We start from the raw sequence: 57,671 nt of genomic DNA, 5'->3' as shown, positions 1-57,671 counted from the left end.
CACCGGTTGCACCAGCGGTCAGGTCGACCGACACCATCTGTCCGTCGCCGGTAACCGCGGTCTTGGGTGCGGCGGTCGGCGCCGTACCCGATACCGTGATCGATACGGTGCCCGGCGTCGATGTTCCGCCCGGACCGACCGCGACGAAGGTGAAGCTATCCGGTCCGACATAGCCGGGATTGGGACGATACACTGCCGTGTACGCGGAGCCCACGCCGCACGCGATACCCAGGCGCGCCATCGCGGCCGTCACTGTCTGGATAACCACCGTACCATGCAGCGGCTGGTTCTGGATCTGGATCGTCGAGAACTCGCCCGAAACCAGCGCCCCCAGCTCGATATTGACGCTGCTGCCACTGGTGACGCTGGAACTGCCCTGCACCGTGGTGCTGCCCGCGCGCGTCGCCGGCGGCGGCGGCGCGACGACGGTCAATGTGACGCTCGCAGGGGCCGAAGTGCCGCCGGGGCCGGTCGCGGTATAGGTGAAGCTGTCCGCACCGAAATAGCCGCTGGTCGGGGTATAAGTCGCAATCGTGCCGCTGAACGTCACGCTGCCGTGCGCCGGCGCCGTACCGAGCGTCAGCACGGTGGAGACCCCCGTGATCGAACTGCCAAGGTCGATCGCGGACGCGCTGTTATAGCTGGCCTCGACGCCGGACTTCGCCGTCACCACGGGTGCGGCCGGGGTCGCGATCGTCACGATCACGCTGGCCGGGGCGGAAACCCCGCCTGGGCCGGTTGCGGTGTACGTGAAGTCGTCCGGTCCGAAATAACCGCTGGCCGGCACATAGGTCGCCACGGCACCGCTGATCGTCACGCTGCCATGCGCCGGCGCCTTGTCGACCGCCAGGCTGGTATACACCCCCGTGACGGCGCCCGCGAGGTCGATCGGCGTTCCCGCGCTGCCATAGGGCACCGAGACATCCGAAACGTTGGCAGGCACGGCCACCGGCGGCGTCTCGACGGTCACGCCGACGGTCACCGGGGCCGAAGTGCCCCCGGGGCCGGTCGCAGTATAGGTGAAGCTGTCCGCCCCGAAATAGCCGCTGGTCGGCACATAGGTCGCAACCGTGCCGCTGAACGTCACGCTGCCATGCGCGGGCGCGGTGCCCACCGCCAGGCTGGTCGACACGCCGGTGACCGAGCTCGCCAGGTCGATCGCGGTCCCTGCGCTGTTATACGCCACCGCCACGCCGGGCTTCGCCGCCGCCACCGGGGCTGCCGGCGTCGCCACCGTCACGCCGACGGTCGCCGGGGCCGAAGTGCCACCCGGGCCAGTCGCGGTATAGGTGAAGCTGTCCGCCCCGAAATAGCCGCTGGTCGGCACATAGGTCGCAACCGTCCCGCTGAACGTCACGCTGCCATGCGCCGGGGCCGTCCCCACTGCCAGGCTGGTCGACACGCCGGTGACCGAGCTCGCCAGGTCGATCGCGGTGCCCGCGCTGTTATACGCCACCGCCACGCCGGGCTTCGCCGCCACCACCGGAGCTGCCGGCGTCGCCACCGTCACGCCCACGGTCGCCGGGGCCGAAGTGCCCCCGGGGCCGGTCGCGGTATAGGTGAAGCTGTCCGCACCGAAATAGCCGCTGGTCGGCACATAGGTCGCAACCGTGCCGCTGAACGTCACGCTGCCATGCGCGGGCGCGGTGCCCAGCGCCAGGCCGGTCGACACGCCGGTGACCGAGCTCGCCAGGTCGATCGCGGTCCCTGCGCTGTTATACGCAACCGCCACGCCGGGCTTCGCCGCCGCCACCGGAGCTGCCGGCGTCGCCACCGTCACGCCCACGGTCGCCGGGGCCGAAGTGCCACCCGGGCCGGTCGCGGTGTAGGTGAAGCTGTCCGCACCGAAATAGCCGCTGGTCGGCACATAGGTCGCAACCGTGCCGCTGAACGTCACGCTGCCATGCGCCGGGGCCGTGCCCACCGCCAGGCTGGTCGACACGCCGGTGACCGAGCTCGCCAGGTCGATCGCGGTCCCTGCGCTGTTATACGCCACCGCCACGCCGGGCTTCGCCGCCGCCACCGGGGCTGCCGGCGTCGCCACCGTCACGCCCACGGTCGCCGGGGCCGAAGTGCCCCCGGGGCCGGTCGCAGTATAGGTGAAGCTGTCCGCACCGAAATAGCCGCTGGTCGGCACATAGGTCGCAACCGTCCCGCTGAACGTCACGCTGCCATGCGCGGGCGCGGTGCCCAGCGCCAGGCTGGTCGACACGCCGGTGACCGAGCTCGCCAGGTCGATCGCGGTCCCTGCGCTGTTATACGCCACCGCCACGCCGGGCTTCGCCGCCGCCACCGGGGCTGCCGGTGTCGCCACCGTCACGCCCACGGTCGCCGGGGCCGAAGTGCCCCCGGGGCCAGTCGCAGTATAGGTGAAGCTGTCCGCACCGAAATAGCCGCTGGTCGGCACATAGGTCGCAACCGTGCCGCTGAACGTCACGCTGCCATGCGCCGGGGCCGTGCCCACTGCCAGGCTGGTCGACACGCCGGTGACCGAGCTCGCCAGGTCGATCGCGGTCCCTGCGCTGTTATACGCCACCGCCACGCCGGGCTTCGCCGCCGCCACCGGGGCTGCCGGCGTCGCCACCGTCACGCCCACGGTCGCCGGGGCCGATGTGCCGCCCGGGCCGGTCGCAGTATACGTAAAGCTGTCCGCCCCGAAATAGCCGCTGGTCGGGACATAGGTCGCAACCGTCCCGCTGAACGTCACGCTGCCATGCGCGGGCGCGGTGCCCAGCGCCAGGCTGGTCGACACGCCGGTGACCGAGCTCGCCAGGTCGATCGCGGTCCCTGCGCTGTTATACGCCACCGCAACGCCAGGCTTCGCCGCCGCCACCGGGGCTGCCGGTGTCGCCACCGTCACGCCCACGGTCGCCGGGGCCGAAGTGCCCCCGGGGCCAGTCGCAGTATAGGTGAAGCTGTCCGCACCGAAATAGCCGCTGGTCGGCACATAGGTCGCAACCGTGCCGCTGAACGTCACGCTGCCATGCGCCGGGGCCGTGCCCACTGCCAGGCTGGTCGACACGCCGGTGACCGAGCTCGCCAGGTCGATCGCGGTCCCTGCGCTGTTATACGCCACCGCCACGCCGGGCTTCGCCGCCGCCACCGGGGCTGCCGGCGTCGCCACCGTCACGCCCACGGTCGCCGGGGCCGATGTGCCGCCCGGGCCGGTCGCAGTATACGTAAAGCTGTCCGCCCCGAAATAGCCGCTGGTCGGGACATAGGTCGCAACCGTCCCGCTGAACGTCACGCTGCCATGCGCCGGGGCCGTGCCCACCGCCAGGCTGGTCGACACGCCGGTGACCGAGCTCGCCAGGTCGATCGCGGTGCCCGCGCTGTTATACGCCACCGCAACGCCAGGCTTCGCCGCCGCCACCGGGGCTGCCGGTGTCGCCACCGTCACGCCCACGGTCGCCGGGGCCGATGTGCCGCCCGGGCCAGTCGCAGTATAGGTGAAGCTGTCCGCACCGAAATAGCCGCTGGTCGGCACATAGGTCGCAACCGTGCCGCTGAACGTCACGCTGCCATGCGCCGGGGCCGTGCCCACCGCCAGGCTGGTCGACACGCCGGTGACCGAGCTCGCCAGGTCGATCGCGGTCCCTGCGCTGTTATACGCCACCGCCACGCCGGGCTTCGCCGCCGCCACCGGGGCTGCCGGCGTCGCCACCGTCACGCCCACGGTCGCCGGGGCCGAAGTGCCCCCGGGGCCGGTCGCAGTATAGGTGAAGCTGTCCGCACCGAAATAGCCGCTGGTCGGCACATAGGTCGCAACCGTCCCGCTGAACGTCACGCTGCCATGCGCGGGCGCGGTGCCCAGCGCCAGGCTGGTCGACACGCCGGTGACCGAGCTCGCCAGGTCGATCGCGGTCCCTGCGCTGTTATACGCCACCGCCACGCCGGGCTTCGCCGCCGCCACCGGGGCTGCCGGTGTCGCCACCGTCACGCCCACGGTCGCCGGGGCCGAGGTGCCCCCGGGGCCGGTCGCAGTATAGGTGAAGCTGTCCGCACCGAAATAGCCGCTGGTCGGCACATAGGTCGCAACCGTGCCGCTGAACGTCACGCTGCCATGCGCCGGGGCCGTGCCCACTGCCAGGCTGGTCGACACGCCGGTGACCGAGCTCGCCAGGTCGATCGCGGTCCCTGCGCTGTTATACGCCACCGCCACGCCGGGCTTCGCCGCCGCCACCGGGGCTGCCGGCGTCGCCACCGTCACGCCCACGGTCGCCGGGGCCGATGTGCCCCCGGGGCCGGTCGCGGTATAGGTGAAGCTGTCCGCACCGAAATAGCCGCTGGTCGGCACATAGGTCGCAACCGTGCCGCTGAATGTCACGCTGCCATGCGCCGGGGCCGTGCCCACTGCCAGGCTGGTCGACACGCCGGTGACCGAGCTCGCCAGGTCGATCGCGGTCCCTGCGCTGTTATACGCCACCGCCACGCCGGGCTTCGCCGCCGCCACCGGGGCTGCCGGCGTCGCCACCGTCACGCCGACGGTCGCCGGGGCCGAAGTGCCACCCGGGCCAGTCGCGGTGTACGTGAAGCTGTCCGCCCCGAAATAGCCGCTGGTCGGCACATAGGTCGCAACCGTGCCGCTGAATGTCACGCTGCCATGCGCCGGGGCCGTCCCCACCGCCAGGCTGGTCGACACGCCGGTGACCGAGCTCGCCAGGTCGATCGCGGTCCCTGCGCTGTTATACGCAACCGCCACGCCGGGCTTCGCCGCCGCCACCGGGGCTGATACATACGTGAATTGCGGCGCGCTGGATGTGCTCGCCTGGCTGTTCGTAGTGACCAGGACGCCCACGGCGCCCGCGCTTCCGCTCGGCGCGGTTACCGTGAGGACGGTACTCGTCGCGCCCGTCACGACCGCGTTCTGGGACCCGAACTTCACGCTGTTGTTTGCGGGCGTGGTGTCGAAGCCGCGGCCGTTGATCGTGACGCTGGTTCCCCCCGCAATCGCGCCGCTGGTCGGCGCGATGCTGCTGACTGCCGGAGAGACCGCAACGCTATTGCTGGTGGACGCCGATGTAGTCGGCCAACCTGACGGCGTGAACGCCGTGCTGGAAAAGCTGGTGGTCCCAGACGTCGCGCCCGTGAAGCTATACGTGACCGTGCACGAACCGTTCGCCGGGATCGAAACGTTGCCGACAGCGATCTGGCCGAGCGCAGGGATCGATCCGGTGGAGGAACACGTGCCCCCCGCCGCGCCGACCACGCGCGCAAGCACGCTGGAGGACACCGAGACCGTGGTTGCAATGGTGGGCGACACGACCGCATTTGGATTGGCGAAGGTGATGGTCAGCAAGGTCGTCGTGCCGGACGTGACCGAGGACGCGCTGGTCGCGAGCGTGATCGTCGCCGCCTGGAGGGGCGCAACCGTCACCGCTTGCTGCACGGGCGAAGCGGCGGACCACGCTGCGTCGCCCGCCTGATTTGCCTCGATCGTGCACGTGCCGGCGGCAGCGAAGCTCACGACGCCGCTGGTGATCGTGCAGACGCCGCTGCTCGCCGGCGCGATCGTGAAACTCACCGTCAGCCCCGATGTCGCGTTGGCGGTCGGCGTATAGGTGGCGCCCCCGATCTGCGCGCTGGGGGCCGTGGAAGTGAAAAGGATGGTCTGGCTCGCACGGGCGACCGTCAGCGTAAATGTCTTGGAAGAGGTCTGCGCCGTCGGGGTGGTCTGGTCGGTGACCGTAACCGTGAACGTCGTGCTCGACAGCGCGGCGGTGGGCGTGCCGGTGAGCTCGCCGGTGCTGGTCGAGAAGCTCAGCCCCGCGGGCAGCGTTCCACCCGACAGCGCATAGGTGAGCGTTCCCGTGCCGCCCGATGCCGTGACGGGCACTATCGCGGTCAATGCTGTGCCGACCGTCGCGTTGACCGCCGCTTGCGCCTGGACCGTCGTCACCGGCGACGCGGTAACCGCAAAGCTCCGCTGGACCTGCGTAGCGGCGGACCAGTTCGCATCCCCCGCCTGGTTCGCGTTGATGGTACAGGTCCCGGGCGTCAACAACGTAAGACTGGTCCCCGAAACCGTACAGACGCCCGTGGTCGCAGAGGTAAACACGACGGTCAGCCCCGAGTTCACGCTCGCAGCAAGCGTCAGGGGCGACGCCGACTGGCCGGCATCGGACAGCGCGGCAAAGGTGATCACCTGCGCGCCCTGCGCGATCGTGCCGCTCACGGTGCTTCCCGTGGCAGTGGAGCCGGCACCGTTATTATCCGTGACCTTGATCGCGTAGCTGAACGCGCCCGCAGTCGTCGGCGTGCCCGATACCGTGCCCGTGGCAGCGTTCAACGTCGTCCCCGCAGGCAGCGCGCCCGTCGCGAGCGCATAAACATAGGGCGTCGTCCCGCTCGACGCCGGGTTCGCCTGGCTATAGCTCGCGCCAACGCTGGTGCCCGTCGCGGCGCCGGGCGTGATGGAAGGGCCGGTCGCCGTAGGCACCACCGTGATGGTCAGCGCGTAATGCCCCCGGGGGTCATTGACGGCGACGGCATCCGCGACCCACGCCGTGCTGACTCCATATGCGATGCGATCGGTGCCCGAAAAGCCGGCGGCCGGCTTATAGTGGATGCCGTCCGAGGCCATCCAGAATTCGCCGCCCTTCTCGGTAGCCTGACGGACGCCCGACGCAACTTGCCCCGAAGCATTGGCGACCGACATGCTCAAGTTCGACCGCGCGAACGCGCAGATCGTATGGTTACTGCTTCTGATCTTCATGATGAGCGTGTCGCTCGAATCCTGAAGCGCGCGCAAAGTCGACAACGTGCCGCTGCCGTTGGTCGTGTTCGAACCCTGGACGATTACGCTGTCCGTCGCCCCGTACGACAATGAGCAGGTTGCGGTAATGTTCGCAAAGGCGAACGCGGCAGGCGCCGCGATCACCGAAATCACCGCAGCCAACAGAGAAAGCGCTATTCTTTGCATGCGCCGCCCCGTGCTGAGGGGGCCAGCCAATATGCTAGCACGAATCGCGCTGCCGGACCGATCAAACACAACTTCCCCCCGCCCCAAAACCGGGCCCAGACACCGCGCAAGCGCTTGCGGATAAACCCCACCCCACAACACAGCCACTCCGGCCTGAAACAAAACACGCGGGAGAACACACTGTGCAGTGCATAATATGTAGAACTACTCAAAGGATCTAATCAAGATTGAATCGACTCGCGGCCCTTCTGATCTTTTCGCGCTATCTAGGACCAAAATGAATGCAAACACCCGATCCCTCTTGACGAGAGCCTCGCGTCGGAACACATTTTGGTCATTGCGGCGATCCGCCGCCAGTCGCGCAAAGTTTCGAACCACTAGGTTTGTGTGAATCGATTCCACGAATCGCGAATCGTCGCGCCTCGATTCCACGACGCGCAATTTGGGAGGGAGGCGACCTTGGCAGAATTTTTTCTCGGCCAGATCATGATGACCGGATTCGGCTTTGCGCAGAGGGCGTTTGCACAGTGCAACGGACAGCTACTTCCGACGCAGCAGAACCAGGCACTCTTTACGCTTCTAGGCACATACTATGGCGGCAACGGTACGAGTAACTTCGCGCTGCCGGATATGCGCAGCCGGACCCCTTTGGGGGCAGGATTTGGCTCGATAGATCCAAGCTGGCAACCCGGGCCCGCGCAGCTCGGACAGTCAGCGGGGACGGAGAACGTCACGCTGCTCCAATCCCAACTGCCAGTGCACACCCATACTGTCGCGGCAGGCACAACGGCCAGCAGCGACTCGTTTCCCGCAAGCAACTACACGTTCGGCAAGGTTGAAGGCGGCGAGTTGTTTACTGCGTCCCCCCCGTCGACCACGCTGTGGCCGCAGACCGTATCCGCCACGGGCGGCGGACAACCGCACCCGAACATCCAGCCCTTTTCGACAATCAACTTCAACATCGCACTTCAGGGCACATATCCTTCGCGGAGTTGACCGCCGGGCACGCTCGCCGGAGCCCACGATCCGACCTTCAGGGAGAGCATAATGAGCGCACCATATATTGGGGAAATCCGGATCCTGCCTTACCCGCGTGGGGCGCCGGTCGGCTGGTTGATTTGCGACGGCGGCCTGAAATCGATTTCAGAGTATGAGCCTCTCTTCACGCTGCTTGGCACGACGTACGGAGGCAACGGGGTGTCCACCTTCGGAGTTCCCGATCTGCGAAGCGCTGTACCCATCCACAACGGCCACGGGACCGGACTGTCAAACTATGGGCTGGGCCAAAAAGGTGGCGCCGAGGGCGTGACACTAATTGCAGCACAAATGCCGTCGCACAATCACAATGTTGCGGCCTCTACTGCTGCCGCAACCTCAAATTTGCCAACAAACAATATTCTAGCTGGCGGCACTACAGTCGACCCTTTTTATGCAACAAATGTTCCCGCGGCCACCCCGCAACCCCTTTCTTCCACCATGGTCAGAAATTCTGGTGGAAGCCAGCCACATGAGAACTGCGCTCCAACATTAGCGGTACAATACTGCATCGCCTATTCAGGTATATTCCCAAGCAGGTCTTAGTGCATTTTCAATAATGACTATACTTACTATCGCGTCTAAAAGGACCCGCATATGACCGATCCCTATATTGGCGAGATTCAGTTATTTGGATTTAGTTTTGCGCCGTATCAGTGGTCGTTTGCGAACGGCGCATTGGTGCCAATACAACAGAACACCGCCTTGTTTGCCTTGCTCGGCACGACATTCGGCGGCAATGGCCAGAGCAACTTCCAGCTTCCCAATCTCGCGTCGCGTTTCGCCTGCGGGATTGGCCAGTCGCCCGGAAAAACGTACCGCGATCTTGGCGAAACGTTCGGCGAAGAGTACGTATACCTTACGCAACCCATGATGCCGGCGCACAGCCATGCCTTTAACGCTTATTTGCCGGGAGACATTGCGGACCTGACACAGACGCCCGGCGCGACGACCGGCGCGGGCGGCGGGTTCACTGGCAGTGCATTCATGTACTCGTCCGACCCGGCCTCGGTTGCGATGTCATTATCGGCGCTTACCATTGCGGGGGCTAGCCAGCCACATCCCAACGTCCAGCCCTATCTGGGGATCAACTACTCGATCGCGCTGTACGGCAACTACCCCGCTTTCCCTTGATCGGCGCCCAACCCTTCACGCCTTTTAGACGGCGTGCGGCACCTCTCGCTGTGAGCGAAGGCATCCGGGAAAGCGGGGTTGGGCTGCGCGGCGCAACGACGGCTGACATCGCCTTCTTGCGCGATTTGTACTGCGGGTTTCGGGCATTGGAGGTGATGATGCTGCCCTGGTCTGCGGATCAGAAGCGGGCATTCCTGCATGACCAGTTCCGGTTACAGCATGAGCATTTCGTACGGTACTTCCGCAACGCCGATTTCTGGGTCGTGACCCGGGCACAAGATACGGGTGCGCAGGCGCCGATCGGCCGCCTTTATCTGGACCGGACCGGCAAATTCTGGCGGATCGTCGATATAGGCCTGGCGCCGGACGCGCGCGGTGCGGGCGTCGGGGGCATGCTGATCCGCTGGGTCCAGGAGGCCGCACAAAAAGCAGGCGGCTCGGGCGTTGCCCTTCAGGTCGCGACCAACAATCCGCGCGCGCGCCAACTGTATCTGCGGCTAGGCTTCCTCCCCGACGGGGATGAAGAAAACCTGCACCAGCCGATGCTGTGGCGCGTGCCGATCAGTTGAAGACCGCCTGGTACACGATATCGGCGCCGTCACGGGCCACCGGCACCAGGAACATGTCCAGCTCGCCGATGGCCGGGTTCTTTACCCGATACGTTCGCTGCGGCAAGATGATCGATGACCGGCTCTTGAACAAAAGCGAGAACGGGTCGCGCGTCTGCCCGATGAAGCGATGCATCGGCAGCGGCTTGACTTCAATCAGCGTTACCGAGAGCGCCGAGGTGCCCATGTCCACCTCGAACTCCTGGTTCGCCGCAGCGGCGAAAGTTTGGATAGTCCTTGTCTGCATGATGCCCTCCCCGCTTCGCAACCTAACGCGTTCTCCGGTACTGTCGAGTACTCAACTGCGAGCGGCACGACGGCGGACATATTATTTGTCCGCCCGACGACGGTCCTGCCGTCCGCCCAGCATTCCAACGACGCCCCAGACTCGGTGAGGCCGATGAGGACCTCATGGCGCTGCCGGTCACCAGACCCCATGTCCGGTCCACGCCCGCCCGCGGCGCCTTACACCCCCGTTCACGACATGCCTGACCGAGTCGCGCCTATCTCGCACGACCACGCCGCCCCCGTCGGTCGATTTAAGACTCCGGCGGTGGCGCTGCTTGCCGGAACCCGGTGACGTTCGCAAAACACAGCCGGTCCGATCGCTGGCACGCCAAATGGAACGAAAACCGCGCCGTTCCGTCTGGTAGCAGCGCATCGCCATGGCCCGTCGCCAGAAATGCCGGGAGCGGATCGCGATACTCGGCATCCCCCTTCGTCCCGTATCCGTCTAACCGGCCCCGCCCGTCGCTTGTCTGCCCTCTCGCATCCGCGCATACTGCGCCAATGATACGGCCGGCAGTCGACCTCGCAACATTACGTCTCCAGCTCGATAGCGAAATCGAGACGGCGCTAGTGACCGCTGAACATCTTGGGGTGACGCTGGTCAGCTGCCACCTCCAGATGGCACGCGACATGCTGGGCGTCCCGCTCGCGGGCTTGCCCCGGCCCAGGCACGATGCGACCGACCTGGATCAGGACTGATGGCGACCGCTGGACCGTGTCTGCCCGCTTCCATGGCGTCCCTGGAAAAGCCGGAAAGGGATGCGGCGGCGAATCGCGTGTCCCGTCTGACGAAGCGGCACAAGGAATGCCTCAGGCTTGTCGCGCAGGGCTATACGTCGAAGGAGATCGGGCGACAGCTCGGCATATCCTATTCCACCGTCGACAATCATCTGCTCGCCGCGGTTCAATTGCTCGAGGTGCCAGGACGCGCCGAAGCCGCGCGCAAACTTGCAGACTATGAGCAGGCGGTCGCGCGGGAGCAGCAGCGCGCCCCGGCGGAAAGCCGTTCGCTCGACGCGGTCGGACCGGCCAATCCGCACGCCGCGGGGATTGGGCAGGAACTGCCTAGGCAGCCGCGCCCCGTTGCGGAAACCACAAACCCGGCGGATGAGAACCCCCAGGCTTCGAACAGTCGGTGGACACGCAATCTCAGCAGGTTGCTTCCACCGATCGGGGGACGGGAGAATGATCTATCCGGATCACAGCGGATCTACGCGATTGCAAGGATCTCGCTGTTCTCAACGCTCATGTTTGTCGCCTGCGTAATCGTCGTTCGGACGTGCTTCGTCGCCCTGCGCTGAAGCGCTGAAGAATCCTCACAACCTTAAATTTGAGCGCCGTCTCGGCGCAAGGAGGAGTCATGACCAAACTTTCCGAAGGCGCCGCTCGCGTTATCGCAGGCGACATCACCGAAGTCTTCCACGCCACCGACAACGCACTGCTCGCGAGCGCCCGTGTCGCCGGATCGGTGCTGGAGGGCACAGCAAGCTCGGGGATGCACCCGCGCACGAAGCAGAAGCTGCTGGAAACCCTGAACGACGGGTATGGCAAGATACTCGAAGGCCGCAAGGAAATGGTCCAGGCCCAGGTCCAGATGGTCGTCATTCAGCGTCAGAGCAACCTCGATACGGTCGATTTCGGCTGCTGGGGCGCGCCCGCCAGGATCTTTACGACCGGCGAAGCCAAAACCCAAGAAGTCGCGATCGGCTGATCATACAGCATCCGCTCCGGGCCGACCTTGCCTTGACGTCCAGCCTCTCCGTGTGATGGACTTAGGGCAATGGTCGGCACTCTTTTCTCGATTTTGTTGCTTGGGAGCTGCGCTTATGCGTGGCTCGCTGGCGGGACTGAAGGCCGATGTATTGTTGCAATGCTCGTTTCCGCCGCTCTCCTAAGCGTGCCTGCCTCATGGCTGGATTACGGGTGGCAGCGCACGCAAATGCCGGTCTTGGGAATCGACGTCCTGCTGCTTGGCGGCCTGCTTTTCATGGCGCTGCGAAGCCGATCCTATTGGCCGCTCTGGATGGCGGCGTTTCACCTCGTAAGCGTGACGACGCATGCCGCGACAATCGCCCAACCCGAGTTGAAGCCACTCATTTACTTCGCGCTCCAGTCGTTCTGGAGTCTGCCGCTCCTGCTCGTGATGGTCGCCGGTATCATGCTGGATCGTCGCGCCGGGGTGATGCCGGACGGAACGCCGGTGCGGTCCGATGACCGTTCCCCGGCCGGAGATTCGTGACGAAACGAGCGAGGACGAATTCGTTGCGCTCGCGCGCGACTGCCGCACCGTCGCCAGCCAGCTGGCAGACATGGGTCGCGAGTCGCTCGCCGCAGCCGAAGCCCCGTCCGCACCGGGCACGCCGCTTACAAAGGCCGCCCAGGTTCGGCGCTACCTGGCCTCACGCCGGCTTCGAGAGAGTTTGCTGCCCGCCGAGCTTTTCGCAGACCCTGCGTGGGACATGCTCCTCGATCTGTTCGCCTCGGAGCTGGAGGGGACGGTCGTGTCGGTATCGAGCGCGTGCATTGCTTCGGGCGTTCCGTCGACCACTGCGCTGCGCTGGCTGACTCACCTTGAAAAGCGGGGCCTGGTCGTCCGGGAGTCCGACCGTATCGACGGGCGCCGAACCAATATCCGGCTTACAAAGGCCGCGCGTGAACCGCTCCGGCAATGGCTGGAACGTGCGCCATGGATGTCGCAGCCCAGCCCTCACCGCTGATCGCGAAACAATGTCTGGCGAGTCGTCCCTCGCGCTGCGCAGATGGGGTGGGCGCGGGTGAGCAAAAGTGGCGCCCGCGCCCCTCGCATGACGATCTCGCAGTAACATGATTTATGGTTAACAGTATTTAGATAGTAACTTTATAATACCAGCCAATATCGATCATTTGCCCGATTGATGCGGCCCGCCGTATCAATTACGTTTCCGGAGCGTAACGGGGCAATTGCGCGCTTTGCTTGCTCCCAGTGCCAGCATCATCCATCTGGAAGGGGGCTCCATGGTCGTGCCTGATCCCGTCACACCGCTTACGCCAATGGAACAAGCGTTCGTCGACACCATCAACAATACGTGGACTCGCGACCAGGTGTTGGCGCGTCTGAAGACCGATCTTCAGACGGCGGTTGAAATCGAACTCGCGACGATACCGATCTATCTCTACACCTATTATTCGCTGGTCCGGAACAATGAGAGCGGCGAGACGATCAGCGACGCCCAGCTATATGCGAACAAGGCGGGCGGGATCATCATGAGCGTGGCGGTGGAGGAAATGCTCCACATGTCGCTATCGTCGAACGTGCTGTTCGCGATGGGCGTAGCCCCGCAGCTTTACCAAAAGGCGCCAGCTGCCTACCCCACCGGACTGCCCTATCATAACCCGACCGGACCTGTCGGACCGGACGGACAGACCGCAGTGCAGATCCCGCTCGCCAAGCTGGGTTTTGAGCAGCTGTGGCATTTCCTCCAGATCGAATATCCCGAACAATGGAACGCGCCGCCACAGGACAGCGACTGGGATACGATCGGCCAGTTCTATTCCTATATCCGCTGCCTATTGCGCAGCAATTTCCTGACCAATGCGGATTTTCAGCAAGGCGCGTCGGCCTATGCGATCCAGCCGTATAATTACTCGCCGAACAACGTCGACACGATCTATCCCAACGCCGGCTTCGATCCGTGGAAACCCGCGCCGCCGGCCCCCACGCCGAACTGGGCGGATTCGGTGCAGGGCGCGGCGGCAGCGGCGGTGTTCCCCAATTATGCCGACAGCCATGTCGGTCCAAACCAGTTGATGGTGATCCAGTCGATCGCCGATGCCGTCATGGCGATCGACACGGTGTGCGATCAGGGCGAGGGTGTTCCCATCCCCGATGTGGGCCCGGGCCCCGACGACGATCCGTCGAAGGAAGAGGAATCGCACTATGTGAAGTTCCTGGCGCTGCAGGCACAATTTTCCGACTATGCCGGCACCACCGAAGTGCGTCCGGCGCAACCGCCGGCGCCGACTGACGTGATCCAGCCCGCGACGACCCAGCAGGACCTGCTCGCCGCCGGCGTGCTGGTCAACGTGCCCGACAATCCGGTCGCGGCCGATTATCCGCCGCTGTATTCCGACATCGCGAATTTCTGCAGCGCGTGTTTCCAGTACATGCTGATCATGACCGAGACGATCTACCTCGTCCCGCCGGACCAGCAGAAGCTCTTCTTCAACGAAGGGCTGCACCGCTCGATGATCTGGGTGCTCGACAAATATATCCGGACGATCCGGCAGTTGCCCATTCCCAGCGGCCCCTATGCCGGCATGATGATGGGCCCCACGTTCGAGAATGTGTCGCTGGGCGATCGGGCGGATTCGTTCGCGGGGCTGATGGGCTATGGCAATCGCGCGATTGCGGCGGCAACGGCGCTTATCGCGCTGCTGGACGTCAACGAAGCGGTGGAAAAGGTCGCAGAAGCGCTGGACCCGCGCAGCGCCGTCGCCGACGCGGCACAGATCCAGAAGGATGGCGATATCATCGGCGTGCTCCAGAACGTGATCGGCTATGTCGGCGTCGCGATCTCCAAGCGGAGCCGCGACGGCGCGCACGCGATGCACTTGCCCGATGTCGGTCCGTATTGGGCCGCGGCCACTGCCCAGCAACGCTGAACCGGCATTCCGCGAGAGGAACGAACCATGGCTTCATGCTCCACCCCCGCCCCTACGCCCACTCCGGCCCCCGCGCCGGGCGAGCCCGTGCCGACCTATGTCTATGGACCGCCCGTGCCGGCGTTTCCTGGCTGGAACGTTATCGGCACCCAGCCGGCGGGGCTGCCGCTCCACGCCTGTATGGGCCTGAACGCCTGTGCCGGCGCGGACCGTTTCGGCACCGCTGGCCCGCCCGGTGGAACGGGGCCCAATGCGTGTGCAGGCCAGGGCTATTGCGCGACGGGCACCGACCACACGTGCCACGTCCAGAACGATTGCAAGGGCCAGGGCGGCTGCGGCCTGTACGGAACCGGCGAAGAGATGGAGAATCCCGGCGCCAATGATTGCCGCTCGCAAGGATCGTGCGCGACGCCCATCAACGCCGAACGCTTCAGCACCAATGGCCTCAACCAGGGTCAAAGCGTCTGGCTGCGCGCGCGGGCGGTGTTCGAGAGCAACTGGGCGACGACGCGCACCGAGCTGCTCGCGGCACAGGCGGCGGGCACTATCAGCAGCACCCAGAAACTTCCCGTCACGCTGGGGCCGGCGCCGGCCGCGTTTGCCGCGACCGGGCCGACCTATCTATGGATCAGCGACGACAATAACGAGCGCGGGAACATGACCGCGTGCGGCGCCAGCGGCCTGAGCGGCGCCGGTGGCTGCAGCTGACGCCGTGCTGGGGGGCCTGCCCCGGCTAGGACTCGGGCTGGGGCTACGCAGCGTGCATTTCGACGCTGTTCTGGCGGGACCGCCGCGCGACCTGTGGTTCGAGGCGATTTCCGAGAATTTCATGGACTCGCACGGGCGCCCGCGCGCCGTGATCCGCGCGGTGGCGGAGCGATACCCGCTGGCGCTGCATGGCGTGTCGCTGTCGATCGGCAGCACCGATCCGCTCGACTTCGGATATCTGGCGACGCTCAAACGGCTGGCAGACGATGTGCGCCCGGCCTGGGTGAGCGACCATCTGTGCTGGACCGGCGTGAACGGACACAACACGCACGACCTGCTGCCCATGCCCTTGACCGAAGAGAGCCTTGCCCATGTCGTGGCGCGTGTCCGCGTCGTGCAGGACTATCTCGAGCGCCCGCTGATCCTGGAAAACCCCAGCAGCTATGTGCGTTTCGCCCAGTCGACGATCGAGGAGCCTGCGTTCCTGCGCGCGCTGGCCGACGCGACCGGCTGCGGACTCCTGCTCGACGTGAACAACGTCTATGTGAGCTGCTTCAACGCCGGCACCGACCCGCACGCCTATCTCGATGCCTTCCCGTGCGATCGGGTGGTGCAGATGCACCTTGCGGGGCACCAGGACATGGGCAGCCACGTCATCGATACCCACGACCGGCCCGTGCGATCCGAAGTATGGGCGCTCTTTCAACGCGCATGGGCGCGTACCGGCGGAGCATCGACCTTGCTCGAATGGGACGATCATATCCCCGACCTGGACGCGTGCGTCGCCGAATTGCGCAAGGCCGAGCAGTACATGGCAGGCGGTGCAAACCCTGCCGACGCCGCGCCGACGCACGCCGCGGCGGAGGGCGTTTCCAACCCGGTCGGCTTCCTCGTCCCCCGCGCGATGGACGCCATGATGGACGCAGCGTGACCCCCCTCCCCGCCACGCAGCGACTGATGCACCAGGCCGTTGCCTTTGGCGGGGAAGGCGCGGCTGTCGCGCAGGCGCTGTTCGTCGGCACGGGAAGGCTCAGCGCGGCGGGCGGGCTGGCAATCTACCAACGCGGGTATTTCCTGCGCATCGCCGCTTGCATGCGGGCGCAATTCCCGGCGCTCACGCACGCATTGGGCCCCGCGCTGTTCGACGATTTCGTCGCCGACTATATCCACGACCACCCCCCGGAGCGGCACACGCTCCACGACCTGGGCCGCCGCTTCGCGCATTGGATGGAAGTGAACCGCCCGGATCACGAACGGCGCGAGCCCTGGGTCGATTTCATGATCGACCTCGCCCGGTTCGAATATTCGGTGTTCACGATGTTCGACGCCGAAGGGAAAGAAGGGCAAGCGCTGGCAACGCCCGACACGCCTGACGCCGCGCTGCGGCTTCAGCCGGCTTTCGCGCTTGGAAGCTACGCGTTTCCCGTCGCGGACTATTATCACGCCGTGCGCCGTGGCGAGGCGCCGACCGTGCCGCAGGGCGCGTCCACCCATGTCGCGCTGGTTCGAACCGATTATGTGATCCGCAGCGCGCTGTTGAGCGAAACGCAGCGCGCGTTCCTGGCCGAAATGCAGGCCGGCGCAAGTGTCGCCACCGCACTGGCCCTGGTCACAGCCCAGTTCCACCTCGCGCCCGACGAAGTCCTTCGCTCGTGGCGCCATCCGCAGGGCAGCCGCAGCCGCTGGATCGCCATGGGCTTTTTCGTCGCGGCGTAAGCGGCCCATCGGGCCGCCTGGCTGTAGACACAGAAAGCGCCCGGCGCTCGGATCGTGCCCGAACCGGGGGGCGCCGGTATCCTGCCAGCCGCAAGGTCACCCCCGCAATGCGCGGGGGTGGCCCGTACCCTACCAGGCGTAGCGTACCGAGAAGGTGCCGCCGATCGAGGTATAATCCTTGGTCAGCTTGTATTCCGACGTCATCTGGAAGCTGAGCCGGCGATCGACCTCCAGGGTGACGCCGGTGTCCAGCAGCGCGGTGTCCGTCATCATCGGCAGGCTGGTCTTGCGCAGCACCACGCCCGGCAGCTCGGCAAAGCTGCGCGCGACGTCGCGTTCGGGCGAGAAGTCGTGCGACCAGGCACCGCGCAGATAGGGCGTGAGGCGCAGCCCGCTCGCCGCCTGCCAGCTGCTGTCGATCCGCATGCCGACGCTGACCGGCAGCGCGTCCACGTTGGTCGAATGGTACACCATCTCGCCATGCTGGAATCCGGTGCCGTCGCTGGTGGCGTTCAGATGCACGCGCATCGGATTGAACGAAGCGAAGGGCGTGACGCGCAGGTCCTTCAGGATCGGCACCGTGGCGCCAGCCTCGATCCGGGCGCCGAGCATGGTGTTGTCGAACGTCTCCGGCGCGACCTTGCCGAAGCCGAACAGCCCGAGCGAGCGGTGGAAGCGCGACTGTCCGCCGCCCTCATACAGCACGAGCGAGGCATAGGCCGGCCCGAACCGGCCACGGGCATAGAAGTTCATGCCATATTGGTCGCCCACCCCCTGCACATAGGGGTCCGACAAGCCGAAGCTGGTCCGCGACATCGTGAACGCCGCCCCCAGCAGCAGCGGCATGTCCGGCACTTCGACATCCAGGCCCATCGTCATGCCATACAGCCGCCCGCCAAAGCCCGATCCGGTGCGTTCGGCGCCGTACGCGCCCGCCCAGAAGCTGGTCGTACCGGGAGCCTCGGTGCGGGTGTCATCGTCCAGCCGGTTCTTGACGGCATAGATGCTGGCCATGCCCGCTTCCATCGTCGTCTGCGGCACCGCCGAAACCCCGCTGTCGCCAAAGGTGCGGTAGGCGTGATCCAGCCACTCGGCCGAGGGCGTCGCGACCAGCCTTTCGGTCACCGCCTTCGAGAAGGCCGACATCGCCTGGCTGTGCATCGTGCCGAACACCGCAGCCGTCGCCTTGCCATAGTCACTCAGCCCGTCGGGCGCGAAATTGGCGACCGAGTTGATATAGACGCCGTCCGCCTCGTGCGAGATCGTGTGGGTCAGGATGGCACTCGCCTTGGAGGTGATCTTCAGGTCGCCGTGCGTCACGCCGCCGTCCGCCGTCACGATCTGGGTCTTCACCATGGCGCCGTGCGTGACGTTGCCGGTGTTCGACGAGGCGACCGTGATCTCGCCCGTCAGGTGCGCCGTCCCGCTGACCGAAAGCCCCGCGACCGCGCCGCCGGAATGATCGACCTGCATGATCGTCGAGCCCTGGTCCGATTGGACGAACGAGCCGAGGATGCGGGTGGTGTCCGCGCCATGCTGCCCCAGCTGGAGGTCGCCATGGTTGGTGAACTGCCCCCCGCCCAGGTCGATCACGGCGCCGGCAACCATCACCCCGGTGCTGGAGTTGGTCAGGCTGTTGGTGCCGTTCTGGCCCAGCTGGATGCTGCCGGACAGGCTGCCATTGTTGACGATCGTGGTATTGCCGGCGCGGCTGTCGATCGCCAGGCCGGATGCACCGTCCATCGTCTGGAGCGTGCCGTTGTTGGTGACATAATTCTCCGGCCCGTCGAACAGCAGCGCACTGCCGCCCGCGCCACCGGTCAGCACGACGCCGGCGTCGATGTTGACGATGGGATCGGTCGTCGAATGTGAAACCACGGCACTCGCCCCCGCGCCATAGGTGGTGATCGAGGAATGGATGTTCACCGTGATCGCGCCGTTCGAACCGCCGCCGCCCGCCGTGAAGAAGCTGGGGGTGTTCCCGCTCATCACGATGCCGCCGCCGCCCGCGACCGATTGGGCCAGCACGCCATACGCTCCGACGCCATAGGTGGTGATCGGCGCGTTGACGTTCACCGTCACCGTCCCGGCATTGCCCGCCCTGCCCTTTACCACCGTGCGCGACACGCCGTTGCCGGTGGACAGGATTGCGCCACCGCCACCGCCGATGCTCTGCGCCAGAATGCCGACGGCGTTGACACCGTGCGTGATGATCGCCGCGTTGTTGGTCACCGTCACGTTCGCGCCGTTGCCGCCCTGCGCGCCTTCGAAACTGGCGGAGCTGTTGGACAGGCCCAGGCCACCGCCGCCGCCGATCGATTGGGCCACGATGCCGACCGAAGCGTTGCCGAAGGTCTCGATCGTCGCTCCGCTGACCACCGATACCGTGCCCGCGCTGCTGTTCGTCGCGCCGCCCAAAGCGACGGAGTTGGACAGGAACGAAGCGAGCCCGCCGCCCCCGCCGATCGACTGGGCCACGATACCCGCGGAGAAGGTGCCGCGCGTGGTGATGCTGCCGCTGGTCGGCGTCACCGATACGGTGGACGAATTGCCCCCGCCGCCGCTGGTCGATCCCAGCTTCATATTGCCCGAGAACGCCATGCCGCCCGACAAAACGCCGATGACGCCGCCGCCGCCGGTGATCGACTGGGCCACGATGCCCGAAGACAGCGCGCCGCTGGTCGAGATCGATGCGGCCCCGGTCACGGTCGCGAGATGGCCGCTGCCCGATCCGCCCCTCTGGCCCAACTGGCCGTTGACCGATCCGCTGCCCGCCGACGCGGTCGAGAAGCTCGCCAGCCCGCCGCCGCCGCCGATCGACTGGGCGACCACGCCAAAGCTGTTGAGGCCCGCCGTGGAGACCGTGCTGGCCCCGCCGCTGCCCAGTGTGACCGTCACATCGAGGCCATCGCCATTACCCGACAATGCGCCAAGGTTCGCGGCGACCCTCATCTGCCCCACGCTCGCCGTGTTCGACGCGGTGTAATACATGCCCGCCGCACCGATCGACTGCGCGACGATCCCGGAGGAATCGCTGCCCTGGGTGCTGTAGGTCGCGTTGTGCGTGGTCACGCTGACCCAATCGGCGCGGTCATTGTTGCCGTTCGCGCCGCCCGCATTGACGCTATAGTCGAAGTCGCCGGTGTAGAAGACCGATGCGACCACGCCGCCGCCGGCCCCCAGCGACTGGGCCAAGATCGCCGCCGATCCCCCGCCCCGCGTCGCGACTCCGCCCGTCGCATTGACGGTCACCGTGCCGCCGATCGAGGAGGCGCGCGCCGTTTGCGCGGACACGCGCGTGCCCCCGCCGAGCGACACGCCACCGCCGCCGCCGATGGACTGGGCAAGGATGCCGATCGATTCGCCGCCGCTGGTCTGGATGCCGCCGCTCGCCGCCGTAGTGACCGTCACCGATCGCGCGTCCGAACCGCCGGGCGCGCTGTTGAAAGTCGTCCAGTTCGCCGCAAGCGACAGCCCGCCGCCGCCGCCGATCGACTGGGCGAGAATGCCGCCCGAGCCCAGGCCCGAGGTGGACAGGGCCGCGCTGTTCGAGACAGTTACGCTTGCGGACGTGCTGGCGACGGTGCCGCCGAAATAGGTGTTGGCGGCCATGATGCCGCTGATCCCGCCGCCGCCCGAAATGGACTGCGCGATCAGGGCAGTGGAGAAGGCCCCGCTCGTCGTGATCGAACCGCTCAGCGTCGCGGACACCGTGCTGCTGTTACCGCCCGAGCCCGACGATCCGCCGAGCGTGGACCACCCTTCGAACGCGCCGCCGGGCGTGCCCGATGCCAGCAGAACGCCGCCGCCGCCGGTGATCGATTGCGCGACCACGCCCGCCGAATTCGCCCCCGTAGTCGTTACATTGGCAGTGCCGGTGATCGTCGCGACATGGCCCGAGCCGGAGCCGCCGGTCTGGCCCAGCCGCGTGTTGACATTGGCAGCCACTGCCCCCGCAGTCGAGGCGCTGGCAAAACCGCCGCCGCCGCCGATCGATTGCGCCAGAACGCCGACACTGTTCACGCCCCGCGTGGACACCGTCGTGGTGGCGCCGCTGCCCAACGTCACGGTGACGTCGCCACTATCGGCATGGCCGGTCGGCGCGCCCAGAGTGGCGTTGAAGTTCATCGTGGATACGCTCGAAGCGTTCGACGCGGTGTAATAGATGCCCCCGGCGCCGATCGACTGCGCCACGATGCCCGATGAATCCGCCCCTGCCGTCGAGATCGTCTGGTCATGGGTGGTCACGCGGACAGTGGTCGCATGGTCATCGCTGCCCGAACTGCCCGCCGAAGCGACCCCGTAATTGCTGCTGTTGTTCGCAAAGCTCGACGCCACCAGACCGCCGCCGCCGCCGAACGACTGGGCGACCAGCGCTGCCGATCCCCTGCCCTGCGTCGTCAGCCAACTTCCCGCGTCGACCGTCACGGTGCCGCCATAGGAGAAAGCGGGGTGGTATCCGGCGCCAAGCAGACCGCCCGCACCCAACACTGCGCCGCCGCCGCCGCCGATCGATTGCGCAAGCAGCGCAATCGATTCGTTGCCGCTGGTCGCGACGGTGCCTTCCCAATGGGTCGACACCGACACCGCACCGCCATTGCCGCGACCACCCGAGACGTTGAAGTTAGCCTGTGCCGCCGCAAGCGCCAGCCCGCCGCCGCCGCCAATGGCCTGGGCGATGATCCCGCCCGATGCCAGGCCCGCGGTGTTGATCGCCGCATAGTTGTAAACGGTGACCGAGTTCGCATTGCTGTTGACCGATCCGCCCAGCATCGCGGTACCCCCAGCAAGGCCGCTGATGCCGCCACCGCCGCCGATCGACTGCGCGATCAGCGCGCTGGAGAAGGTCCCGCTGGTGGTGATCGAGCCATAAGGCGTCACGTTGACGATCCCGCTGGTGCCGCCGCCGCCCGACGATCCGCCGAGCGTCACCGTGCCCCCAAAGGTCGCACCCGGATTGGCCGAGCCGAGCACCACGCCGCCACCGCCGGTGATCGACTGCGCGACCAGCCCGGCCGAATTGGCGCCACGCGTCGTGATCGCCGCAGTACCGCTGATCGAGACCGTATGCCCCGACCCCGAACCACCGTTCTGGCCAAGGCGGCTCGTCGCCGAACCGCTGCCCATGCCGCCGGTCGAGAGGCTGGCAAAGCCACCACCGCCGCCGATTGACTGCGCCAGTAGCCCGAAGCTGTTTACGCCCGCCGTGGAGACCGTGCTGGCCCCGCCGCTGCCCAGTGTGACCGTCACATCGAGGCCATCGCCATTGCCCGACAATGCGCCAAGGTTTGCGGTGACGTTCATCTGCCCCACGCCCGCCGTGTTCGACGCGGTGTAATACATGCCTGCCGCGCCGATCGACTGCGCGACGATCCCGGAGGAATCGCTGCCCTGGGTGCTGTAGGTGGCGTTGTGCGTGGTCACGCTGACCCAATCGGCGCGGTCATTGTTGCCGTTGGCGCCGCCTGCATTGACGCTATAGTCGGTGTCGCCGGTGCTGAAGACCGATGCAACCACGCCGCCGCCGGCGCCCAGCGACTGGGCCACGATCGCCGCCGATCCCCCGCCCCGCGTAGCGACTCCGCCCGTCGCATTGATGGTCACCGTGCCGCCGATCGAGGAGGCGCGCGCCGTTTGCGCGTACACGCGCCTGCCCCCGCCGAGCGACACGCCACCGCCGCCGCCGATGGACTGGGCAAGGATGCCGATCGATTCGCCGCCGCTGGTCTGGATGCCGCCACTGGCGGCCGTAGTGACAGACACCGATCGTCCGTCCGAGCCGCCGGGCGCACTAGTGAAGGTCGTCCAGTTCGCCGTAAGCGCCAGCCCGCCACCGCCGCCGATCGACTGGGCGAGAATGCCGCCCGAGCCCAGGCCCGAGGCGGACAGGGCCGCGCTGTTCGAGACAGTGACGCTTCCGGACGTGCTGGCGACGGTGCCGCCGAAATAGGTGTTGGCGGCCATGATGCCGCTGATCCCGCCGCCACCCGAAATGGACTGCGCGATCAGGGCGGTGGAGAAAGTGCCAGTGGTGGTGACCGAACCGCTCAGCGTGAGCGACACGGTGCTGCTGTTGCCGCCGGCTCCCGCCGATCCGCCAAGGGTGGACCAATTCTCGAAGACGCCGCCGGGCGTGGTCGATGCAAGCAGGATGCCGCCCCCGCCCGTGAGCGATTGCGCGACCACGCCCGCCGAATTCGCCCCCGTGGTCGTGACATTGGCGGTGCCGGTGATCGTCGCGGCATGGCCCCAGCCGGAGCCGCCGGTCTGGCCCAGCCGCGTGTTGGCGTTGGCAGCAGACGCCCCTGCGGTGGAGAAGCTGGCAAACCCGCCGCCGCCGCCGATCGATTGCGCCAGAACGCCGACGCTGTTCACGCCCCGCGTGGACACCGTCGTGGTGCCGCCACTGCCCAGCGTGACGGTGACGTCGCCGCCATCGCCGTTGCCGGTCGGGGCTCCCAGAGTGGCGTTAACGTTCATCGTGGATACGCTCGAAGCGTTCGACGCGGTGTAATAGGTGCCACCGGCACCGATCGATTGCGCCACGATCGCCGAAGAATCCGCGCCTGCGGTGGAGATCGTGGAGCCATGCGTCGTGATGGCTACGTTCACCGAATGGTCGTCGCTGCCCGCGCTGCCCGCGCTCGCCACGCCATAGCTGGTGTTGCCGTTCGCAAAGCTCGAGGCGATCAGGCCGCCGCCGCCGCCGATCGACTGGGCGACGATGGCCGCCGATCCCTTGCCCTGCGTCGTCAGCCCGCTGGCCGCATCGACGGTCACGGTGCCGCCATAGGAGTAGGCGCGATTATAGACCGCGCTGGTCTGATAGCCGATCCCGAATGCCGCGCCGCCGCCGCCGCCGATCGACTGCGCCAGCAGGGCCAGCGATACGTCGCCGGTGGTTCCCACGCCGCCGCCGCCGGCGATCGTGGTAACATTGACGGCGCCGCCATTGCCGCGCCCGTTGACCTGCGCGAACCGCGCCACACCCGCGCCGAGCGCAAGCCCGCCGCCGCCGCCGATCGACTGCGCGATGATCCCCGACGATGCCGTGCCCGAGGTGGTGACCGAGCCGGAGAGCGTCGCAGTCGCGGTGAGGGCATTGGCGTTGTCGAGGCCGCCTAGCATCACGTCCGCCGCCGTGCCGCTGGCGATCCCGCCACCGCCGCCGATCGACTGGACGACGATGCCGGTCGATCCGGTGCCCGTGGTGGCGAGCGCCGCCGCGCTGGTCACGCTGGCGTCGCCGCCGGGGCTGGAGATCACTCCGCCCAGCTTTATCGTGGTAGCCTCCAGCGCGCTGAGCCCGCCGCCTCCGCCGATGCTCTGCGCCACGACGGCGCCTGCGAAGCTGCCGCCGGTCGTCACGCTGCCGCCCGTCAGGTTGACGCTAGCGTCGCCGGTGTCGTTGGTCGCGCCCGCCGTGCCGCCCAGATTGGCGGTGCCGCTGAACGCCCCGGTCGGCGTCAAAGTGCCCACGGCGATGCCGCCGCCGCCGGTGATCGATTGCGCGACGATGCCCGCCGCATGGCTGCCCGTCGTGATGATCGTCGCCGTGCCGGAGACCGAAGCCGCGCCGCCGATGCCGCGCCCGCCCGTCTGGCCCAATTGGGCGGCGAGCGTGGCACTGTTGCCCGATGCCGCGAAGCTGGCGATGCCGCCGCCGCCGCCGATCGATTGCGCGACGACGCCGAAGCTGCCCGAGCCATAGGTACGAAGCGTAGGATTGGCCGTGCCGAATGCGACCTGCACCGTGCCGCCATCGCCGCCCGCCCGGCTTGCGCCCAACGAGAAATTGGCCTGGATCGCGCCGGTCGCGCTGCCCGCCGAGAAGCTGGCGACGCCGCCCCCGCCGCCGATCGACTGGGCGATCAGGCTGCTGGCACTCACACCATTGGTGGTGATGCTGGCGCCGCCGCTGGTCGCGGTGGTGGTCACCGCGCCGCCGTTGCTGCCGCCGCTGGAGGCCGAGCCGAGCGTCAGCGTCGCACGGACGGTGCCCGTCCGGCTCACCGTTTGTGCGTCGACCACATCGGCGATGCCGCCGCCATTGCCGACCGACTGCGCGATCAGCGCGGCGCTGCCCGCGCCGTCGGTGGTCAGCGCATTGGCATAGTTGACCGTCACGGTGCCACCCGTGCCGCTCGATCCGCCGCCGCCGCCCAGCGACAGCGGTACGGCCAGTTCGCCGCCCGATGCGCTCGACTGGCTGGAGCCGCCGACGCCGCCGCCGCCGCCCACCGACTGCGCGATAAGCGCGTGCGCCGCGCCGCCGCTGGTGCGCACTGCGTTGCGATTGGTCACGGTGACCGCGCCACCGGACTGCCCGCCGCCGCCGGTGCCGCCCAGCGCCATCGATACCGATGCCTTGCCGCCATTGGCCGTGGTCGTGCTGCTCGATCCGGCGCTGCCGCCGCCGCCGCCGACCGACTGGCCGAAAATGCCGTGCGCCAGCGCGCCCGTGGTCGCGATCACGCCGTCATTGGCGAGCGACACCGTGCCGCCGAGCCCGCCATTGCCGCCCGAACCGCCAAGGCCCAGGCTGGCAGTGTACGACCCGCTGTTCGCATTGGTGACCGCCGAGCCCCCGGTTCCGCCGCCGCCGCCGACCGACTGGCCGAACAGCGCCGTCGCCATCGCGCCGCCGGTCGTGATCGACAGCGCGTTCGACGCCGTCACCGTCCCGCCATTGCCGCCGCTGCCCGCCGATCCGCCCAGGCCCGCCGCCACGGCCACGCCGCTGGGCGTGTTCGCCGATGTGCCCGATGCCGAGGCAAAGACGCTGCCGTCGCCGCTTGCCTGCCCCGCCGTTGCCGCGCTGGTCACCGCGCCGCCATTGCCGCCGCCGCCGCCGACCGACTGGAGGAAGACGCCATAGGACATCGCGCCCGAGGTGATCAGCGTACCGCCCGCACCCGACGCACAGGCGCCGTTGGTAATCGTGCCGCACAGATACACCGCGCCACCCGCGCCACCGCCGCCGCCGGCACCGCCCAGGCCGAGCGCGACCGAGGCCGAGCCGCCCGAGCCGGTGGTCGAGCTGCTCGACCCGCCATTGCCGCCGCCGCCGCCCACCGACTGCGCAAAGATCGCCGCCGCGTTGCCGCCATAGGTGCGCAGCGTGCCGCCGGTCTGGAGGATCTGCACCGTATTGCCCGCGCCCGCGCCGCCGCCCTGGCCGCCCAGCGACAGCGCGACGCTTGCCTTGCCCGCATCGGCGTTGCTGCTGCTGGAGCCGCCATTGCCGCCGCCGCCGCCCACCGACTGGGCGAGGATCGCTGCCGAATTGACGCCGCCGACGCCACTGGCGTTGCCGGTGGTGACCGAGCCGCTGTTGGTCACCGTCACCACGCCAGCCGCCGCGCCGCCGCCGCCCGAGCCGCCGATGCTCAGCCCCGCCGCATAGCCGCCATCGGCGCCGGACGAGCTGCCCTTGCCGCTGCCGCTGGAGGTCTTGCCCGCCGATGCCGAGCTTTTGCTGGTGCTGGACTGGGTGGAACTGGTCTGCGGCACCGTGCCGGTCGAGGCACTGGTGGTCGAATCACCGCTGCTCGCCGGGGCCGCAGACGCACCGCTGGCGCTGGCGCCGCCATTGCCGCCGCCGCCGCCCACCGACTGGGCAAAGATGCCCGCCGAGTTCACGCCCGTCGCCTGGACAAGGCCGGTATTGGTTACCGTCACCGCGCCCCCGTTGGAGCCGCCGCCGCCGCTGCCACCCAGCGCGAAGGAGAGCGCGGCCTTGCCGCCGCTGCCCGCGTTGCTGGAGGCCGCACCGCCATTGCCGCCGCCGCCGCCCACCGACTGGGCATAGATCGCGGCGGACTGGACGCCCGAGGTGACGACCTGGCCGGTATTGTTGACGATCACCGCGCCGCCGGTGCCGCCGCCGCCGCCGGTGCCGCCCAGGCTGACCGAGCCCGCATAATTGCCGCCGGCCGCATCGCCGCTGCTCGACCCGCCATTGCCGCCGCCGCCGCCGACCGACTGCGCGAAAATGCCGTTGGAGAGCCCCGCGCTAGTGCTGATCGATGCCGCGCTGACGGCATAGACCGATCCGCCATGGCCCGCCGTCCCCCCGGCACCGCCGATGCTGAGCGCTGCGCCCGCGCCGTCATCGGGCTCTTCGCTTGCCGATGCACTGCCGGTGCTGGTCGAGAGCTGCTGCGCCATCGCCACGGTGGAGCCGGTGTTCGTCTGCTGCGCAAAGCCGCTGCCGGTATAGGACGCGACGCCGCCGGCCTGCTGCCCGCCCTGCTGGCCCGTGGCCGAGGCAGTGGCCGATCCGCCATCGCCGCCGCCGCCGCCCACCGACTGGGCGAAAATGGCCGACGAATGCACGCCGCTGGTGGTCAGCGTGCCGCCCGCAACCACCGAAACCGTGTTGCCGGAGCCACCACTGCCGCCCCAGCCGCCCACGGCCACGGCGACTGCGTACTTGTTGCTGGACGCGGTCGAATCCGAGAAGCCGCCGCTGCCGCCGCCGCCGCCCACCGACTGGGCATAGATCGCCGATGCCTGCGCACCGTGGGTGGTGATCGATCCGGTCACGCCGGTCACCGTCGTCGGCGTCAGGCTGCAACTGGCCGCGGTGACGTTGCTGCATACCTCTACCGTGCTGCCCGCACCGCCGCTGCCACCGCCGCCGCCGATCGCGACCGATACCGCCGCCGCGCCCGACAGCGAATTGGCATAGGCCGAGCCGCCATTGCCGCCGCTGCCGCCGATCGACTGCGCCAGGATGCCCGTCGCGCGATCCCCGCCGCCGGGCGTCCCAAGTTGCACCGCCGCGCCGGTCTGGATCACGCCGGTCTGGATAACCTGCACCGCGCTGGCGTTGCCGCCCGCCGCGCCTGCACCGCCCACGGCCACCGCCGCCGATCCGCTCTGGCTGTTACCGCTGGAAAGCGATGCCGCGAAGGACGCACTGTTGCCGCCATTGCCGCCGCCGCCGCCGATCGACTGCGCCAGGATGCCGGTGGCCAGATAGCCCGCCGTGGTGATCGGGCCGGTCGCGTTGACCGTGACGGTGCCGGCATTCTGCCCGGTGCCGCCATTCCCGCCCGTGGCGCCCGCTGCGCCCACCGAAACCTTGGACGCGGGATTGCCGGTGGAGGCCGCAAGCGCCAGCGCGCTGCCGCCGCTGCCCCCGGTGCCGCCGATCGACTGGGCGACTATGCCGATCGCCTGGTCGCCGCTGGTCTGGATCGCGTTGTTGATCGTCGCGCTCACGGCACCGCCGGTGCCGCCGCTGCCGCCATAGCCGCCGACCGCCGTCGTCAGCGACGCGATCGTCGAACCCGCCGCCGACGCGCTGAACCCGCCTGCGCCGCCATTGCCGCCGATCGACTGGGCGAGCACGCCGTACGACAGCAGCCCGTGGGTAACGATCTGTTGCGCCGTGGTGACCGTGACGCCGCCCGCGCGCCCGCCAGCGCCGCCCGCGCCGCCCAGGCTCACGCTCGCGCCGGTCAGCCCGCCCAGCGCGCCGTCGATGTTCCAGCCGCCAGTGCCGCCCGCTCCGCCGATCGACTGGGCAACCAGCCCCGTCGACTGGTTGCCGTTGGTGGTCAGCGTCTTGGTCGAATCGGTCAGGTTCGCCGTGACCTGCGACGCAGTGCCGCCCCGGCCGCCGCCGCCGCCGAGCGCGGCGGAGATCGAGCCCAGCCCTGCATAGCTGCCCCCGACGGCGAAGCCGCCGGTGCCGCCATTGCCGCCCATGCTCTGCGCCACCACGCCGGACGACATCCCGCCGGTGGTGGTGATCGCCGCGCTGTTGTTCAGCGTCACGGTGCCGCCGGTGCCGCCATTGCCACCACCGCCGCCGATTGCCGCCGTGGCCGCGCCGCCGGCGCTGAGCGACTGCGCGACCGAGAAGCCGCCATTGCCCCCGCCGCCACCGATCGACTGCGCCAGGATGCCGATCGCATTGCCGGTGGTGCTGGCGTTGGTGATGATCGCCGCCTGGTTGTCGACGATGACGCCGCCGCCGATGCCGCCCGCCGCGCCCGCGCCGCCGATGCCGACCGCAACCGAAACCGGGCCGCCCAGCGAGCCGCTCATCGCGAAGCCGCCATTGCCCCCGCCGCCACCGATCGACTGCGCGGTCAGCGCCGCCGCGCCACCGCCATGGGTGGTCAGGACGCCTTGGTTCTGGACATAGACGCCGCCGCCATTGTTGCCGGAGCCGCCCGCGCCGCCGATCGCGTTGCTGCTGCTGCTGCTCGAAAAGCTCAGCGACCCCGCCACGGTATAGCCGCCATTGCCGCCCCCGCCGCCGATCGACTGGGCCATTAGCGCGCTGGAGCCATAGCCACTCGTGGTGATCGCCGCGCTGCCATAGGCGGCGGTGCCTGCCACCTGACGCTCATGGCCGGTCAGGTTGTACAGGTTGACGTTGCCGCCCGTGCCGCCCGCGCCGCCCGCGCCGCCCACGGCGAGCGACACGGTCTGCACTGCGCCGACCGCGAACGCGATCGCCGACCCGCCATTGCCGCCGCCGCCGCCGATCGACTGGGCGAGCATGCCCTGCGAATAGCTGCCGGACGTGGTGATGACGCTGCCGTCATTCTCGGCGAAGACCGTGCCAGCATGGCCCGCGACGCCGCCTTTCCCGCCAACCGCCAGCGCGACCGTCCCGAACCCCGCCGTCGACGCATCGATCGTCGAACCGCCATTGCCGCCGCCGCCGCCGATCGATTGCGCCACGACGCCCGCCGCGCTGCCGCCAAGGGTGGTGAGTGTGGCCCCGCCGGTCGAAACATAGACGTCGCCGCCATTGCCGCCGCCGCCGCCGCTCCCGCCATAGGACGCAGTGACCGAACCGAACGCGCCCGATGCAAGCGACACGGCATAGCCGCCCGAACCGCCGCCGCCGCCGATCGACTGGGCCGTGATCGCCGCCGAACCGGTGCCTGCCGTCTGGAGCGTCACGCTGGGCGATGTTGCAGCCAGCAGCGCCTGCCCGCCCCCGCACGCGGTGCCCGACGCGGAAACGATGCTGTAGCTGTTGCAATTGACGCCCACCGCGCCCCCGGCGCCGCCGCTCCCGCCGCTGCCGCCGGTCGCGAGCGATGTCGCATAGGTGCCCGCCGAAATCGCGATCGCCCCGCCGCCGACGCCGCCCCCGCCGCCGATCGACTGGGCCACGATCGCGCCCGCATTGCCTTCAACGGTCGCGATCGAACCCGTATTGATGACGTTCACCTGCCCGGCAGCGCCACCGCTGCCCCCGGTGCCGCCCAGCGCGACCGACCCGCCTACGCCGCCGCGCGCCGCGGACAGGCCAAAGCCGCCCACGCCGCCGCCGCCGCCCACCGACTGCGCCAGGATGCCGATCGCCCCGCCGGCCGATCCGGACACCACCGGCGTCTGGGCCAGCGAGGGTATGCACGCTTTGCCGGTGCAGATGTTGCCGCTGTTCTGGACCTGGACCGCGCCGCCCGTGCCGCCGTCGCCGCCGCTGCCGCCGATCGCCGTCGCCGCATTACCGACCGCCAACGCCATGCCGCCGGCACCGCCGGCCCCGCCGATCGACTGCGCGAAAATGCCGATCGACGACGCGCCATACATGCTGATCGACGCACTGTTATGGATGTTGACCAGGGCGCCATGCCCGGCGCTGCCGCCATCGGCGCCCAGCGCGGTCAGCCCCGCCGTGATGCCCGCATTGCCACCGCCGCCGCCGATCGAATGCGCATAGATGCCGACGCCGCCCGCCAGATTGCTGGCAGCGCTGGCCGATCCGACGGTGAGCGCGCTGCGGTTGTCGATCGTGACTGTCCCGGCATCGCCGCCATAGCCGCCCCCGCCGCCATAACCGCCGAAAACGCCCCCGCCGCTACCGCCATTGCCGCCGAAGCCGCCGATGCTCTGCGCCAGGATGGGAACACCGCCGTCGGTGGTGATCGCCGCCTGGTTGGTGATGCTCACGGCGCCGCCGGGGCCGCCGGGCACGCCCTTGCCCCCGCTGCCGGAAAGCTCGCTGTTGCTGTTGCCGCCGTTGCCGCCATGCCCGCCGGTGCTCTGCGCGACCAGGCCCATGGCGGAGGAACCGCCGGTGATCGACAGGCCCAGATTGTTATGGATGGTGACGACACCGCCCGCGCCGCCATTGCCGCCATTGCCGCCATGGGCGCCCGCCGCATTGGTGCTGCCGCCCGTGCCGCCCCCGCCGCCCTGGCTATAGGCGATCAGCGCGGTGGTGTTCAGCGACAGCGGGGCGTTGCCCGATGCCAGCGTGATGTCGACAGCCCCGCCCGTACCGCCGGCCCCGCCGCCGCGCCCGGAATAGCCACAGATGCTGTGCGAATTGTCGCCGCCCTTGCCGCCATTGCCGCCCGTACTTCCGGCCACCACCAGCGTCGAAAGCGTGGCGCCGGGTACATTGGCGAGCGTGTAGCTGATCGCAGTCCCGGTCGTCCCCTGGGTGCCCGTCGAAGGCGGATCGCAGTCTAGGTTGCTATACGTGGCGTCATGTCCATCCGCCGGCGTGGGGGGCGTAGCCGGTCGGTTGTCGTAGATATAGGGCGTTGACGTGGAGACCGACCCCGACTGCGCCATCGCAACGCCCGGGCAAATCAGCGCGAGCGGGAATAGCGCACCACGCGCACACGTTGTCGCGAGTTCGAGGCGGCTCTTTTTCATGGCGTATGACAATCCGGAACAGAGAATTGGAGATACGCACACACGAATGCCGCCCGCGGCGAAACAAAGCCGCAGTCGTTTTCGGTGAAAACCGTTTGTTCAATATCGTTAACAAACCGTTAATAACGGTTCCGAAATGATGCAGTTGTGAAGATAAGCTGTGGACAGCGCGGCCTCGCGTCCGGGCGGCCGGGCGCCGGGTTGGGCTGCCACCGCAGGGCTATCGCGTAGGACGGCGCGTAGCCATAAATGCCGTCATCCCAGCGAAGGCTGGGATGTGGACTCACGGTTGAAGTGCACCGGTTGAGATTTTGGAGAATGCCTCGGCGGGTGTGAGGAAGCCAAGGCATTTTCTTGGGATGTTGTTGAGCCGGTCGGCACAGGCACGGAGTTGTCTGTGGCTGACGGTGTCGAGGTCGGTTTTGCGAGGCAGGCTTCGGCGCAGTCGGCCGATGGTGTTTTCGACACCGCCCTTTTGCCATGGGGCTCGGACATCGCAGAAGAAGGTCTGGATGCCGAGGCTGTCGTGAAGGCGGTGATGTTCGGCGAACTCGGTGCCGTTGTCGAAGCTGATGGTCCTGCGCAGATCCTGGGGGATATGGCGCAGTCTGCGGGTGATCCGGCGTGCGGTCAGCTCGGCTCTGCGGTGGGGAGGCTTGTCGAGGATGGTGTAGCGTGTGTGGCGCTCGTGCAAGACGAGGACATTGTGCCCATATCGGGCGAACAGCATATAGTCTGCTTCCCAATGGCCCGGCTGTGCGCGATCCCGGGCTTCGAGGGGGCGTTCGCCGATCGGCCTGCGCTGTTTGATGAAGCTGGCCGGGCTTCCGCCCTGGCGGCCATAGCGGCCGCGCCTTGCCTTGCAGCGGGGCAGAAGGCGGTGCCAGTAGTCCTTCTGGGCCGAGCGATGATAGACGTATCGATAGATTGACTCGTGGCTGACCATGGTGCGACCGTGCTCAAGCGCCAGTCGGCCGGCGATCTGTTCGGGAGAGCATCCCATCGCAAGGCCGTTCTTCACGATATCTCGCAGGTCCGGCTGGCGCGCCAGCTTGAAACGGCCGTCCCATCGTCGTCGTCTGATCGCGAGCCTATGGGCACGCCCGGGCGCATAGCCGCCGGGCCAGACCTTGGTCGGCTTGCTATTGCGCCTGAGTTCCCGACCGACCGTCGTGTGATCACGCCCGATCGCGGTGGCGATCTGTCGGCAAGATATACCGCCTTCATGAAGGCGGTATATCTCGATCCGCTCGTCGAGGCTGAGCTGCCTGTAATGTCGTCCCATCGCGCAATCACCTTAGCAGGTGGTGCACTTGTTCCGTGAGTCCGGGGAATCCATTGCCACTGCGCTACGTGCAAGAAGCGCAGGCGGAGCACCGAATGGATCCTGACTTTCGTCAGGATGACGACGTATATCTCACATGCGATTGCCCTGCCCCCATCGGGGGATGCTACGCCGGACCGATCCGGCCAAGGCTCCACCCGCGCATCACACGATTTCGAACAATCCCGCCGCGCCCATCCCGCCCGCGATGCACATCGACACCACGACGTATCGCACGCCGCGCTTGCGCCCCTCGATCAGTGCGTGGCCGACCAGACGGCTCCCCGTCATGCCGAACGGATGGCCGATGGCAATGCCGCCGCCATTGACGTTGAGCCGATCGGGATCGATGCCCAGCGTGTCGCGGCAATAGAGGCACTGGCTCGCGAACGCCTCGTTGATTTCCCACAGCCCGATGTCCGCGACGCTCAGCCCGGCGCGGGCGAGCAGCTTGGGGATCGCGAATACCGGGCCGATACCCATTTCATCGGGCGCGCAGCCGGCGACCTGAAAGCCGCGATAGACGCCCAGTATCTCTCTGCCCTCGGCCTCGGCCGTGGCGCGGTCCATCAGAATCTGCGCCGACGCGCCGTCCGACAACTGGCTGGCATTGCCCGCCGTGATGTTGTGCCCCTCTTCGATCACCAGCCCGTTGGCGAACACGGTGCGCAGGTTCGCCAGTACCTCGGCAGTGGTCTCTGCGCGAATGCCCTCGTCCTGGGTGACGGTGACGGTCTCGCTGCCGGTGCGGTTACCTTCCTTGTCGAACAGCGCCTTCTCGACCGTGATCGGCACGATCTCCTCGGCGAACGCACCGCTGGCAAGCCCTGCGACGGCACGCTGCTGGCTCATCGCGGCAAACGCATCCTGCGCCGCGCGGGAGACGCCATAGCGTTCGGCGACGACTTCGGCGGTCTCGATCATCGTCATGTACGCCAGCGGTTGCTGGGCGAGGACCGAGGCGTTCTGGTACGGCGCCGGCGCCTGTCGGCTGGTCATCGAAATCGATTCCACCCCGCCCGCCAGCGCGACGTCGATGTCGCCAGCGATAATGCTGCGCGCCGCCAGCGCGATGGCCGTGAGCCCCGAACCGCACTTGCGATCCAGGCTGAACGCCGGGAGCGTCACGGGCAGACCCGCCGCAAAGACGCTCATCCGCGCGATATTCGCGCCCTGCGTCCCATATTGGTTTCCGGCGCCATAGAAGACATCGTCGATGCGCGCGGGATCGATGCCCGCGCGCGCGATGGCGGCGTTCATCACATGCCCCGCCAGCGCCGGCGCCTCAGTCGCGTTGAACCATCCGCGCCCGGCCTTGCCGATCCCCGTCCGGGCAGTGGAAACGATCGCAGCCTCGCGCATCACCCTCTCCTTGTTTTTTCCTGACCGGCCCAGGCATCGACCGCGGCGTCCAGCACCGCCATCGGCATCGGCCCCGCCGTCAGCACGAGATCGTGGTAGCCGCGCACGTCGAATGCGTCACCCATGGTTTTGCGCGCGCGCTCGCGGGCGGCCACGAGTGCGTTTGCGCCCACCTTGAAGCTGCACGCCTGCCCCGGATAGACGGCATAGCGCGTCACTTCGCGGTCGGTCGCCTCCTGCTGCTCGCCCGCATTCTCCACCATCCATGCCACCGCCTGTTCCTTGGTCCAGCGATGGTGGTGCAGCCCGGTATCGACCACGATCCGCGCCGCGCGGAACAGTTCGGACTGGAGATAGCCGATCCGCCCGAACGGGTCCCCGGCATAGACGCCCAGTTCGTCGGCCACCTGCTGCGCATACAGCGCCCATCCCTCGGTATAGGCGGAGAAGCGCACGATCCGGCGGAACAGCGGCAGCGCGGGCGCATGGCCCAGCACGCTGTACTGGAAATGATGGCCGGGAATCCCCTCATGGTGCGTCAGCGTCGGCAGGCGCCACGTCACATGCTCGCCCGGCGTCTTGAGGTTGAGCGAATAGATGCCCGGCTGGCCCGGTGCGCCCTCGGCGTAAAAGGCGCCGGGCGCCCCCGCCTCGATCGCAGGCGGAATGCGGCGAACAATCAGCGGATCGACGGTGGTGATGCCGAAAGCGCGGGGCAGCAACGCGGAGATCTTCTTCAGATGCGCCTCGGCCTGCGCCAGCAACTGCGCCCGGCCCGCATCGTCGGGCGAGACGCGGAACCGCTGGTCCCGATTGAGCGCCGCCACCCGTTCGATGACGCTGCCGCGCGTCAGCCCCTGCGCGCGCAACAGCGCGTCGATCTGCGCGGTCAGCGCGCGGCATTGCTCCAGCCCGATGCGGTGAAGCTCGCCGGCGGGCGTATCGACGGTGGTGTTCGATCGCAGCGCCGCCGCATAATAGGCATCGCCATCGGGCAGCTTCCACACGCCCGCCCGGCTGTCGGCACGCGGCGCCAGCGCCTCGAGCGCCGCGACCTGGCGGCTGAGCGCAGGCTGGATGCGATCGCGAAAGATCGCCAGCGCGCGCGGGGTGGGATCGGCCAGCTGCTTCTCGGCAATGCGCTTCAGCGCCGGGGCGATCAGCGCCGACTGCAACGGATCGCCGTCGCGCAGTCCCTTGATCTGCGCGATGGTGCGCACGATCACGAAGTCGGGCGGCACCACGCCCAGCGCGGCGTCGTGGGCGATCCGATCGGTCTCCTGGTCGAGCGCAACCGCCAGCGCGTTCAGCCGCGCCAGCCACGCCTCGACATCAGCCACGTCGCCGATCGGATGCCGGCTGCCGATGAAATCGGGCAGCCAGTAATAGGCGCCGTTCATCTGGCTGACGACATAGGGGCTCGGCCGCAGATTGCCGTCGACATAGCCATAACGGCCCAGCAGGTCGTCCAGCGTGTGATAGACATAGCGCGCCACTGCATGGTCCAGCCCCGCGCGCTGCGACAGGCTGGCCACCGGAATCGCGTCCAGCTCTGCCAGCGCCGTGCGGATCGCGGCGCGATCGCCCGCGCGGGTGCCGAGCGAACGGTCGTCCAGCCGGCTGCGCAGCGCCGCGTTGGCGCCGCTATCATAGTTGTTGGACGTGGCCTCTTCGGGCGAGCGATGGAGATAGGCTTCGCTGTGCCGTTGCAACAGCGCCTGGAGCGCCGCGTCGCCACTGCCCGCGCCTTGCGCCCATGCCGGCAGCGCACCGCTGCCCAGCCCGACCAGGACGCCGGCGGCCGTCCCCTCCAAAAAGCGGCGACGATCCATGCGGCAATCCTCTCGACAATAAAAATAGCGGGGCGGCAGTCACGCCGCCCCGACAGGCATCAGAACTTCACACCCAGGCTGGCGCCGACCGTGCGATAGGACGGCTCCACCTGAACGCCCGAATAAAACGCCTTTTCATAGGCATTGGCGAAGTACTTCGCATCGAACAGGTTCTCGACATAGATCGTCGCCCGGATCGTATCCGTCTCCACGCCCACGCGCAGGTTCACATTGTGATAGCTGGGCGAAAGGAACGGGTAGACGTTGTAGCGATAATAATAGGGGTTCGAGATCATCTTGTCGCGGAAGTTCCATTCCGCGCGGACGAACCCGTCCACATCGCCGACGATCGTGCGCTTGTACTGCGCCTGCGCGCCCAGCGTCCATTCGGGCGCGTTGACCAGTTGCTTGCCGGTCACGTTGATGACCGCACCGTCGATCAGCGCGTTGGGATAGTCGCCGAACTTGGTCTTATTCCAGCCGACCTGCCCACTCAGCGTGAACTCGGGCGTGATGCGCGCGTCGAAGCTCGCCTCGGCACCATAGCTCTTCGCCGCCGCCGCATTGGCGATGCCGCTTACGCTGCGCAGCAGCCCCGTGACGGCATCGATATACTGGAAGCGGATCGTCTGCTGGACGTTTTTCCAGTCCATGTAGAAGCTGGTGACGTCGACGCGCAGCTTCCCGCCGAACAGGTCGAACTTGGTACCGAGTTCGTAATCCCACAGCGTTTCGGGCTTGAAGTCATTGGAAAGGTTGACGTTGTTGCTGGTCTGCGTGCCGCCGGACTTGAACCCGCGCGAGGCGTTGGCAAAGACCATCCAGTCGGGGCTGACCTTGTAGCTCAGCGTGAACTTCGGCGAGAAATCGTCGAACTTCGCGGTACGATCGTTGATCCCGGTGACGATGTTGTTCGATCGCGTGACTGAATCGTTCATCACGGTTTCGCGCGAATAGCGCACGCCGACCGTCGCCGCGAGCTTGCTGGTCAGGTTGAGCGTACCCTGCCCGAACACCGCCCAATAATCGCTCGAGCTGTCGCTATCGAGGCCCGTGACGGCCAGGCCGCTGCACTTGCCCGCATAGCTTGCCGGGCACAGCGGGCTGTCGGCGCCATGGAAGGTGGACTGCGCCATCACACCCGTGTCGCGACCGACGGAAGCGCCGACGCTCCAGTCGAGGAAATTGTCGTTACCGGTCGATTGCACGCGAAACTCGCCGCTGGTCGATTTGCGGACCAGCGAGAGGTCTTCGTAGAAATAGTCGCGGCTGCCGCCATCGACGTCGCCATAGTTGAACACTTCGGACCGCAGCGTGCCCACCACGCCGGTGATCGCGACGGTGCCGACTTCCCACACCGCGCGCCCGCTCACATACTCAAACTCGCCGCCCACGCGCTGCGGGCGATTGAAGTTCACGCGGTCCGAATTGTCGGGAAAGAAGCCCACGCCGTCCGGGGCGCCGATATTGCCTGCCGTCTTGCCGTAATAGACCGACGCCCAGGTGGCGGTGACGAACCCCGTCGGCACGCCGTTGCGCATGCCAACGGTCTCGTGCGACTTGTTATAGGTCAGGTCGAGCGTGAAGTTGTTGGTCGGGGTCAGCCGGGCCTGTGCGCGGTAGCTGTAATATTCGCTGTCGTTGCCGCCGCCGATCGGGTTGATGTTCTTGATGAAACCGTCGGAATGCTCGTACTTGCCCGACGCACGCACCGCCAGCACACCGTCGATCACGGGCACGTTCAGCGCGCCTTCGCCGCGATAGGTGTTGAAGCTGCTGTAATCGGCGGTCGCAAAGCCCTCGAATTCGTTGACGGGCTTCTTGGTGATGACGTTGATCGCGCCGCCCACGGCGTTGCGTCCGAAATAGGTGCCCTGCGGCCCGCGCAGCACTTCGATCCGCTCGAGGTCGACGATCTGCGGGTTGCTGGTGCCCGCCGCGACGTTGAACTCGTCGATGTAGAACGCATAGGTCGACTGGCGCACATCGGCATAGGGATTGAGCTGGTTGGAAATACCCCGGATCGCCAGATCCTTGCGGTCGCGCGAGCCGTTCGACTGGAAGCTGACATTGGGCGTCAGCGCGAAATAGTCTTCCACGCTCTGGACGTTCTGCGATTCCAGCGTCGCTGCGGTCACGGCCGTGATCGCAATCGGCACGTCCTGCAGGCTCTGTTCGCGCCGCTGCGCGGTGACCACGATGTCTTCCTGGCCAATGGTGGCCGCACTGTCCTGTGCCCATGCCGGCGCGGCCGTGATGCCGCCGAGCATCGCAATCGCGGCAACCCCCGCCGCGAAACGAGCCGCGGAACGCTTACCAATCGTCGTACAGCGCATGTCAAATCCCCCTTGTCAGCCGGGAAGCACCTCCCCGGCTCTGAAAATCCCAACCCTCTCCGAAAAAGCCGCCTTCAGGCGGTCAGGCGGTCCAGCACTGCGGGTCCAGCGGCCCCTTTGCGGGGTCCAGGTCGCTGCGGACGAGCACGATCGACGCGATCTTGCCGTCCTTCACCACGGCGTGTCCGGCGGCCAGCGAGCAGGCGACCTTGCCGCTGCGGCGCGAGCGGATGACGTGGTAGTTGTAGATCAGGCCGTCCTTCTCCATCACTTCCTTGAACGGCACGACGATCTCGACATCGCCGCCGCCGGCCTGGATCTTCTGGAAGTGCGTCGCCCATTGATCGACGCCACGGATCACGGTGCGGCCTTCCAGCACCAGCGTCGCGTCGGGGGTGAAGAATTTCGAGAAATTCTCCGCCGTATAGGCGCCGGGCGTCTTGAACGCCTGGTTCCACCAGATGAACATCCGCGAGAGAATGTCGGTCGCCGGCTTCTCCACCGGCGCGGGAACGGGCTTCCCCGACCCGGCAACGGCGGGCGCGGAAAAAGCCAGCGCGGCGAGGACAATTGCGATTTTGGCTTTCTTCTGCACGATATGCTCCCTGTAGCATTGTTGCGCGACACACGGCTTGCACGCCATGTTTGTGCAGCGAGTGTCCGTCAGTTGCAGTGTTGTGGCAACGACATTGCAAAACTGTGATCGTTGCGTTCAGCGCAACGTAGGGCCGGGCGCGTTCCTTATTTGACCAGCAGGATGCGGCTGTTGGGCGGATACACCCATTCCAGCCCGCGCGCGGTGACCACGCCATTGTCTTCCAGCGGGATCTTGATCTTGCGCTGCCCCCATTCGGGCACGACGGTGTAGAGGAACAGCTCGATCGACAGCAGATTGCCGGGGCGCAGCGTGTAGCTTGCGCGCAGCGGATTGAAATCGGCCATGGACGGCCCCGATCCATGCCCGAAATCGCCGACCGAATGGCTGCCGATCACCACGTCCGACACTGCCAGGTCCTTGCTAGGATCGTCATAGCGGCCCAGCACATAGCCCCTGGTCGCCGCGACGCGGCCGTTGACCTCGGCCAGCGCCTGCCCCGCCGCCACGCCCGGCCGGATCGCGTCGAGGATCATCCGCCGTATCCCCAGCGCCTTGTCGAACGCCGCCTGCACCCCCGGCGGCGGGGCATTCTCGCCGGGCTTGAGCACATAGGCCATGCGCTTCATGTCGGTATAGGCGAGCAGATAGTTGACGCCCCAGTCGACCGTGATGAGGTCGCCCGGCTGGATCACATGATCGCCCGACACCGGCCCGCGCGGGCCGGGGCCGAGGATATAGATGCTCGGCAGGCCGAAGCTGCTCCCCAGACCTTCCTTGTGCAGCTGTTCCATCATCCACCAGGCGACATCGCCGGTGGTGGTATGGCCGGGCCGGATCACTTCACTCGACAAGGCGCGCTCGACGATCGTGCGCGAATATTCGCCCGCCTTGGCGAACGCGGCGATGCCGGTCGCAGTGTTGCGCGCGCGGAAGTCGGACACCAGTTTCTCGGCAGAGACCAGCCGGGCAGAGAGATCGGGGCCCAGCGTTTCCCGCAGCTTCTCGTGCAGCGACTGGCTCAGGCCATCGGCGGTGCCGATTTCGGTCGCCACGTCGATGCCGATTCGCTTCGGGTTCCGCTCCGCCACGAAGGCGCGCAGTTCGGCGGGCGAGACCTTCTTGTCATAGAGCGGGCACTGGTCGAAACCCGCGCCGCCAATCCCCATCACGGCGCGCTCGATCCGCCCCCCGCCCCGGTCGGTGAACACCAGATAGCCGATCTCTGCGGTGTATCCGCCGCCGAGCATCGCCAGATTGGGGTCGTCATGCCCCTCGCGCATGGCGAGCAGCCACATGTCGATGCCGTTCTCGCGCATCGCTTCGGGCAGGATCAGGTCGAGCTTGTCCTTGCGGATCTGGCACAATTCGTCCCAGCGCCTTTTGGCCTCCTGTGCGGTCGCCGGCTGGGCGGTAGCGGCAAGCGCAAAGGCGAGCGCCAGGGAAGTACACAGGCGACGGCGCAGGGCGGGCATGATTGGTCTCTCCATGATGGTCCGGGCAGCGCATTTTGTCGCCCGGACCATCGTGGATGGCAATCAAAATATAACAGTAATCACACGATTCGCGTTTTAATTCGAGCCACCGGCCCGCGCTGCATCGTTGCGGACGATCCGCCCGCCCTTCATCACGAAGCCGATCGTCCGCAGCGCGCGGATCTCGCGCGTGGGATCGGCGTCGACCGCGACGATGTCGGCGTAATAGCCGGGCTTCAGTACCCCCACTTCCTTGTCCACGCCCAGCATCCGGGCGGGCTCGATCGTCGCCGCACGCACTGCCTGCGCCGGCGTCATCCCCGCATCGACATAGATTTCCGCCTCGCGCACCGTCGCGGTGGTGCCTTCATTGGGCTCCCACGGATATTGATCGGTGCCCAGCGCGATGTTCACACCGGTGGAGATCGCGGTGCGCAGCACGCCGATATGCGCCTTGCCCACCGAATCGACGCGGGCCAGATACCAGTCGGGCGATCCGATCTTCTTGTAAAAGGCGCGCGCCCCGCTCTGGCTGACGACGATCGTGGGGACATACCACACGCCTTTCGCCTTCATCTTGCGCAGCACCTCGGGCGTCAGGAAATAGCCATGCTCGATACAGTCGATGCCCGCATCGATCGCGACATCGGTGGCCACGGGCGAGCCGCTATGCCCGGTCACCTTGACTCCGTTTCGGTGCGCGACTTCGATCGCGGTCTTGAGTTCGTCGTCGGTGAAAGGCGAGGCGCCGATATCGCCATGCGTGTCCGAAATCCCGCCCGATATGCCGAGCTTGATCCAGGTGGCGCCCGCCTTGATCTGGGTCCGCACCGCCTTTGCGAACTCTGCCGCGCCGTTGACTTCGGTCTTGCCGTGCCCGCCGGTCGCGACGATCGAGGAGCCGGCGGTATGGATGCGCGGGCCATCGAACATGCCCGAATCGATCGCGCGCTTGACGGTGAAGTCCACCCCCGCGTCCGAGCCCGTGAGCCGGATCGTGGTCACGCCCGACAGCAGTGATTTCTGCGCATTGTCCAGCGTGCGCAGCGCCATCGAATCCGGCGTCTCGCCATAGATGCGCGCCGCGCCCGGCAGGTTGAGCGCCAGATGGACGTGCATGTTCATCAGCCCGGGGATCAGCCATTTGCCCTGCATCGGCACCACCGTGGCCCCCTCGGGCACCGGCGTGCTGGCGCGGGGGCCGATCGCCTTGATCCGTTCGCCCTCCACCAGCACCACGGCGTCCAGCACCGGCGCCTTGCCCTCCAGGTCGGCGACATTGCCGCCGACCAGCGCCACGACCTGCGCCGATGCCGGGACCGCGACCAAGGCGGCGACGGTGGAGACCGCGGCGAACAGCATCGCGCGCATACGGCTTTCCATTCCCCCCACCATCAGCGCGCAATCGTTTCGGGATGCGCGTCGTTGCGATAGATCGCCCCGCCCTTCATCACGAAACCAAGCGTCCGCAGCGCGGCAATGTCCTGCGTCGGGTCGGCATCGACCGCGACGATGTCGGCATATTGCCCCGGCACGATCCGGCCCACGTCCTTGTCCAGGCCGAGCATCTTTGCCGGCTGGATCGTCGCGGCCTGCAGCGCCTGGAGCGGCGTCATGCCCGCCTTCACATAGAGTTCGGCTTCGGCCACCGTCGCAGTGGTGCCGCCATTGGGCTCGAACGGGAACTGATCGGTCCCCAGCGCGACGTTCACGCCCATGCGGATCGCCTTTTGCAGCATCGCCCAATGGTCCTTGCCGGTCGATGCCACGCGCTCCAGATACCAGTCGGGCGATCCGATCTTGCGATAGAATTCATAGGCGCCGGGCTGGCTGACGACGATCGTCGGGACCAGCCACACGCCCTGTGCCTTCATCTTGGTCAGCACCTCGTCGTTGAGGTGATAGCCATGCTCGAAACAGTTGATCCCGAATTTCAGCGCCTGGAGCGCCGCTTCGGACGAGCCATTGTGCGCCGTCACTTTCACGCCGTTGCGGTGCGCGACTTCGATGATGGTGGACAGTTCGGCATCGGTCATCGGCGCGGCGGAGATGCTGCCGTGCGAATCCGAAATCCCGCCCGAAATCGCAATCTTGATCCAGCTCGCGCCGCGCTTGATCTGCTCGCGCGCAACCTTGCTGAACTCGGCGGGACCGTCGGCTTCCAGCGATCCGTGGCCGCCGGTCGGGACGATCAGCTCGCCGGCGGATTCGATGCGCGGGCCGATCGCCTGGCCGCGCGCGATCGCCCGCTTCAGCATGAAATCGATGCCATGGTCCTCGGCGGTCAGCCGCACGGTCGTCACCCCGGCGAGCAGGCTGCGGCGGGCATTGTCGGCCATGCGCAGCGCTTCTTCGCCATCGGTTTCGTTGATCAGCTCCGCGCCGGCGGCGCCGGGCAGCTTGAGCCCGAAATGCACGTGCATGTTCATCAGGCCGGGGATCAGCCATTTACCCTGCATCGGGACCACCCTGGCCCCGGCGGGGACCGCAACCGACGCCGCCGGCCCGACCTGCACGATGCGCTCGCCCTGCACCAGCACCACCGCGTCGCGGATCGGCGTGCCCCCATCGATCGCCACCACCGTCGCACCGACCAGCGCGGTTACCGGCGGTGTGGTCTGCGCCCTAGCCGCATTCGTCGCGACCAGTGCCGCGACGGCCGACAGCATGGCGCCCAAGCCTCGTATTTTCATGTCATGCCCTTCCCTGAACCCGTGACGCCAGACTGCGGGAAGCCACGCGGAAAACAATGTGCAAAGTAGCGCAACTTCATTGCCGAAAACGCAACGTAAACCGTATTAGCTTTCATTCAAAGCAACGAGAACCGCAGAAAATGGCCGATTTCCGCGATTTGAGGGGTATGCTCTCGCCGCCCCGATCGCCCCAGGCGACGGTTGCATTCCCGCCGCATCGCGACACGATTGCGGCCACACACCTACCGGGGAGGCGCGTTTGCCGCAGTTCGATCGATTCGGTTTTTCGCGCCGCCTGGTGCTGGGGATGCTGACCGCCACGGCGATGACGCACCCGGCACGCGCGCGCCCCGCCGACCCTTCTCAGGCGCTGCGCGATCTGCTCGATCGCAGCGAGGCCGCCGATGCCGCGCGCGATCCGCTGCGGGCGGCGCGCAACGCCACGGGCATCGGCCAAGGCCCACTGTTCGTCGATCCGCTCAGCGACGGCTATGGCCAAAGCCTGCATGCCGACAAGCAGCGCGATCGCGCCGAACTGGCCGCGATCGACCGCACGGCGCTCAATCCGGTCGATCGCATCGCGTACGATGTGTTCGATTATCGGACGCGCCAGACCCTGGAATTGTTCGACACCGGGCTGTTCGAGGTCCAGCGCCGCGCCCCGCTAAACCCGTCGTTCGGGTTGCACGTCGAGTTCCCCGATTTCCTGGCGGGCAGTGCCAGCGGATACGAAACCCCTGCCGATTACGACGATGCGCTCGCGCGGATCGATGGCTTTGTCGGCTATATGCACAGCACCGTCGCGTGGCTGAAGCGCGGGCTGGCCGAGGGCTATGTCCAGCCCCGGATCGTCGTCGCCAACGTGCTGGCACAAGTCGACGCGGTGCTCGCGCTGCCGATCGAGGACAGCCCGTTCTGGACCGGGATCAAGCGGATGCCCGCCGCGCTGCCCGCCGCCGAACAGGCGCGGATCATCACGGCGTTCCGCGCGGCGGTTTCGGGCAAGGTGTTCCCGGCCTATCGCGCATGGGCCGACTATCTGCGCGGTACCTATCTGCCAAAGGCACTCGAAGCGCCGGGGCTATGGGCGATGAAGGACGGCGCCGCGCTCTATGCCTGGGATCTGGCGCGGCACACGACGACGCGCCGCAGCGCCGACGACATCCATACCCTTGGCCTGTCCGAAGTCGCCCGCATCCGCGGCGAGATGGAAACGGTCCGCCAGAAGGTCGGCTTTGCGGGCGACCTCAAGGCGTTTTTCGAGCATGTCCGCACCGACCCGCGCTATTATTGCAAGACCCCGGAGGAACTGCTCGCGCGGTTCAAGGCGATCGAGGCGAAGATCTGGCCCGGCATCCCCCGGCTGTTCCACGAACGCCCCAAAGCGCCCTTCGAGGTCCGCGCCCTGCCCGCGCTCGGTGACCAGCGCGGCACCGGCTATTACCGCCCCGGCCCGCCCGACGGCGTGTCGCCGGGCATCCTCTATTTCAACATGTCGATGCTGGGCACCCGCCCCATTCCGACGCTGGAGACGCTGACGCTGCACGAAGGCATCCCCGGCCACCATTTCCAGCTGACGCTCGCGATCGAGAACGCCGCGCTGCCGCCGCTGCTGCGCCATGGGCAGGCGACGGCCTATACCGAGGGCTGGGGGCTCTATGCGGAGTCGCTGGGGCCGGAGCTGGGCATGTTCGGCGATCCGATGCAGTGGTTCGGGCATCTCGACATGGAAATGCTGCGCGCGGTGCGGCTGGTGGTCGATACCGGGCTGCATGCCAGGCGCTGGAGCCGGCAGGCAGCGATCGACTATATGCTCGACAACACCTCGATGGCGCCGCGCGACGTCGCGGTCGAGATCGATCGCTACATCGCCTATCCGGGCCAGGCCTGTGCCTACAAGATCGGAGAACTGAAGTTCCGCCAGTTGCGCACCGACGCCGCAACCGCGCTGGGCGCGGCGTTCGATGTCCGCGACTATCATCATCAGGTGCTGAACACCGGCGCGCTGCCGATGGACGTGCTGGACGCCAAGATCCGCGCCTGGATCGCTTCCGGCGGCGGCCGCGCGTGATCGTGCCGCGCCCCACCTCTACCAAGGATATGCTGTGACGACTGGTATCGAACCCCGCCCCCGCAGCCGCCCGCATCGCTGGCTGCTGCTGCTTCCGTTCGTTTGGCAGGTCGCGATGGTGCCGTTGGTGAACGACATTGCGTGGCGCCCCCTCTCTCTGCCGTTCCCGATGGTCTGGCAGATGGCGGGGATCGTCGTCACGTCGATCGTGATCGCGATCATTTACGCGATCGACCGGCGCCACCCCGAATTTCCTGACGACGCCACGCGCGGCACCAATGCGGAGGGCGGGCAGTGATCCTGGTCCTCACCCTCGCGGTCGTCGCCGCAACCATGGTCGGCGCGATCCTGTCCGCCCGGCGGCAGGCAAAGGCACGGACGCTGGCCGAATGGGCAGTCGGCGGGCGCAAGTTCGGCGTGCTGGTATTCTGGTTCCTCAACGCCGGCGAGATCTACACCACCTTCGCGGTGCTGGGGATTTCGGGCTTTGCCTGGGCCTATGGCGCCCCGGCCTATCTGGCGCTCACTTCGGTGTCGCTCTCCGCCGCCATCGGTTATTGGCTGATGCCGCTGATCTGGAATGCGGGCCGCCGGCACGGGCTGGTGACCCAGGCGGACTTCTTCGCGGCGCATTACCGGGCGACCTGGCTGGGCGTCGTCGTCGGGCTGGCGGGGATCGCGGCGCTGATCGTCTATGTGCAGATTCAGATCGTGGCGCTGAGCCTGATCGTCCGCATGACGCTGGGCACCGAAGTATCGGCCAGCATGGCGGCGATCATCGCGGCGGTGGTGATGCTGGGCTTCGTCTATTTCGCGGGGCTGCGTTCGGCGGCCTTTGCGGCGGGGGTCAAGGACGTGCTGATGGTGGCGATCGTCGTCACGCTGTGCGTCACCGTCGCGTCAAAGGTCGGCGCGGCATCGATGCTCGACGTTTACGCGCTGGCGCAGGACAGCTTTCCCGGCATCGGCAAGCTGCCGGGGCTTAAGCCTGAGGCGGGACTGGGCACGGTGTGGCTGATGACATCGGCGCTCAACGTCGCGCTCGGCAACTGGATATTGCCGCATCTGTTCCAGCTATGCTTCTCCGCCGGCAGCGAAGCGACGATCCGGCGCAACGCGATCTGGCAGCCGCTCTATTCGCTGTCCTATTTCTTCATCTTGATGCTGGGCTTCGCCGCGCTGCTCGCGGGCACCCAGCCCGCCGGGGGCGACACCAACGCAGTGCTGCTCCAGTTCGTCGCCGATCGCTATCCCGCCTGGGCAGTGGGGATATTCGCAGGGACGGCGTGCCTGCTCGCGCTGGTGCCCGGATCGGTGCTGCTGCTGACCGCCGGATCGATCTTCAGCCGGAACGTGCTGCTGCCGATGCGCCCCGGCCTGTCGGACCGCGCGGCGCTGCTCGCGTCGCGGCTGTCGATGATCGCCTTCGCCGCGATTGCCGTCTGGCTGACGCTGGGCGGGTCCAAGTCGCTGGTCGAGATCGGGCTGTCCGCCTATGCGGCGATCGGGATGCTGGCGCCCGGCGTGTACTTCGCCTTCACCTGGAAGCGCGCGCACGCGGTGGGCGTGATGGCAGGCATCGTCGCGGGCTATCTGGCGCTGCTGCTCCCCGCCGCGCAGGCGCTATGGAGCACGCTGCTTCCGGGGTTCGAGCCCGGGCTGATCGCGATGGCGATCAACGCAGCGGTGGCCGGCGCCGTGTGCCTGATCTGGCCGCGCGCCATCGCCACAGCACGGGAGGTGCCGGCCTAGCTCCAGCTCTTCAGCTTGGCCTCCAGCACCCCCAGCAGCCGCGCCGGTGCGCCTTCGAGCTGGCGGCCCAGCCGGTGGATCAGGCTGACCGTGCTGTGTTCGATCGCGTCGTCGCGGATCGGGCGGGCGACCAGGCTCCCCTCTTCCAGCTCCGCGATCGCCGAGATGCGCGGCAGCACCGTCAGCGCGCGACCGGCCTTGGCGATCTCGCGCATCATCTGGATCGAATTGGTGACCAGCCGGGGCTCCAGCCACACCTGGCTGCGCTTCTGCGCGTCGTTCAGCGTGGTGCGGATGCGGAACCCCTGGGGCGGCAGGCACAGGTCGTGCCCCTGCAGGTCCGCGATCGTAAGGCTGTCCTTCGCCGCCGCCGGATGATCGGGCGCACACAGCACCATCAGCGGCTGCGCCACCGCCGTGCGCGTGCGGATCTTGGGTTCGCTGGTGGTGTGCAGGATCATCCCGATATGCGCTTCGTCCTCAAGCACCATGCGGATGCTCTCCAGGCTCGAACAGCTGGTGACGGTGATCGACACGCCCGGATTGCGCGCCTGGAACTGCTCGATCAGCTCGGTGAAGGGCGGGCCGAAAAACCCCTCGCCGATCGCCAGCTCGACGCGCCCGGTCTTGACCTCGCGCAGTTCCTGGATGCGGTTGAGCAGCGCCTCGCGGTCGGCCAGCTGGTTCTTGTGATATTCGAACGCCAGCTGCCCCGCCTCGGTCAGCCGGATCGAGCGGCGGCCGCGTTCGATCAGCGCGATTCCCATCTCGCTTTCGAGCTGAGCGATCTGCCGGCTGATCGAAGAGACCGCGACTCCGATCTTGTCGCTCGCCAGCCGCATCGACCCCAGATTCGCCGCTTCGTAAAAGTAATAGAGCGCGCTGTCCCACATGTGGCGTCCCCCGATGACAATCACCGGATCATGCCCAAACTTGCGCACAACGCAACGATATTCGCCTTTCGTTGCCCTTGCCGCGAATGACGGTTGCCGTAATCCGGTTCAAAGTAAAACCGCAGAACGAAAATCCCTGGGGGACAGTATATTGACGACCAAGCGATCGCGCACGGACTGGCGAGGCTATATCCCCGCCATCACCACGCCGTTCGATGCGCAGCGCAACCTCGACCTGCCGGCGCTGGGCGCGCTGCTCGAATGGCTGCACGCTGAGGGGATGCACGGGCTGCTGCTCGCCGGCACCACCGGCGAATGGCCCAGCCTGTCGCATGGCGAGCGTGCCGCGCTGTTCACCGCGGCGGGTGCGCAGTTGCGGGGCAAGCTGCCGCTGCTCGCAGGGTGCACGGCGTTCACCGCGCGCGAAGTGATCGCACTGGCGGACCATGCCGCCGACAGCGGGTTCGACGGCATCCTCGTCACCCCCCCGCCCTATTACCGGCCCTCGCACGAGGAGATCCTTGGCTTCTACGCCGACATCTCGGCGGAAAGCCGGCTGCCGATCTGCGTGTACAACTGGCCGCCGGGCACGGGGATCGACATGCCGCTGGCGCTGCTGGAACGCATCGCCGCGCTGGAGAATGTCGTCGCGATCAAGCAGTCGACCAGCGACCTGCGCCGCTTCGTCAACACCTTCTTCGCGCTCAACGATCGCGTGCGCATCTTCGGCCACACGATGGACGAGCATGGCCTCGCGCTGCTTGAGGCGCGCGGGGGCGACGGCACGATGGGCGCGGGCGCCGTGCTGGGCCGCACCCATCCCGATTTCTACAACAAGCTGTGGGCCGGCGACATCGACGGCGCGCGGGCGTGCGGGCGGCAGGACCGGGCGATCCTGGACGACTGGTACACGCCCGAACTGGTGGGCCGGTTCGGATCGGGGCCGGCGATCCTGAAGGCCGCGCTCAACGCGCAGGGGCTGCCGGGGGGCTATGTCCGCCGCCCGCTGCGCGACGTTTCCCCCGAAGACGCGGAGCGAATCCGCGAGACTTTGGTCGCGCTCGGGCGCATTTGAGGCGCCATGCAGCGGGCGGACGTGGCGATCCTTGGCGGCGGGCTGATCGGGTGCGCGACGGCGTGGCGCCTCGCGCAGGCCGGTGCGTCGGTCGCGCTGTTCGAGGCGGGGGACCTGAATGCCGGTGCGTCGGGGCAGAACGCCGGCTCGCTCCATTTCCAGATCGAGCGCCGGTTCCTGGAGGGGGGCGAGACGCTGACCGAACAGGCCGCCAGCATCGTCGCGCTCAGCCGCCTTGCGGTCGAGGACTGGGGCGGGATCGAGGGCGCGCTGGGCGCCGACCTGCATGTGTCGATGCAGGGCGGCCTGATGGTCGCCGAGACGCCAGATCAGGTCGCCCTGCTCGAACGCAAGGCCAGCGTCGAATCGCGCCAGGGGCTTGCCGTCCGCACGCTGGACGGGGCGAGCGCGCGGGCGATTGCGCCCTATCTCTCGCCCACGATCCTCGCGGCGAACTTTTCCAGTGACGAAGGCCATGCCGATCCGCGCATCGTCACGCCCGCGCTGGCCGACGCCGCGCAGGCCGCCGGCGCGCACCTGCGCACCCGCTCTCCCGTCCGGCGCATCGCGCGCGAGCCGGGCCGTTTCTTGGTCGAGGGCGACGGATTCACGCTCGCCGCCGACCGCGTGCTGATCGCGGCGGGCGCGTGGAGCGCAGCCGTGGCGGCGCTCGCCAATATCCATATGCCGCTCTATCCCGTGGCGCTGCTGATGAACGCCAGCGCACGCACCGCGCCCACCGTGCCGCACCTGATCCAGCATGTCGGCCGCCGACTTTCGCTCAAGCAGACCCATGCCGGCAATATCCTGATCGGCGGCGGCTGGCCCTCGCGGCTCGCCCAGTTGCCGGACGGCGGATTCGACGTGTCGCGCCGGGCCGAGATGCTGCCGGACTCGCTCTCCGGCAATCTGCGCGCGGCGATCGACGTGGTGCCGCAGATGGCGCGGCTGGACCTGATCCGGTCCTGGACCGGCGTAACCGCGATCTCCGCCGACCAGTTGCCGATCGTCGGCGAAGTGCCCCGGATGCCGGGCCTGTGGGTCGCGGCGGGCGGATCGGCCTTCACCCTCGGGCTCACCTTCGCACGACTGATGGCGCAGGCCATGGCAGGGACACCGGCCCCGGAACTGGACGTGATCTCCCCCGCCCGCTTCGAGCATCTGAACGGATTCATGGGATGAGCGCCACTCGCATCGAACCCCGCGTGACGCGCGGCAATCCCATAACCCTGATCGTCGATGGCGAGCGCATCGCCTGTTTCGCGGGCGAGGCGGTGGCCGCTGCCATGCTGGCGGCGGGGCACATGGCGTTCCGGCGCGACAGCCAGGGGCAGCCGCGCGGCATGTTCTGCAACATGGGCACCTGCTGCGAGTGCATGGTCACGCTGGTGGCGAACGGCCGGCGGGTTCGTGCCTGCCTGGTCGAGGCGCAGGACGGGCTTGAGGTCTCGACGCATGGCTGAGCCCCTGTCGGTCGATGTGGCGATCGTCGGCGGCGGCCCGGCGGGACAGGCGGCAGCGATCGTGCTGGCGGCGCAGGGGCTGTCGACCGCCGTGATCGACGAACAGCATCGCCCCGGCGGCCAGATCCTGCGCCAGCCGCCGCGCGCGTTCCACGTCGCGGACTGGCTGACCGGGCGCAGCTATCGCGCGCTCCACGCCCAGCTGGCCGCGTTCTCGGCGCTGCCCGGGGTGGCGTGGCTAGGCGGCCATTCGGTAATCGACATCCATCCCGGCGCGCTGCTGCTGCACGGACCCGATGGCGCCCGCGCCGTCTCCGCCCGTCGCATCCTGATCGCGGCAGGGTGCCAGGATCTGGCCGTGCCACTGCCGGGCTGGACGCTGCCCGGCGTCTATTCGGCCGGGGGTGTCCAGGCGCTGCTCAAGAGCCAGCAGATGCTGGCCGGCGCGCGCATCGCACTGGCGGGCACGCACCCACTGCAACTCGTGATCGCCGAACAGGTCGTCCGCAGCGGCGGCACGGTGGCCGGCGTGTTCTTTGCCCAGTCGCGCGCGGCAATGCTCGCGCCGCTACTGCGCAACGTCCCGGCGGCACTCCGTCGCATGGGCGACCTGTTCGCGGGACAGGCAGCGCTGGCGGCATTGCGGCGGGCGGGCGTGCCGGTGCACTACGGCACGGGTGTGACTGCGCTGCTGGGCGATACGCAGGTCAGCGGCATCGCGACCACGGCAGGGACCGTCGCGTGCGACGCCGTGGGGCTCTGCTATGGCTTCGTCCCGCAATCGGCACTGCCCCGGATGCTGGGCGCGGCGGTGGAACCCGCCGGCCCGGCCGGCGGCTGGCGCTGCGTTATCGACCAGTGGATGCGCACGAGCGTAGAAGGCGTTTTCGCAGCCGGCGAGACGATCGGCGTCGCGGGGGCCGCCGCCGCGATGGCGGGCGGTACGCTGGCGGGGATCGGGATCGCGCACGATCTGGCGCGGCTGGATACGCCCAGCGCCGAACGCGCGGCTGCCGCGCCGCGCCGCGCGCTGGCCCGCCACCGGGCATTCGCAGCGACACTCGACGCCATCGCCGATCCGCGCGACCACTTCCCCGCGCCCGACGCGGCGACGCTGATCTGCCGCTGCGAGGACGTGTCGCACGCCGCGCTGGTGCAGGCCGTCTCCGCCGGGGGATCGGCCAACGCGATCAAGCTTGCCACGCGCTGCGGCATGGGCGCATGCCAAGGGCGCAATTGCGAGCCCAGCCTGTTGCGGATGCTCGGCACGCCCGATCCGGGCTTCACCGCGCGCTTTCCGGCGCGGCCGATTGCGATCGGCGATCTCGCCGCCGACTGATCGTTGCGCCCAGGGCAACGATCTTTGCAGTTTCGTTGCGTTGCAGGCGCGGCAACCACCCCGCACACTGGCCGGACACCAGATGGAGTCCCGCATGCCCGTCGCGCCCGAAAAGCCCAATTTCCTCTCGGTCGATCACATTTCGTGGACAGTCCCGGACCTGGAGGCAGCCATCGCCTTTTACCGCGACGTGATCGGCGCGGAGGAGCTGTTCCGCATGGGACCGATCGACGCCGCCGAAATTCCGCTGGACGATCAGGGACGCGACTGGATGGAAACCCATGTCGGCGTGCCGGGCGCGCGGCTGACGCTCGCGATGCTCAAGCTGACCGACAACCTCAACTTCCAACTCGTCCAATATGACAAGCCCGATGACCGCCGGCAGGATCTGCCGCGCAACTGCGATCGCGGCGGGCATCACCTGGGGCTCAAGGTCGACGATGTGGACAAGGCGATCGCCTATCTCGCCGCGCATGGCTGCACCCCGCTCGAGACGATCCACATCGATGCCGGGCCGCTGGCGGGTAAGAAGAACGTCTATGTCCTCGACCCCTTTGGCCACCAGCTCGAAATCGTCGACTGATTTGCGAACCCCGGAGAACCGACCGATGCCGAATACCAAGATCAATCCGAGCACGCTGTACGACGCCGTCGGCTATGGCTTTTCGCACGCCGCGCTCCAGGAAGGGGGCAAGACGCTCCACCTCGCCGGGCAGGTGGCGTGGGACAAGGATTGCAACGTTGTCGGCGGCGACGATCTGGCCGCGCAGACGCGACAGGCACTCGCCAATCTGAAGGCCGTGCTCGCCGAAGCCGGCGCGACCCCGGCAGACATCGTCCGGCTGCGCACCTATGTCGTCAATCACAGCCCCGACAAGCTGGGGGCGGTGCTGGGCGAAATCGGCGCCTTTTACGAAGGCGCGACGCCTGCGCCCAATACCTTCCTGGGCGTGCCGACGCTCGCGCTTCCGGATTTCCTGGTCGAAATAGAGGCCATCGCCGCCATCGGCTGATCCGCCGCCCTTTTTTTCGTTCTGCACTGCAGCGCCCGCATCGCCCCCGATGCGGGCGTTTGTGCATTTGGCATTCTTTCGTGCGAATATCATGCAACAATATGCTGATCGAAAAGCCAATTGCGAAACCAAATGTCGAATGAAAGCGCACCTCCCGCCAAGGGAATACCCCCGCAAAAATAGGTGCAAAAGCACATGCTTTCCGCTAATTCCGCGCTCCACCCCGCCGCTGGGGCGTCGCCATGCCGCAGCGGGCTTGATCGGAATGCCCAAAGGCTGGCAAGCTGAGGGTACGGTCGGTCAAGAAATCGAGGGGCATGGCAGAGGACCCGATGGAAAAACGAAACAATTACGACCCCAGCGACCCCGCGTTCCGACTGGAAAACTCGCCCTTTTATCTGATGGCGCACGCCGATTTCAAATATCATGAGGACATGGACAAGGTGCTGCACAAGCACGACGTGTCCAAACCCATTTATCGCGTGATGACCGTGCTGCGCGAACGCCAGCCCGCCAGCATCGGCGCGGTTGCCGAAGCCGCGCTGACCAAGCGCTCCACGGTCAGCCGCATCATCGACCGGATGATCGAACAGGGGCTGGTGACCACCGAGCCCAATCCCGAAGACAACCGCATCACCGAAGTGACGCTGACGCCCGCCGGCCAGCAGAAGCTGCGCAAGCTCACGCCGATCGTCGGCCGCCAGTTCGCCCGCGCGATGGAAGGGGTCAGCGACCGCGACATCGCCCACCTGCTCCGCACGCTCCAGAAGATCAGCGCGAACCTGAGCAAACTGCCGATCGAATAAGGAACCGGGCACCCGGCGCGGCTCGACGCGCCGGGCCCTCCCCCGCCGTATTGCCGTCCGCACTCGCATGACGGACGGCGCGGGGCCAAGGCCAGCCCCTTGGCGGCGCCGATACTCCAACGCACGGAAAAAGGCATCGGGATAGCGCACCTCGTTCAAGAACGGAGTGGCGGTGCCCCCGGAGCGGCGCCATCGCGCCACTTTATGCTCAAATACACATGATTTAAGTCGCGGTTTGCTTGACGCGGCGGGCACCAGTTGCTTCCCTGCGCTCGCGCCGCCGTGCCGTTCGGCGCGCAAAAATCGCGTGCCGGATAAACTTGCATATGCACGTTTTACGAGTCATAGTTCCGGCATCAGGGAGAGACATCCATGACCAGCCAGACGCTTGAGTTGTTTGCCGCCGGGATCGCCTCGGGCACGATCCGCACCGTCGACCTCACCCAGACGCTGTCGCCGGACACGCCCACACTGGTCCTGCCCCCCGAATTCGGCCAGTGCGCCGCCTTCAGCCAGGAAGAGATTTCGCGCTACGACGAACGCGGCGTCGCCTGGTACTGGAACAACTTCACCGTCAGCGAACATACCGGCACGCATTTCGACGCCCCGGTGCACTGGATCACCGGCAAGGACCTGCCGAACAACGCCGTCGACACTGTCCCCCCGGCGGATTTCATCGCCGCCGCCGTCGTGATCGACATCTCGGCCAAGGCGTCGGAAAACCCCGATTACCTGCTGACGGTCGCCGATATCGAGGCATGGGAAGCCGCGCACGGCCGCATCCCGCCGCGCAGCTGGATCCTGCTGCGCACCGACTGGTCGAAACGCTCGGTCGAGGACTATACCAACCGCCGCGAGGATGGTGCGCACACCCCCGGCCCCTCGGCAGAGGCGGTGCGCTTCCTGGTCGATGAACGCGACGCCCACGGGCTGGGGGTCGAGACGATCGGCACCGACGCGGGACAGGCGCATCTGCTCGACCCCGCCTATCCGGCGCACACGCTGTTCCACGCGGCCGGCCGCTACGGGCTCCAGTGCCTGGAAAATCTCGACCTGCTGCCCCCCACCGGCAGCCTGGTCATCGCCACCCCGCTCAAGATCAAGGGCGGATCGGGCAGCCCGCTGCGCGTGCTCGCGCTGGTCGCGGGCTGATCGGATGGCGGAACGCTCGTTCAAAGCGGAAGTCGAGCAGCTCCGGCTCGGCGAGGGCGACGTCTTTCATGGCGAAGGCATCCTCGCAGTCACCAAGGCGCTGCTCCAGGCGGGCGTCGCCTATGTCGGCGGCTATCAGGGATCGCCGATCAGCCATCTGATGGACGTCTTCGCCGACGCAAACGATCTGATGCGCGAACTGGGCGTCCATTTCGAATCCTCGGCAAGCGAGGCAACGGCGGCGGCGATGCTGGCCGCGTCGGTCAATTATCCGCTGCGCGGCGCAGTGGCGTGGAAATCGGTGGTCGGCACCAACGTCGCCTCCGATGCGCTGTCGAACATCGCATCGGGCGGCGTCACCGGCGGCGCGCTCATCATCCTGGGCGAGGATTATGGCGAAGGCTCGTCGATCATGCAGGAGCGCACGCATGCGTTCGCGATGAAATCGCAGATGTGGCTGCTCGATCCGCGCCCCAGCCTGCCGGTGATCGTCGACATGGTGGAAAAGGGGTTCGCGCTGTCGGAGGCGTCGAACACCCCGGTGATGCTCGAGCTGCGCGTGCGTGCGTGCCACGTCACCGGCAGCTTCGTCGCGCGCGACAATCGCCGCCCGCCGCTGACCGTGGCCGAGGCGGCCGAAAGCCCGGTGCGCGACGTCGACCGCATCGTCCTGCCCCCCGCCAATTTCCTCCACGAAGTCGAGAAGATCGAGAAGCGCTGGCCCGCCGGGCTCGCATTCGTGCGCGAACATGGCCTCAACGAGCATTTCGGCACCGAGACGGACGAGATCGGCATCATCGTTCAGGGCGGGCTGTTCAACTCGCTCAACCGCGCGCTGGAACTGCTCGGCCTTTCGGATGCCTATGGCAACGCCGCGCTGCCGATCTACGTCCTCAACGTCACCTATCCGCTGCTTCCCGACGAAGTGCAGGCCTTCTGCGCGGGCAAGCGCGCGGTGCTGGTGGTGGAGGAAGGGCAGCCCGAGTTCATCGAGCATGAACTGAACACGCTGGTGCGCCGCGCCGACCTGAACACCCGCATCGTCGGCAAGGACGTGCTGCCGCGCGCCGGCGAGTATAGCGGCAGCGTGATCCGCGACGGCGTGGCGGCGTTCCTGCGCCAATACGCCCCCGAGCGCGCCCCTGCAGAGACGCCGGCCCCCGCCCCCGCCCCGCTGCCCGCCAGCGCGGTGCCGCCGCGCCCGGCGGGCTTCTGCACCGGCTGCCCCGAACGCCCGATCTTCTCGGCGATGAAGCTCGTGCAGAAGGAACTGGGCCAGTTCCACGTCTCCGCCGACATCGGCTGCCACCTCTTCTCGATCCTGCCGCCCTTCCATATCGGCAACACGACCATGGGCTACGGCCTCGGGACCGCCGGCGCCTCCGCGTTCAAGCCGCGCGACAAGCGGGCGATCGCGATCATGGGGGATGGCGGCTTCTGGCATAACGGCCTGACCTCGGGGATCGGCAACGCGGTGTTCAACCAGGACGACAATCTCACGATCATCGTCGACAACGGCTATTCGGCGGCCACCGGCGGCCAGGACATATTGTCGTCCAAGGCACAGAACCCCAATCGCCGCACCAACAACCCGATCGAACGCGCGGTGCGCGGCGTCGGCATCGGCTGGGCGCGCACGCTGACGCGAACCTACGACGTGGCCGGCATGCGCGACGCGATCCGCGAGGCGCTCACCGCCCCCGAAAAGGGGCCGAAGGTCATCGTCGCCCAGTCCGAATGCCAGCTCAACCGCCAGCGCCGCATCAAGCCGCTGATGGCCAAGGCACTGAAATCGGGCAAGCGCGTGGTGCGCGAGCGCTTCGGCGTCGATCCCGACACCTGCACCGGCGATCACAGCTGTATCCGCCTGTCGGGCTGCCCCTCGCTGACCATCAAGCCCAATCCCGATCCGCTGCGGGAAGACCCGATCGCGCATGTCGAGAACAGCTGTGTCGGCTGTGGCGTATGCGGCGAGGTCAGCCATGCGGCGGTGCTGTGCCCATCCTTCTACAAGGCGCGGATCATCGCCAATCCCAACCGGCGCGACCGGCTGCAACAGCGCATCCGCAGCTGGGCGATCGGCGCATGGCAACGGCGCGCGACGCGCTCCCTTGCGGCGAGGGCGTTTTGATGGCGCGCGACCGCATCACCATCGCCGTGCTCGGGCTGGGTGGCCAGGGCGGCGGCGTGCTCACGGACTGGATCGTCCAGCTCGGCGCGGCGAACGGCTTCGTGACTCAAGGCACTTCGGTCCCCGGCGTGGCCCAGCGCACCGGTGCCACCATCTATTATGTCGAGATGATCCCGGATCACGGCCGCGCCGCGCCGGTGCTGGCGCTGACTCCCGTGCCGGGCGATGTCGATGTCGTGGTCGCGTCGGAACTGATGGAGGCAGGCCGTGCGATCCTGCGCGGCTTCGTGACGCGCGACCGCACCGTGCTGATCGGCTCCACCCACCGCGTCTTCGCGATCTCGGAGAAATCGGCGATGGGCGACGGCCGCGCCAGCGCGGATCGGATCATCGCCGCCGCAAACGAACGCGCCCGCCGCTTCATCGGCTTCGACATGGACGCCGCCTCCGAACGGGCCGGCAGCGTCATCAGCTCGGTGATGTTCGGCGCGCTGGCGGGCAGCGGCGCCCTGCCCTTTGCGCGCGAGATGTTCGAGCAGGCGATCCGCGCGGGCGGCAAGGCCGTGGATGCGAATCTGCGCGGTTTCGCGATCGGCTTCGACGCCGCGCGCGACGGTCTGGTGGATGCCGCCCCCGCCCCCTCCCCGCTGCCCGAGCCGCGCAG

At 67.5% G+C, this 57,671-nt stretch carries 38 protein-coding genes (2 of these 38 cut by a window edge); 26 read left to right on the top strand and 12 right to left on the bottom strand.

What is annotated here, in order from left to right; translation table 11 throughout:
- Positions 1-6,889: the 5' portion of an Ig-like domain-containing protein gene (locus ACG3SL_RS04620; RefSeq protein ID WP_448665067.1), read on the bottom strand. The gene continues 155 nt to the left of window position 1, outside the view; the window shows 6,889 of its 7,044 coding nt (coding positions 1-6,889); the start codon lies at positions 6,887-6,889; the stop codon falls past the left edge of the window.
- 492 nt (positions 6,890-7,381) lie between these two features.
- Here ACG3SL_RS04620 and ACG3SL_RS04615 point away from each other — a divergent pair, with 492 nt between their 5' ends.
- Genes ACG3SL_RS04615 through ACG3SL_RS04600 form a run of 4 tightly spaced genes read left to right on the top strand, consistent with a single transcriptional unit; the run spans position 7,382 to position 9,660 of the window.
- A complete protein-coding gene (locus ACG3SL_RS04615; RefSeq protein ID WP_448663970.1) occupies positions 7,382-7,918 on the top strand; it encodes a phage tail protein in 537 nt (178 codons plus the stop codon).
- Positions 7,919-7,969: 51 nt separating this feature from the next.
- A complete protein-coding gene (locus ACG3SL_RS04610; RefSeq protein WP_448663969.1) occupies positions 7,970-8,503 on the top strand; it encodes a phage tail protein in 534 nt (177 codons plus the stop codon).
- Between the two features lie 51 nt (positions 8,504-8,554).
- The gene (locus tag ACG3SL_RS04605) at positions 8,555-9,091 is read left to right on the top strand and encodes a phage tail protein (protein ID WP_448663968.1); all 537 of its coding nucleotides are present in this window, start codon (positions 8,555-8,557) and stop codon (positions 9,089-9,091) included.
- Between the two features lie 50 nt (positions 9,092-9,141).
- A complete protein-coding gene (locus tag ACG3SL_RS04600; RefSeq protein WP_448663967.1) occupies positions 9,142-9,660 on the top strand; it encodes a GNAT family N-acetyltransferase in 519 nt (172 codons plus the stop codon).
- On the opposite strand, the gene ACG3SL_RS04595 is transcribed toward ACG3SL_RS04600, so the two are convergent.
- Positions 9,653-9,946: a DUF6916 family protein gene (locus ACG3SL_RS04595; RefSeq protein WP_448663966.1), complete on the bottom strand. Its 294-nt coding sequence runs from the start codon at positions 9,944-9,946 to the stop codon at positions 9,653-9,655. The genes ACG3SL_RS04600 and ACG3SL_RS04595 overlap by 8 nt on opposite strands.
- 542 nt (positions 9,947-10,488) lie before the next feature.
- Here ACG3SL_RS04595 and ACG3SL_RS04590 point away from each other — a divergent pair.
- The 9 genes from ACG3SL_RS04590 (at position 10,489) to ACG3SL_RS04550 (ending at position 17,052) form a co-directional block, all read left to right on the top strand.
- Positions 10,489-10,686: a hypothetical protein gene (locus ACG3SL_RS04590; RefSeq protein WP_448663965.1), complete on the top strand. Its 198-nt coding sequence runs from the start codon at positions 10,489-10,491 to the stop codon at positions 10,684-10,686.
- Positions 10,686-11,288, top strand: coding sequence for a LuxR C-terminal-related transcriptional regulator (locus ACG3SL_RS04585; RefSeq protein ID WP_448663964.1), 603 nt, complete (start codon positions 10,686-10,688; stop codon positions 11,286-11,288). The genes ACG3SL_RS04590 and ACG3SL_RS04585 overlap by 1 nt, the downstream gene beginning before the upstream one ends.
- A gap of 59 nt (positions 11,289-11,347) precedes the next feature.
- Entirely contained in the window at positions 11,348-11,698 is a 351-nt protein-coding gene (locus ACG3SL_RS04580; RefSeq protein WP_448663963.1) for a hypothetical protein, read from the top strand.
- A gap of 69 nt (positions 11,699-11,767) precedes the next feature.
- On the top strand, positions 11,768-12,226 hold the full coding sequence (locus tag ACG3SL_RS04575) for a hypothetical protein (protein WP_448663962.1): 459 nt from the start codon (positions 11,768-11,770) through the stop codon (positions 12,224-12,226).
- Complete coding sequence (locus ACG3SL_RS04570; protein ID WP_448663961.1) at positions 12,198-12,704, top strand: hypothetical protein; 507 nt, start codon at positions 12,198-12,200, stop codon at positions 12,702-12,704. The genes ACG3SL_RS04575 and ACG3SL_RS04570 overlap by 29 nt, the downstream gene beginning before the upstream one ends.
- A gap of 277 nt (positions 12,705-12,981) precedes the next feature.
- On the top strand, positions 12,982-14,628 hold the full coding sequence (locus tag ACG3SL_RS04565) for a ferritin-like domain-containing protein (protein WP_448663960.1): 1,647 nt from the start codon (positions 12,982-12,984) through the stop codon (positions 14,626-14,628).
- Between the two features lie 27 nt (positions 14,629-14,655).
- Positions 14,656-15,336, top strand: coding sequence for a hypothetical protein (locus ACG3SL_RS04560; protein ID WP_448663959.1), 681 nt, complete (start codon positions 14,656-14,658; stop codon positions 15,334-15,336).
- 7 nt (positions 15,337-15,343) lie between these two features.
- Positions 15,344-16,267 carry an MNIO family bufferin maturase gene (gene bufB / locus ACG3SL_RS04555; protein ID WP_448665066.1) on the top strand — a complete coding sequence of 308 codons (924 nt, stop codon included), beginning with the start codon at positions 15,344-15,346 and terminating at the stop codon, positions 16,265-16,267.
- A gap of 26 nt (positions 16,268-16,293) precedes the next feature.
- Complete coding sequence (locus ACG3SL_RS04550) at positions 16,294-17,052, top strand: HvfC/BufC family peptide modification chaperone (RefSeq protein WP_448663958.1); 759 nt, start codon at positions 16,294-16,296, stop codon at positions 17,050-17,052.
- 129 nt (positions 17,053-17,181) lie between these two features.
- Here ACG3SL_RS04550 and ACG3SL_RS04545 read toward each other — a convergent pair whose 3' ends face one another.
- The 9 genes from ACG3SL_RS04545 to ACG3SL_RS04505 all read right to left on the bottom strand — a co-directional run bounded on the left by ACG3SL_RS04545 (position 17,182) and on the right by ACG3SL_RS04505 (position 43,288).
- On the bottom strand, positions 17,182-31,611 hold the full coding sequence (locus ACG3SL_RS04545) for a hypothetical protein (RefSeq protein ID WP_448663957.1): 14,430 nt from the start codon (positions 31,609-31,611) through the stop codon (positions 17,182-17,184).
- Positions 31,612-31,978: 367 nt separating this feature from the next.
- Positions 31,979-32,980, bottom strand: coding sequence for an IS30 family transposase (locus ACG3SL_RS04540; protein WP_448661419.1), 1,002 nt, complete (start codon positions 32,978-32,980; stop codon positions 31,979-31,981).
- A 204-nt stretch (positions 32,981-33,184) separates the two neighbouring features.
- On the bottom strand, positions 33,185-34,381 hold the full coding sequence (locus ACG3SL_RS04535; protein WP_448663955.1) for an acetyl-CoA C-acyltransferase: 1,197 nt from the start codon (positions 34,379-34,381) through the stop codon (positions 33,185-33,187).
- On the bottom strand, positions 34,381-36,213 hold the full coding sequence (locus tag ACG3SL_RS04530) for a DUF885 domain-containing protein (RefSeq protein ID WP_448663954.1): 1,833 nt from the start codon (positions 36,211-36,213) through the stop codon (positions 34,381-34,383). The genes ACG3SL_RS04535 and ACG3SL_RS04530 overlap by 1 nt, the downstream gene beginning before the upstream one ends.
- A 59-nt stretch (positions 36,214-36,272) precedes the next feature.
- Complete coding sequence (locus tag ACG3SL_RS04525; protein ID WP_448663953.1) at positions 36,273-38,549, bottom strand: TonB-dependent receptor; 2,277 nt, start codon at positions 38,547-38,549, stop codon at positions 36,273-36,275.
- A gap of 82 nt (positions 38,550-38,631) precedes the next feature.
- Positions 38,632-39,144 (bottom strand): hypothetical protein, encoded by a 513-nt coding sequence (locus ACG3SL_RS04520; RefSeq protein WP_448663952.1) that lies wholly within the window; start codon positions 39,142-39,144, stop codon positions 38,632-38,634.
- Between the two features lie 146 nt (positions 39,145-39,290).
- A complete protein-coding gene (locus ACG3SL_RS04515; protein ID WP_448663951.1) occupies positions 39,291-40,619 on the bottom strand; it encodes a M24 family metallopeptidase in 1,329 nt (442 codons plus the stop codon).
- Positions 40,620-40,715: 96 nt separating this feature from the next.
- On the bottom strand, positions 40,716-42,002 hold the full coding sequence (locus ACG3SL_RS04510) for an amidohydrolase family protein (RefSeq protein WP_448663950.1): 1,287 nt from the start codon (positions 42,000-42,002) through the stop codon (positions 40,716-40,718).
- 11 nt (positions 42,003-42,013) lie between these two features.
- The gene (locus ACG3SL_RS04505; RefSeq protein ID WP_448663949.1) at positions 42,014-43,288 is read right to left on the bottom strand and encodes an amidohydrolase family protein; all 1,275 of its coding nucleotides are present in this window, start codon (positions 43,286-43,288) and stop codon (positions 42,014-42,016) included.
- Positions 43,289-43,571: 283 nt separating this feature from the next.
- Between ACG3SL_RS04505 and ACG3SL_RS04500 the strand changes: the two genes are divergently transcribed.
- Genes ACG3SL_RS04500 through ACG3SL_RS04490 form a run of 3 tightly spaced genes read left to right on the top strand, consistent with a single transcriptional unit; the run spans position 43,572 to position 47,135 of the window.
- The gene (locus ACG3SL_RS04500; protein ID WP_448663948.1) at positions 43,572-45,383 is read left to right on the top strand and encodes a DUF885 domain-containing protein; all 1,812 of its coding nucleotides are present in this window, start codon (positions 43,572-43,574) and stop codon (positions 45,381-45,383) included.
- Positions 45,384-45,417: 34 nt separating this feature from the next.
- Complete coding sequence (locus ACG3SL_RS04495) at positions 45,418-45,681, top strand: DUF3311 domain-containing protein (protein ID WP_448663947.1); 264 nt, start codon at positions 45,418-45,420, stop codon at positions 45,679-45,681.
- The gene (locus tag ACG3SL_RS04490; RefSeq protein WP_448663946.1) at positions 45,678-47,135 is read left to right on the top strand and encodes a sodium:solute symporter family protein; all 1,458 of its coding nucleotides are present in this window, start codon (positions 45,678-45,680) and stop codon (positions 47,133-47,135) included. The genes ACG3SL_RS04495 and ACG3SL_RS04490 overlap by 4 nt, the downstream gene beginning before the upstream one ends.
- Here the strand turns inward: ACG3SL_RS04490 and ACG3SL_RS04485 are convergent.
- Positions 47,132-48,052 carry a LysR family transcriptional regulator gene (locus ACG3SL_RS04485; protein WP_448663945.1) on the bottom strand — a complete coding sequence of 307 codons (921 nt, stop codon included), beginning with the start codon at positions 48,050-48,052 and terminating at the stop codon, positions 47,132-47,134. The genes ACG3SL_RS04490 and ACG3SL_RS04485 overlap by 4 nt on opposite strands.
- Positions 48,053-48,179: 127 nt before the next feature.
- On the opposite strand from ACG3SL_RS04485, the gene ACG3SL_RS04480 reads away from it, so the two are divergent.
- The 10 genes from ACG3SL_RS04480 to ACG3SL_RS04435 form a co-directional block, all read left to right on the top strand.
- Positions 48,180-49,103: a dihydrodipicolinate synthase family protein gene (locus ACG3SL_RS04480; RefSeq protein WP_448663944.1), complete on the top strand. Its 924-nt coding sequence runs from the start codon at positions 48,180-48,182 to the stop codon at positions 49,101-49,103.
- Positions 49,104-49,109: 6 nt separating this feature from the next.
- Positions 49,110-50,285: an NAD(P)/FAD-dependent oxidoreductase gene (locus ACG3SL_RS04475; protein ID WP_448663943.1), complete on the top strand. Its 1,176-nt coding sequence runs from the start codon at positions 49,110-49,112 to the stop codon at positions 50,283-50,285.
- On the top strand, positions 50,282-50,566 hold the full coding sequence (locus ACG3SL_RS04470) for a 2Fe-2S iron-sulfur cluster-binding protein (RefSeq protein ID WP_448663942.1): 285 nt from the start codon (positions 50,282-50,284) through the stop codon (positions 50,564-50,566). The genes ACG3SL_RS04475 and ACG3SL_RS04470 overlap by 4 nt, the downstream gene beginning before the upstream one ends.
- Complete coding sequence (locus ACG3SL_RS04465; protein ID WP_448663941.1) at positions 50,559-51,905, top strand: FAD/NAD(P)-dependent oxidoreductase; 1,347 nt, start codon at positions 50,559-50,561, stop codon at positions 51,903-51,905. The genes ACG3SL_RS04470 and ACG3SL_RS04465 overlap by 8 nt, the downstream gene beginning before the upstream one ends.
- A gap of 94 nt (positions 51,906-51,999) precedes the next feature.
- On the top strand, positions 52,000-52,488 hold the full coding sequence (locus ACG3SL_RS04460; RefSeq protein ID WP_448663940.1) for a VOC family protein: 489 nt from the start codon (positions 52,000-52,002) through the stop codon (positions 52,486-52,488).
- Positions 52,489-52,513: 25 nt separating this feature from the next.
- Positions 52,514-52,918 (top strand): RidA family protein, encoded by a 405-nt coding sequence (locus tag ACG3SL_RS04455; protein WP_448663939.1) that lies wholly within the window; start codon positions 52,514-52,516, stop codon positions 52,916-52,918.
- Between the two features lie 332 nt (positions 52,919-53,250).
- Positions 53,251-53,724 (top strand): MarR family winged helix-turn-helix transcriptional regulator, encoded by a 474-nt coding sequence (locus ACG3SL_RS04450; RefSeq protein ID WP_448663938.1) that lies wholly within the window; start codon positions 53,251-53,253, stop codon positions 53,722-53,724.
- Between the two features lie 372 nt (positions 53,725-54,096).
- Entirely contained in the window at positions 54,097-54,876 is a 780-nt protein-coding gene (locus ACG3SL_RS04445; protein WP_448663937.1) for a cyclase family protein, read from the top strand.
- 4 nt (positions 54,877-54,880) lie between these two features.
- The gene (locus tag ACG3SL_RS04440; protein WP_448663936.1) at positions 54,881-57,007 is read left to right on the top strand and encodes a thiamine pyrophosphate-dependent enzyme; all 2,127 of its coding nucleotides are present in this window, start codon (positions 54,881-54,883) and stop codon (positions 57,005-57,007) included.
- Positions 57,007-57,671, top strand: the beginning of a protein-coding gene (locus tag ACG3SL_RS04435; protein WP_448663935.1) for an indolepyruvate oxidoreductase subunit beta family protein. 772 nt of this gene lie beyond the right edge of the window; 665 of the gene's 1,437 nt are visible here — the first part of the coding sequence; it begins with the start codon at positions 57,007-57,009; the stop codon falls past the right edge of the window. The genes ACG3SL_RS04440 and ACG3SL_RS04435 overlap by 1 nt, the downstream gene beginning before the upstream one ends.

The sequence above is a fragment of the Sphingomonas degradans genome (assembly GCF_053502645.1).
Note: the sequence above shows the minus strand (reverse complement) of the source record. Positions and strands in the feature narration are given on the sequence as shown.

Bases quoted from the DNA above. Each gene is read 5' to 3' on its own strand.
- ACG3SL_RS04455 (WP_448663939.1), top strand. From the start codon at position 52,514: ATGCCGAATACCAAGATCAATCCGAGCACGCTGTACGACGCCGTCGGC.
- ACG3SL_RS04510 (WP_448663950.1), bottom strand. From the start codon at position 42,002: ATGGAAAGCCGTATGCGCGCGATGCTGTTCGCCGCGGTCTCCACCGTC.
- ACG3SL_RS04540 (WP_448661419.1), bottom strand. From the start codon at position 32,980: ATGGGACGACATTACAGGCAGCTCAGCCTCGACGAGCGGATCGAGATA.
- ACG3SL_RS04475 (WP_448663943.1), top strand. From the start codon at position 49,110: ATGCAGCGGGCGGACGTGGCGATCCTTGGCGGCGGGCTGATCGGGTGC.
- ACG3SL_RS04545 (WP_448663957.1), bottom strand. From the start codon at position 31,611: ATGGCGCAGTCGGGGTCGGTCTCCACGTCAACGCCCTATATCTACGAC.
- ACG3SL_RS04605 (WP_448663968.1), top strand. From the start codon at position 8,555: ATGACCGATCCCTATATTGGCGAGATTCAGTTATTTGGATTTAGTTTT.
- ACG3SL_RS04535 (WP_448663955.1), bottom strand. From the start codon at position 34,381: ATGCGCGAGGCTGCGATCGTTTCCACTGCCCGGACGGGGATCGGCAAG.
- ACG3SL_RS04445 (WP_448663937.1), top strand. From the start codon at position 54,097: ATGACCAGCCAGACGCTTGAGTTGTTTGCCGCCGGGATCGCCTCGGGC.
- ACG3SL_RS04580 (WP_448663963.1), top strand. From the start codon at position 11,348: ATGACCAAACTTTCCGAAGGCGCCGCTCGCGTTATCGCAGGCGACATC.
- ACG3SL_RS04470 (WP_448663942.1), top strand. From the start codon at position 50,282: ATGAGCGCCACTCGCATCGAACCCCGCGTGACGCGCGGCAATCCCATA.
- ACG3SL_RS04465 (WP_448663941.1), top strand. From the start codon at position 50,559: ATGGCTGAGCCCCTGTCGGTCGATGTGGCGATCGTCGGCGGCGGCCCG.
- ACG3SL_RS04550 (WP_448663958.1), top strand. From the start codon at position 16,294: ATGCACCAGGCCGTTGCCTTTGGCGGGGAAGGCGCGGCTGTCGCGCAG.
- ACG3SL_RS04530 (WP_448663954.1), bottom strand. From the start codon at position 36,213: ATGGATCGTCGCCGCTTTTTGGAGGGGACGGCCGCCGGCGTCCTGGTC.
- ACG3SL_RS04595 (WP_448663966.1), bottom strand. From the start codon at position 9,946: ATGCAGACAAGGACTATCCAAACTTTCGCCGCTGCGGCGAACCAGGAG.
- ACG3SL_RS04440 (WP_448663936.1), top strand. From the start codon at position 54,881: ATGGCGGAACGCTCGTTCAAAGCGGAAGTCGAGCAGCTCCGGCTCGGC.
- ACG3SL_RS04460 (WP_448663940.1), top strand. From the start codon at position 52,000: ATGCCCGTCGCGCCCGAAAAGCCCAATTTCCTCTCGGTCGATCACATT.
- ACG3SL_RS04525 (WP_448663953.1), bottom strand. From the start codon at position 38,549: ATGCGCTGTACGACGATTGGTAAGCGTTCCGCGGCTCGTTTCGCGGCG.
- ACG3SL_RS04560 (WP_448663959.1), top strand. From the start codon at position 14,656: ATGGCTTCATGCTCCACCCCCGCCCCTACGCCCACTCCGGCCCCCGCG.
- ACG3SL_RS04505 (WP_448663949.1), bottom strand. From the start codon at position 43,288: ATGCTGTCGGCCGTCGCGGCACTGGTCGCGACGAATGCGGCTAGGGCG.
- ACG3SL_RS04515 (WP_448663951.1), bottom strand. From the start codon at position 40,619: ATGCCCGCCCTGCGCCGTCGCCTGTGTACTTCCCTGGCGCTCGCCTTT.
- ACG3SL_RS04565 (WP_448663960.1), top strand. From the start codon at position 12,982: ATGGTCGTGCCTGATCCCGTCACACCGCTTACGCCAATGGAACAAGCG.
- ACG3SL_RS04590 (WP_448663965.1), top strand. From the start codon at position 10,489: ATGATACGGCCGGCAGTCGACCTCGCAACATTACGTCTCCAGCTCGAT.
- ACG3SL_RS04570 (WP_448663961.1), top strand. From the start codon at position 12,198: ATGACCGTTCCCCGGCCGGAGATTCGTGACGAAACGAGCGAGGACGAA.
- ACG3SL_RS04450 (WP_448663938.1), top strand. From the start codon at position 53,251: ATGGAAAAACGAAACAATTACGACCCCAGCGACCCCGCGTTCCGACTG.
- ACG3SL_RS04575 (WP_448663962.1), top strand. From the start codon at position 11,768: ATGGTCGGCACTCTTTTCTCGATTTTGTTGCTTGGGAGCTGCGCTTAT.
- ACG3SL_RS04610 (WP_448663969.1), top strand. From the start codon at position 7,970: ATGAGCGCACCATATATTGGGGAAATCCGGATCCTGCCTTACCCGCGT.
- ACG3SL_RS04585 (WP_448663964.1), top strand. From the start codon at position 10,686: ATGGCGACCGCTGGACCGTGTCTGCCCGCTTCCATGGCGTCCCTGGAA.